The 57,671-nt window shown below is 32.9% G+C and carries 48 protein-coding genes and 1 pseudogene (1 of these 49 running past the window's edge); 24 read left to right on the top strand and 25 right to left on the bottom strand.

Features of this window, described 5'->3' with window-relative positions; translation table 11 throughout:
- The 4 genes in view from KLA_RS15080 to KLA_RS15065 are tightly spaced (at most 55 nt apart) and all read right to left on the bottom strand, a layout consistent with a single transcriptional unit that may run on beyond the window.
- Positions 1–932 carry the 5' portion of an MFS transporter gene (locus tag KLA_RS15080; RefSeq protein WP_034646743.1) on the bottom strand. The gene continues 328 nt to the left of window position 1, outside the view, so only the first 932 of its 1,260 coding nucleotides appear in the window; the start codon lies at positions 930–932; the stop codon falls past the left edge of the window.
- A 55-nt stretch (positions 933–987) separates the two neighbouring features.
- Complete coding sequence (locus KLA_RS15075; protein WP_034646742.1) at positions 988–1,344, bottom strand: hypothetical protein; 357 nt, start codon at positions 1,342–1,344, stop codon at positions 988–990.
- Between the two features lie 11 nt (positions 1,345–1,355).
- Entirely contained in the window at positions 1,356–1,880 is a 525-nt protein-coding gene (locus KLA_RS15070; protein ID WP_051456128.1) for an FMN-binding protein, read from the bottom strand.
- Positions 1,864–2,787 carry a DUF6607 family protein gene (locus KLA_RS15065; RefSeq protein WP_034646733.1) on the bottom strand — a complete coding sequence of 308 codons (924 nt, stop codon included), beginning with the start codon at positions 2,785–2,787 and terminating at the stop codon, positions 1,864–1,866. Before KLA_RS15065 ends, KLA_RS15070 begins: the two co-directional genes overlap by 17 nt.
- Before the next feature lie 102 nt (positions 2,788–2,889).
- Between KLA_RS15065 and KLA_RS15060 the strand changes: the two genes are divergently transcribed.
- Together KLA_RS15060 and KLA_RS15055 are read left to right on the top strand one after the other, a co-directional pair.
- On the top strand, positions 2,890–5,022 hold the full coding sequence (locus KLA_RS15060; protein ID WP_034646730.1) for a TonB-dependent receptor plug domain-containing protein: 2,133 nt from the start codon (positions 2,890–2,892) through the stop codon (positions 5,020–5,022).
- A gap of 10 nt (positions 5,023–5,032) precedes the next feature.
- Positions 5,033–6,118 carry an HmuY family protein gene (locus KLA_RS15055; RefSeq protein ID WP_034646728.1) on the top strand — a complete coding sequence of 362 codons (1,086 nt, stop codon included), beginning with the start codon at positions 5,033–5,035 and terminating at the stop codon, positions 6,116–6,118.
- Between the two features lie 107 nt (positions 6,119–6,225).
- On the opposite strand, the gene recJ is transcribed toward KLA_RS15055, so the two are convergent.
- The gene (gene recJ / locus KLA_RS15050) at positions 6,226–7,914 is read right to left on the bottom strand and encodes a single-stranded-DNA-specific exonuclease RecJ (protein WP_034646726.1); all 1,689 of its coding nucleotides are present in this window, start codon (positions 7,912–7,914) and stop codon (positions 6,226–6,228) included.
- 101 nt (positions 7,915–8,015) lie between these two features.
- Positions 8,016–8,444: an OsmC family protein gene (locus KLA_RS15045; protein ID WP_013620768.1), complete on the bottom strand. Its 429-nt coding sequence runs from the start codon at positions 8,442–8,444 to the stop codon at positions 8,016–8,018.
- 54 nt (positions 8,445–8,498) lie between these two features.
- Here KLA_RS15045 and KLA_RS15040 point away from each other — a divergent pair, with 54 nt between their 5' ends.
- Positions 8,499–9,101, top strand: coding sequence for a carboxymuconolactone decarboxylase family protein (locus tag KLA_RS15040; protein ID WP_013620767.1), 603 nt, complete (start codon positions 8,499–8,501; stop codon positions 9,099–9,101).
- 68 nt (positions 9,102–9,169) lie between these two features.
- Here KLA_RS15040 and KLA_RS15035 read toward each other — a convergent pair whose 3' ends face one another.
- From KLA_RS15035 to KLA_RS15010, 6 genes are all read right to left on the bottom strand, one after another.
- Complete coding sequence (locus KLA_RS15035) at positions 9,170–9,721, bottom strand: hypothetical protein (protein ID WP_034646724.1); 552 nt, start codon at positions 9,719–9,721, stop codon at positions 9,170–9,172.
- Between the two features lie 2 nt (positions 9,722–9,723).
- Positions 9,724–10,068 carry a HopJ type III effector protein gene (locus KLA_RS15030; RefSeq protein WP_034646722.1) on the bottom strand — a complete coding sequence of 115 codons (345 nt, stop codon included), beginning with the start codon at positions 10,066–10,068 and terminating at the stop codon, positions 9,724–9,726.
- Positions 10,069–10,138: 70 nt separating this feature from the next.
- Positions 10,139–11,881 carry a M28 family peptidase gene (locus tag KLA_RS15025; RefSeq protein ID WP_034646721.1) on the bottom strand — a complete coding sequence of 581 codons (1,743 nt, stop codon included), beginning with the start codon at positions 11,879–11,881 and terminating at the stop codon, positions 10,139–10,141.
- A gap of 28 nt (positions 11,882–11,909) precedes the next feature.
- Positions 11,910–12,581 carry a 16S rRNA (cytidine(1402)-2'-O)-methyltransferase gene (gene rsmI / locus KLA_RS15020; RefSeq protein ID WP_013620763.1) on the bottom strand — a complete coding sequence of 224 codons (672 nt, stop codon included), beginning with the start codon at positions 12,579–12,581 and terminating at the stop codon, positions 11,910–11,912.
- Positions 12,582–12,595: 14 nt separating this feature from the next.
- Positions 12,596–12,952, bottom strand: coding sequence for a DoxX family protein (locus KLA_RS15015; protein ID WP_013620762.1), 357 nt, complete (start codon positions 12,950–12,952; stop codon positions 12,596–12,598).
- A 9-nt stretch (positions 12,953–12,961) separates the two neighbouring features.
- Complete coding sequence (locus tag KLA_RS15010) at positions 12,962–13,639, bottom strand: hypothetical protein (protein WP_013620761.1); 678 nt, start codon at positions 13,637–13,639, stop codon at positions 12,962–12,964.
- 103 nt (positions 13,640–13,742) lie between these two features.
- On the opposite strand from KLA_RS15010, the gene KLA_RS15005 reads away from it, so the two are divergent.
- From KLA_RS15005 to arfB, 8 genes are all read left to right on the top strand, one after another.
- The gene (locus KLA_RS15005) at positions 13,743–14,387 is read left to right on the top strand and encodes a thymidine kinase (RefSeq protein WP_013620760.1); all 645 of its coding nucleotides are present in this window, start codon (positions 13,743–13,745) and stop codon (positions 14,385–14,387) included.
- On the top strand, positions 14,380–15,486 hold the full coding sequence (gene alr, locus KLA_RS15000; RefSeq protein WP_034646720.1) for an alanine racemase: 1,107 nt from the start codon (positions 14,380–14,382) through the stop codon (positions 15,484–15,486). Before KLA_RS15005 ends, alr begins: the two co-directional genes overlap by 8 nt.
- A gap of 64 nt (positions 15,487–15,550) precedes the next feature.
- Positions 15,551–15,952: a large conductance mechanosensitive channel protein MscL gene (gene mscL, locus KLA_RS14995; protein WP_013620758.1), complete on the top strand. Its 402-nt coding sequence runs from the start codon at positions 15,551–15,553 to the stop codon at positions 15,950–15,952.
- Between the two features lie 173 nt (positions 15,953–16,125).
- Complete coding sequence (locus KLA_RS14990) at positions 16,126–17,115, top strand: aspartate-semialdehyde dehydrogenase (protein ID WP_034646719.1); 990 nt, start codon at positions 16,126–16,128, stop codon at positions 17,113–17,115.
- Between the two features lie 208 nt (positions 17,116–17,323).
- Positions 17,324–17,956, top strand: a complete 633-nt coding sequence (locus tag KLA_RS14985; RefSeq protein ID WP_013620756.1) for a LysE family translocator — start codon at positions 17,324–17,326, stop codon at positions 17,954–17,956.
- A gap of 53 nt (positions 17,957–18,009) precedes the next feature.
- Positions 18,010–20,157 carry a prolyl oligopeptidase family serine peptidase gene (locus KLA_RS14980; protein ID WP_034646718.1) on the top strand — a complete coding sequence of 716 codons (2,148 nt, stop codon included), beginning with the start codon at positions 18,010–18,012 and terminating at the stop codon, positions 20,155–20,157.
- A gap of 58 nt (positions 20,158–20,215) precedes the next feature.
- Positions 20,216–21,187, top strand: a complete 972-nt coding sequence (locus tag KLA_RS14975) for an ABC transporter ATP-binding protein (RefSeq protein WP_034646717.1) — start codon at positions 20,216–20,218, stop codon at positions 21,185–21,187.
- Positions 21,188–21,191: 4 nt separating this feature from the next.
- Positions 21,192–21,596 (top strand): alternative ribosome rescue aminoacyl-tRNA hydrolase ArfB, encoded by a 405-nt coding sequence (gene arfB, locus KLA_RS14970; protein WP_034646716.1) that lies wholly within the window; start codon positions 21,192–21,194, stop codon positions 21,594–21,596.
- Between the two features lie 6 nt (positions 21,597–21,602).
- Here arfB and KLA_RS14965 read toward each other — a convergent pair whose 3' ends face one another.
- Both KLA_RS14965 and KLA_RS14960 read right to left on the bottom strand, forming a co-directional pair.
- Positions 21,603–22,952, bottom strand: a complete 1,350-nt coding sequence (locus KLA_RS14965) for a sensor histidine kinase (RefSeq protein WP_034646715.1) — start codon at positions 22,950–22,952, stop codon at positions 21,603–21,605.
- Positions 22,942–24,312 (bottom strand): sigma-54-dependent transcriptional regulator, encoded by a 1,371-nt coding sequence (locus tag KLA_RS14960; protein ID WP_034646713.1) that lies wholly within the window; start codon positions 24,310–24,312, stop codon positions 22,942–22,944. The genes KLA_RS14965 and KLA_RS14960 overlap by 11 nt, the downstream gene beginning before the upstream one ends.
- Before the next feature lie 214 nt (positions 24,313–24,526).
- On the opposite strand from KLA_RS14960, the gene KLA_RS14955 reads away from it, so the two are divergent.
- The 11 genes from KLA_RS14955 (at position 24,527) to KLA_RS14905 (ending at position 44,350) form a co-directional block, all read left to right on the top strand.
- A complete protein-coding gene (locus tag KLA_RS14955) occupies positions 24,527–25,873 on the top strand; it encodes a TolC family protein (RefSeq protein ID WP_034646711.1) in 1,347 nt (448 codons plus the stop codon).
- Between the two features lie 14 nt (positions 25,874–25,887).
- Positions 25,888–27,138: an efflux RND transporter periplasmic adaptor subunit gene (locus KLA_RS14950; RefSeq protein ID WP_034646709.1), complete on the top strand. Its 1,251-nt coding sequence runs from the start codon at positions 25,888–25,890 to the stop codon at positions 27,136–27,138.
- Positions 27,139–27,253: 115 nt separating this feature from the next.
- Entirely contained in the window at positions 27,254–27,955 is a 702-nt protein-coding gene (locus tag KLA_RS14945) for an ABC transporter ATP-binding protein (protein WP_013620748.1), read from the top strand.
- Positions 27,956–28,011: 56 nt separating this feature from the next.
- The gene (locus KLA_RS14940; protein WP_034646707.1) at positions 28,012–30,369 is read left to right on the top strand and encodes an ABC transporter permease; all 2,358 of its coding nucleotides are present in this window, start codon (positions 28,012–28,014) and stop codon (positions 30,367–30,369) included.
- Positions 30,370–30,397: 28 nt separating this feature from the next.
- On the top strand, positions 30,398–32,830 hold the full coding sequence (locus KLA_RS14935; RefSeq protein ID WP_034646706.1) for an ABC transporter permease: 2,433 nt from the start codon (positions 30,398–30,400) through the stop codon (positions 32,828–32,830).
- 175 nt (positions 32,831–33,005) lie between these two features.
- Positions 33,006–35,435: an ABC transporter permease gene (locus tag KLA_RS14930; protein WP_034646704.1), complete on the top strand. Its 2,430-nt coding sequence runs from the start codon at positions 33,006–33,008 to the stop codon at positions 35,433–35,435.
- Positions 35,436–35,464: 29 nt separating this feature from the next.
- On the top strand, positions 35,465–36,217 hold the full coding sequence (locus tag KLA_RS14925) for a head GIN domain-containing protein (protein ID WP_034646701.1): 753 nt from the start codon (positions 35,465–35,467) through the stop codon (positions 36,215–36,217).
- A 10-nt stretch (positions 36,218–36,227) separates the two neighbouring features.
- Positions 36,228–38,642, top strand: coding sequence for an ABC transporter permease (locus KLA_RS14920; RefSeq protein ID WP_034646699.1), 2,415 nt, complete (start codon positions 36,228–36,230; stop codon positions 38,640–38,642).
- A 177-nt stretch (positions 38,643–38,819) separates the two neighbouring features.
- Positions 38,820–41,207, top strand: coding sequence for an ABC transporter permease (locus KLA_RS14915; RefSeq protein WP_034646697.1), 2,388 nt, complete (start codon positions 38,820–38,822; stop codon positions 41,205–41,207).
- A gap of 23 nt (positions 41,208–41,230) precedes the next feature.
- Entirely contained in the window at positions 41,231–43,675 is a 2,445-nt protein-coding gene (locus KLA_RS14910; protein WP_034646695.1) for an ABC transporter permease, read from the top strand.
- A gap of 12 nt (positions 43,676–43,687) precedes the next feature.
- Entirely contained in the window at positions 43,688–44,350 is a 663-nt protein-coding gene (locus KLA_RS14905; protein WP_013620740.1) for an ABC transporter ATP-binding protein, read from the top strand.
- A 116-nt stretch (positions 44,351–44,466) separates the two neighbouring features.
- Here KLA_RS14905 and KLA_RS14900 read toward each other — a convergent pair whose 3' ends face one another.
- The 7 genes from KLA_RS14900 to dinB form a co-directional block, all read right to left on the bottom strand.
- Positions 44,467–44,853: a hypothetical protein gene (locus tag KLA_RS14900; protein ID WP_034646693.1), complete on the bottom strand. Its 387-nt coding sequence runs from the start codon at positions 44,851–44,853 to the stop codon at positions 44,467–44,469.
- Positions 44,850–45,269, bottom strand: a complete 420-nt coding sequence (locus tag KLA_RS14895) for a GreA/GreB family elongation factor (protein ID WP_034646691.1) — start codon at positions 45,267–45,269, stop codon at positions 44,850–44,852. The genes KLA_RS14900 and KLA_RS14895 overlap by 4 nt, the downstream gene beginning before the upstream one ends.
- 14 nt (positions 45,270–45,283) lie before the next feature.
- Entirely contained in the window at positions 45,284–46,567 is a 1,284-nt protein-coding gene (locus tag KLA_RS14890) for a Glu/Leu/Phe/Val family dehydrogenase (RefSeq protein ID WP_013620737.1), read from the bottom strand.
- Between the two features lie 468 nt (positions 46,568–47,035).
- Positions 47,036–48,358, bottom strand: coding sequence for a sigma-54-dependent transcriptional regulator (locus KLA_RS14885; protein ID WP_013620735.1), 1,323 nt, complete (start codon positions 48,356–48,358; stop codon positions 47,036–47,038).
- Between the two features lie 3 nt (positions 48,359–48,361).
- A complete protein-coding gene (locus KLA_RS14880) occupies positions 48,362–49,453 on the bottom strand; it encodes a sensor histidine kinase (protein ID WP_034646689.1) in 1,092 nt (363 codons plus the stop codon).
- Positions 49,454–49,547: 94 nt separating this feature from the next.
- On the bottom strand, positions 49,548–50,186 hold the full coding sequence (locus KLA_RS14875; RefSeq protein WP_013620733.1) for a peroxiredoxin: 639 nt from the start codon (positions 50,184–50,186) through the stop codon (positions 49,548–49,550).
- Positions 50,187–50,287: 101 nt separating this feature from the next.
- Positions 50,288–51,385 carry a DNA polymerase IV gene (dinB, locus tag KLA_RS14870; protein WP_013620732.1) on the bottom strand — a complete coding sequence of 366 codons (1,098 nt, stop codon included), beginning with the start codon at positions 51,383–51,385 and terminating at the stop codon, positions 50,288–50,290.
- Positions 51,386–51,412: 27 nt separating this feature from the next.
- Between dinB and KLA_RS14865 the strand changes: the two genes are divergently transcribed.
- Together KLA_RS14865 and KLA_RS14860 are read left to right on the top strand one after the other, a co-directional pair.
- The gene (locus KLA_RS14865; RefSeq protein WP_034646687.1) at positions 51,413–52,081 is read left to right on the top strand and encodes an NAD-dependent epimerase/dehydratase family protein; all 669 of its coding nucleotides are present in this window, start codon (positions 51,413–51,415) and stop codon (positions 52,079–52,081) included.
- Positions 52,081–52,554: a CYTH domain-containing protein gene (locus KLA_RS14860; protein ID WP_013620730.1), complete on the top strand. Its 474-nt coding sequence runs from the start codon at positions 52,081–52,083 to the stop codon at positions 52,552–52,554. The genes KLA_RS14865 and KLA_RS14860 overlap by 1 nt, the downstream gene beginning before the upstream one ends.
- A 48-nt stretch (positions 52,555–52,602) precedes the next feature.
- Here KLA_RS14860 and rimK read toward each other — a convergent pair.
- The 4 genes and pseudogenes from rimK to KLA_RS14840 form a co-directional block, all read right to left on the bottom strand.
- Positions 52,603–54,061 (bottom strand): annotated as a pseudogene (gene rimK, locus KLA_RS14855) (30S ribosomal protein S6--L-glutamate ligase).
- Between the two features lie 71 nt (positions 54,062–54,132).
- Entirely contained in the window at positions 54,133–54,528 is a 396-nt protein-coding gene (locus tag KLA_RS14850) for a hypothetical protein (protein WP_034646685.1), read from the bottom strand.
- Positions 54,529–54,551: 23 nt separating this feature from the next.
- A complete protein-coding gene (gene pheS, locus KLA_RS14845; protein ID WP_034646745.1) occupies positions 54,552–55,571 on the bottom strand; it encodes a phenylalanine--tRNA ligase subunit alpha in 1,020 nt (339 codons plus the stop codon).
- Positions 55,572–55,652: 81 nt separating this feature from the next.
- Positions 55,653–57,518 carry a SulP family inorganic anion transporter gene (locus KLA_RS14840; RefSeq protein WP_013620726.1) on the bottom strand — a complete coding sequence of 622 codons (1,866 nt, stop codon included), beginning with the start codon at positions 57,516–57,518 and terminating at the stop codon, positions 55,653–55,655.
- Positions 57,519–57,671 lie beyond the last annotated feature (153 nt).

Genomic DNA, 57,671 nt, shown 5'->3' with positions numbered 1-57,671 from the left:
GTAGACAATCCAAAAACAATTATACAAATACCAAAAGCAAATACAGCAAGTAGTAGTTTTTTACCAGCAAATTTGTGTAGCGGAAAACGGGTAGACATTAACATCATTAACGCTGCGCCAACAGCTGGCGCGGCTCTTAATACTCCAAAGCCTTCTGAGCCTACTTGTAAAATATCTTGTGCAAAAACAGGTAATAGAGCAACAGCGCCACCAAATAGTACGGCAATCATATCTAAAGTTAATGCGCCTAATACAGCTTTAGTTTTAAAAACAAAGGTTAGTCCTTCTTTTAAACTCTTAAAAACTGGCTCGCCTATTTTAGGATTAAGAATGGGTTTTTTAGGAATTTTCAGTAATACAATTAAAGCAAATAACGAAAACCCAAAAATTACACACATAGACCAGTGAACACCAATCCAACTTATAAAAAAGCCAGCTAAAGCAGGACCTAAAACAGATGCCATTTGCCAAGTAGTACTACTCCACGTAGCAGCATTTGGGTATATTTTTTTTGGAACAATTAAGGCAATTAACGAAAAAATAGTAGGGCCTAAAAACGCACGCGCCAAGCCGCCTAAAAAAACTAAAAAATAGGTAGTGTATAAAATTGTCTTGGTAGTAGTTTGTGCTATAACACTTGGCATACTAATAACAAATAAGCCAAAGCTAATTACAGAAAAACCTAAAATGCATTTAATTAAAAGGTTTCTTTTTTCTTTTTGGTCTACAATATGCCCTGCAAATAGAGCCATAGACACTGCAGGAATAACCTCCATAAGTCCAATTATACCTAACAAAAGCGGATCTTTAGTTAAGGAGTACACTTGCCACTCTATAACTATAAATTGCATAGACCACGCAAATACCATAGCAAACCTAACTAGTAAAAAAGTATTAAATTCTTTGTAGCGTAGTGCTGCGTACGGATCCATTTTATAACTGTTTAGTTAGTGTAAATGTATTACAATTAACAAAGAGTTACTAAACTTAATTGTTACAGATGTCACTTAAAAAATTATCTATGTTTAACTGAAAAATAGTGCCCTCTATTAAGTCTTTTATCGCTGTTAACTCATTAACGCTAACAGCCAAACTAACTTGTGGTACTGGTGTTTCTAATAACATAGCTCTGCACGATTTTTTTTTAGCGCAACAACTGCAAACGGCATTAGAGTTCATAGTGTTTTGTACATGCTCTGCAAAACGTATTAACTCTTTATGAGTAAGTAAAAAACCAGTATCTCTAAACACTACTTGTATTTTACTTCGGTAATTTTTAGTCTCTTTTTTCCAATGAAAGGCAATTCCAAAATCATTATAATAAATAGCGTCTATGTCTCTCATAATCGTATAGGTTAAAGAAGTTTTTTATTGTTTAATTTCTGAATAGTTTCTAGCACATCTTTAACCGCAATTGTCATACTTTTTGCAGAAATAGTTGCACCAGAAATAGCGTCTACATTTTCACCATACACTGGTTTTTTGTTTACAGATAAACCAATAAATTGTTTTAGCCAACGCTGTGCTCCTATTTGCCTGCCGTGGTCTTCTCTGTAAATTAAAACCTTTGTTTTTTTAATGCTTAAATCCTTGTTTACAAACACCACATAGTCAAATACATTTTTCATACTATTTGCTTGTCCAACGTATGCGTAACCTAGCAACTCTGCATCTGTGTTAATTTTAAAAACATAATCTTTAGGCGGAATCACATCACTTGTGATTCCGCTTAAACTAAAAGATTCTGTACCGTAAGCAAAGCTTATAGCTGCATCTACTTTTTTTTGTAATTTTTCTGGTAGTTGAGGGGTAGTAAACGCCAGTAACAAAAATGTAAAAGCAATACATAGTAGGGTAGTTCTTTTATTTTCCTGGTGCATTTTCTGTTGTTTTGGTTGATGCAAATTTTTGTATTAAAGCAAGGATTTCTTTTTCGTTAGCATTCTTTTTTTCTAACTCATAAAAATGCATAAATAATGGTTTTTTATCTACAGCTTTAGCAAGTTCTATTTCACTGTTTTTAGTGTATACTTTATTCCAAGCAGATCTAACTTTTGCCCAAAATTTCTTATTATTTTTCCACCAATCTTTTGCAGCTTTACATTGCTCATCTGGTACTCTTACATAGGTGTTATATCCTTTTTCTTGAGCTAAAAGGACGTCTTTTTTTCCGGTTTCTCTAATAATTTTATCATTGTCTTGTTCGTGTAACCAGCCATAATCTGTAATTTCTTGGCGGTTACCTCTTGCCATAACATTGTAATCACTTCTTTTAGAGTATTCTCTTCTTGGTAATGGAGAATCTGATTTGTTTTCCCAGTAATTTTTGCCATCTGCATGTATCCAAGTTGCAGATCCAGAGTATCTAGGGCTATCATCTACTTGGTAAACCAATTGTGTCCATTGTCCTTTTACTTCATTTTCCGGTAACTCTGTAAATACCCACTTGTTGTCTTTATCGTAATGAAAAACACGATTGTTTTCATACAACCAATCTTGCCTCCAATGCTTAATTACCATAGTATCTTTTATAACCAATAGGTGCTGTATAGACAGTTTGTTGTTTTCATCTTCAATTAACTCTGCCCATTCTAAAGCTCCAGAGGTGTAATCTAAATGCTTTTCATAATCAATTTCTGGTGCAAAAGTTTCTGTATACTTAAAATTCACTTTAAAACAACCACACATATCTTTAATAGATTCTTTGTCTAATTGTTTTTTGTCTTGTGCAACTCCTTGCAAACTAAAGCCAACTATTACTATGGCTAAAAAAAGTACTTTTTTCATAATTGTGTATTTGTATGTAATGTCTGTTTTGTTCCTACAAAAATATTAAATTTATTTAGATTGATTAAAAATAACATATATATTTGTCGAAAATTATTAGGAATGATTCTAAATAGTAAATATTTATCTATTTATTTTATGCTTTTTTTCTCTGTTTTTGTGTTCTCACAAGAGTTAAAAAAAGACTCAATAAACTTAAATAAGTTAGAAGAGGTAGTTGTTACTGGACAGTATAATCCGCAATCAATAAAAAAATCGGTACATAATGTTATTGTAATAAACAGAGAGCAAATAGAAAACCAGGCAGCCAATAATTTGGCAGATATATTAAACTTTAATTTAAACCTAACAATAGTTCCTAATGGGCAAACAGGAAAATCTACAATTTCTTTTTTTGGTTTAGATGCACAATACTTCAATATTTTGGTTGACAATATTCCTCTTGTTAGCGACAGCGGACTAGGTAATAATATAGATTTAACACAAATAAATCTTGATGACGTTGAGCGTATTGAAATTGTAGAAGGAGCAATGGGAGTTGAGTATGGAGCTAATGCTGTTTCTGGAGTTATTAATATTATCACCAAAAAATCTAGTGATAGTGATTGGAAAGTACAAGCAATTTTACAAGAAGAAACAATTAGTGATGAGTATGCTTGGTTTAATAAAGGTAAGCACATACAAGGACTAAATATTGGTCATAATATAAACAACAACTGGTATACTAGATTAGGAGTAAATAGAAATCAATTTGCAGGTTTTTATAATGGCAGGCAAGGTAAAAACTATTATAAAAATGATGGTTTAAGAGGGTATGATTGGTTGCCTAAAACACAAATAAACACTAACGCATTATTAAATTATACTAAAAATAACTTTAAGCTTTTTTATAAGTTTGAATACCTAAATGAAGTTGTTAATTACTATGATGCAGCTGTTAGAGCTAATATAGATACACAATCGCAAACTAGTAACCCGTCTGCAACAGATAGAATTTTTACAACCAATAGATTTGTTAATAATTTAAGTGTAAACGGAAGATTAAATTCTGGCGCTAATTACAAGGCTTCTGCATCTTATCAAAAACAAAAGCGCAACCTAAATGAGTTTAATAATTATATAATTACAAACCAGAGAAGTAATGAAACTGATGAGGTTTACCAATCTAGTAGTGTGTTTTTCTCTAAAGGAAGTATTAACAACCTAATTAAAAGTGATTCTTATAATTTTCAATTGGGTTATGAATCTCGTTTTATTAAAGGTTTTGATACCCAGGCTTCTGGAGAGGTAACAGAGCAAGACAAAGAACAGTCTCAAAGTAATTATGCAGTATTTGGATCTTCAGAAATAAATGCTTTAGATAAAATTCTTTTACGACCTGGTTTACGCTATGAATACAATTCAATTTTTAAATCAAAACTTTTAGGTTCTTTAAGCGCACGCTACCTTATAAAAAATGGGTTTGAGTTAAGAGCAAACCTAGGGAACTCCTACCGTACACCAAATTTTGAAGAATTGTACTATTATTTTGTAGATAGCAATCATGATGTTAGAGGTAATGAAAATTTGAAGCCAGAAAACGGTTTTACGTCTTTTTTAAATTTAAAAAAACGTAGCTGGATTAAAAATACGTCGCTTTTAAACACATTAAAATTTACCTATATAGACGTAAAAGATAAAATTGATTTAGCCATTGTAAACCAAACGCCATTACAGTATCAATACATAAATATTAATGAGTATAAGTTGTGGGGTGTAACATTAGATAATAGCTTAAAAACAGATAATTGGACGCTTAATTTAGGTGCTACAATACAAGGTATTTCTCAGGTTGCTAATGATGAGGCAAACTCAGGAGATAAATTCCTTTATTCTTTTCAATTAAATACAAGCAGTACATACCAGATAGAAAAATGGAGTACAGCAGTAACTGTACTTTTAAAACACACGGGAGAACAACAAAACTATAGCGCTACAGGAACTGATGCTAACGGAAACCCAACGTTTTCCAAAACAACTACCAATGCTTACAATTGGGTAGATGCCTCATTTAAAAAATCTTTTTTAGAGAATACTTTTCAGGTTACTCTAGGAGCCAGAAACTTATTAGATGTTACTACTGTAGATGTTAATGGCCCTGTAGGAGAGGGAACTCATTCTTCTGCTAGCAATGGTATTTTACTTGGTTACGGACGATCTTATTACTTAAAACTATTATATAACCTTAAATTTTAAAATTACAATTATGTTAAACAAATTTTTAACTATTACACTATGTGCTACAGTTATAGCTTTTACTAGCTGTAGTAAGGATGACGAGCCTGGCGAAGCTATTAAAGTTGTTATAGAAGGAGCGTCAATAGCTCCAAATGTAGGAGGACCAAACGAGCCAAACCAAGTATATGTAGATTTAAGTGCCAATACATCTTCAGTAGTACAAAGAGATACTTGGGATTTAGGATTTTTCTCTGGTGAAAATTTTAGAGTAGTGCTTAATGGTTCAATATATATGGCAACAGCTAAACTTTCTGTTATAGATATTGATGCTATAAACTCCACTTCACAAGAAATTAAAGATTTACAGCCACAGGTAGCTATTGGTACTTTTGATCCTGCAAATTCTGAATTTGTTGATGCCCCAGATGGTAACATTTTAGAAACTGCTTTAGATGAAATTTCTAGTACAGATGCCAATAACTCAGTATACCTTGTAAACTTAGGTTTTAAAGTTGGTACAGAAGTTCCTGGTACAGGTAGTGTTGCTGTTAGTGGAGAGTCTAGAGGCTGGAAAAAAATTAGAATTCTAAGAAATGGTAGTAATTATGTTTTACAATATGCAGATTTAGATGATACAACACATAAAGAAGTAGCCATTTCTAAAAATGGCGACCATAATTTTACATTTTTTAGTTTTGATACAGAGACAGAAGTTACTGTTGAACCAGAAAAAGAGAATTGGGATTTAAATTTTACTGTTTTCACTAATGAGATAGAAGGTTATGGGTCTTATGGGTATTCTGATTTTGTGGTTAATAACGCAAAAGCCAATGCACAAGTATATATGATAGATACAGAAGTTGAAACCGATTTAAATTATGACAACTTTACGTTAGCAAATGTTGATGCTTCTAAATTTATTAATGACCAAAGAGGTGTAGGAAGTAGTTGGAGAAATGGTGGTGGACCAGGCGCTCTACCTTCTTTAAAAGATAATGTTTTTTATGTGATGTCTGATACCGACGGAAACCTATACAAAATTAAGTTTTTAGCACTTACAAATGCAGATGGTGAACGTGGTCACCCAGAGTTTGTGTATTCATTATTAAAGTAAAAGAATAAACAATTATTTACCCCTAATAAAGGAGTTAATAGCAAAGTTAAGTTTTGAGTTAGTTTTTTTCTAAAAAGTCCAAGCATTTAATTTGTGTTTGGGCTTTTTTATCTAATATCCCTAAGTTTTAATTGTAAGCTAACAACCCCTTGCCACTCATTTTCGTCTAAAGAAAAAACAGCGCTAAAAGGCTTTTTGTTTTGTACTAAAGGCAATTTATTACCTAAATTAAAACCAATAGCTCCAATTGGGCTAGAACCGTTTTGTACAGCAGCTAATTTTAAATGCGCTTTTTCTTGCCCTACGCCTTTGGCATAACCTGTGTCTTGTAGGTTTTCTGCCATAAATACAGGCGACATATTACCAGGGCCAAAAGGTTCCATTTGTTTAATAATTCGCATTAATTTTGGACTTATTTCATTAAAATTAAGCTCTGCATCTATAGTAATTTCAGGAGTTAAAAGGTTGGGGTCTATAGTTTTTGTAACAACTTTTTCAAATTCTTTTTTAAACCCATCATACTGTGCTTCAGATAAGGTTAAACCAGCAGCATATTTATGGCCTCCAAATTGTTCTATGTGGTCTGCACAAGCTTCAAGTGCATTGTAAACATCAAAACCTTTTACAGAGCGTGCAGATGCAGCTAGTTTTTCGCCACTTTTAGTGAAAACTAAAGTAGGTCTGTAATACGTTTCTGTTAGTCTAGATGCTACAATGCCAATAACACCTTTGTGCCAATTTTCATTATAAACTACAGAGGTAAAATGTTTTTCTTCTTTGTTATCTGTAATTTGTACTAAAGCTTCTTTGGTAATTTCTTGGTCTAGTTCTCGCCTATCTGCATTGTACTGTTCAATGGCAGCAGCAAATTCTTCTGCCTGCTCCAAATTTGTTTCGGTTAGTAAATTAACAGCGTGCAAACCGTGTACCATACGCCCTGCAGCATTTATACGAGGTGCAATTACAAAAACAACATCTGTAATGGTAAGTACATCTTTTTTTATCTGATTTATAATAGCTTTAAAACCAGCTCTAGGCGTACTATTAATAACCTGTAATCCATAATAGGCAAGCACCCTATTTTCGCCAGTAATAGGGACAATATCTGCACCAATTGCTGTAGCAACCAAGTCTAAATAAGGTACTAAATCCTCTATAGTTTGCCCTCTTTTGCTACCTAAAGCTTGTATCAATTTAAAACCAACACCACAACCACAAAGCTCATCATACGGGTAATTGCAATCGTTCCTTTTGGCATCTAAAACAGCAACAGCATTTGGTAACGTAGCACCAGGTCTGTGGTGGTCACAAATAATAAAATCTACACCTTTTTCTTTTGCATAAGCAACTTTATCTACCGCTTTTACACCACAATCTAATGCAATAATTAGACTAATATCATTATCATCTGCATAGTCAATACCGGCATAAGACACACCATAACCTTCTTTATATCTATCCGGAATATAAGTAGTAACATTAGGGTAGTAACTTTGTAAATAAGATGATACTAACGCAACAGAAGTTGTGCCATCTACATCATAATCGCCAAAAACCATAATATTTTCTTCATTGGCAATAGCTTGCTCTATACGAGCAATAGCCAAATCCATATCTTTTAATAAATATGGGTCGTGTAAATCTGATAGTTGTGGTCTAAAGTATTTTTTAGCCTCTTCAAAAGTTGTTATACCGCGTTGTAGTAATAGTTTAGCCACAATTTCATCAACCTGCAATGCATTTTGTAGTTCGGCTACTTTAGCAGCATCAGGTTTAGGTTTTATGGTCCAGCGCATGTAGTGTTTTTTGTATTTAAGAGTTAAGATGCAAGAGTCAAGATAAAAGAACTTTAAACTTATTTTTTTTGAACTTTAGTTTATAATCTTCAACAGTTAATTTAAGCGTGATGAAAAATAGTTTTAATATCTAATGTTGCAAAACGTCTAAACATTTCCATAACACCACAGTATTTTTCAACTGATAAATCTACCGCACGTTGCAATTTTTTTTCATCTAAATTACTGCCGTGAAAATGGTATTCTATAGTAACAGCATCATAATACTTAGGGTGCTCATCTGTTAAGTTTGCAATAGTTTCAATTGTAAACTCATCTACATCTAACTTCATTTTTTTCATTAAAGATGCAACGTCTAAACCAGAACAACCTGCTAAGCCAGCAAGCATAAGCGCTTTAGGTCTGTAACCTTGCCCGTCACCACCATCTTCTTTGGCAATATCTATAGTTAAGTTATTCCCAGACGGGTTGTTACTTTCAAAAGCCATGTTGCCCAACCATTTGGTTGTAATATGATTTGTTGTACTCATAATTTTTTTTCGTTTCTTGTAGATTCAAAAATACAACTAAATATAAAAATAACTATGGCTTTAGTAAACCCTTTAGATCCTAATCACGATTCTGAAACAAAAGAATTGGCAGAATTTTTTAATGAGACCTTAGGCTTTTGTCCTAATTCTGTTTTAACAATGCAGCACAGACCAGCAATATCCAAGGCTTTTATAAACTTAAATAAAGCTGTTATGGCTAATGAGGGTAATGTAACATCTGCATTAAAACGTATGATTGCTTGGGTTAGTAGTAACGCTACTGGTTGTAGATATTGCCAAGCACATGCTATTAGAGCAGCAGAACGTTACGGAGCAGAGCAAGAGCAGTTAGATAATATTTGGGAGTACAGAACTCACGCTGCTTTTTCTGATGCAGAACGTGCAGCCCTAGATTTTTCTTTAGCAGCATCTCAAGTGCCAAATGCTGTAAATGCAGAAATTAAAGAGAATTTATACAAGTATTGGAACGAAGGTGAAATTGTAGAAATGTTAGGTGTTATTTCTTTATTTGGATATTTAAATAGATGGAATGACTCTATGGGAACTTCTATTGAAGAAGGCGCTGTAGAAAGTGGAAATCAATATTTAGGTAAACACGGTTGGGAAGAAGGTAAACACAACGGAAGTGCTTACTAAAAAGAAACCCGCATACTATTTATAAGCCCTGCCATTTTGGTGGGGTTTTATTGTTTTAGATTGATGTCCTATTTGCTTGTAACAGTAAGTTCACCATCATTAGGAATGGCATATTCTTCACAAGAATTTTTAATTTCGTTGTAGCGTTTAGGGGAAACATCTAACCAGAAATCATCACCAAAAAGATTAAAAAAGTACCTGTTATCAACGTGCTTTTGATACATACTTTCCATCTTATAATTGTTTTTTGTAGTGGTGGAGTTTGTAACAGAATCGGTAACAGTTATAGGGTAGTTGTTTTTATTTACGTAGTGTATATAAATAGTGTCTTTACAAAACAAAAAGTTTTTAGGTTCTCCGCTGCCCAAACTCCAGTTAACATCTGGTTCATGTAGTAAAACATTGTATTTGTAGGTGTGCGTAGTACCGTAATTTGTGCCTGTTAATATACCTATAGATGTTTTGTCTTTATTGGTTTTAAAAACAGTTAATCGCATACCATTTGGTAAAACCGAGCTTTTTTCGGTAGTACTTTCTTGTGTATTGCTTTTACAACTTAATATGCTTACACTAAAAGCAAATAATATGGTATAGTTAATTGCTTTAAAATTGATTTTCATCTTTATTTTTTTATTAAAGCTTCAGTATCAAAAGCTAAGCCGCTAAAACCAGTTTTTATAAAATTTCTAATGTTTAAGTGTCCGTTTCCCTCCGGGTCTTGTAACACATCTTTTCTATAGTAATCTCCAAAACAAGCCAAAGTTTCTTCTTTGGATAATTCTTGTTTTAAAGCAAAAGCAAACAATTTACAAGAACCAGAGTTTTCACCCTCTTTATTCTCTAAGCTGCCATTTTTAAAAGCAGTTGGTGTAAAGGTGTAATTATCTTCAATAACCTGCATTGTATCTGTAAAAGCAATAGTAGTTGGGTTGTTTTTTAGTTTTTCTTTAAATTGATCTAAAGTCATATGGTAAAAGTATAATTGATTTTTAATATGTTTATCCCGTTTTACAGTGAAAAAATAAGAAGGGAAGCTCTTACCTTTTTAGCTCAGCAATGCAATGTTCTGCAGTTAGCTTTATTGTTGCTTGGGCATTAACAATGGTAGTATTTATGGATGATGTGCTAGTAACCATATCTAAAGTTGATTTAATAGCTTTAGTATACCAATTTTGCCAAGCATTTATAATGTTTATTTGTGTTTGTAGTTTACCTCCTTTTGCTAATGCTAGCTTTCCTTGTTTTAGCTCTTCGTTTAGGCGAGTAATAGCAGCTTTTTCAATATCAGAAATAATAATTTTTGCGGTATGTTTATTTGCGTTTAAAAGAGTATAAGCACTAATTAAAGCTGCTGTGCCTACGTTTTTAAGTGTAGTTTTAGAAACCTTATCTAGTCTGTCATTATCTGTGTGATAAAATTGATCTGTAAAATGCCAAAATAATACTCCAGGAATATCTGCAGCTAAAAACGGGGTATGGTCACTACCGCCTTCATAAGGATTTGTATTTACCTCCCAGTTTGTACGTTTGCCTTGTTCTTTAAATATTTTTAGTACAAAATCATTTAAATAATGTGGTTTCATTTGTTCTAAAGACAAAACGCTGCCGCCCCATTCTGTATGTTTATCGTTTCCTCTTGTCCAAATTGCACTTGGATCTGGCATTTTTTCAATTAAAAACGAACCTCCTGTAATAGCGGTATTTTCGCCAACCATATCTAAACTAATTCCCCATTTTATATTTTTAGCTCTTGCTTTATCTTCTTGCACATACCTTCTGGTAGATACAATTTCATCTCCCCATAAAAAGGTTAATGTTCTTTTTGGGCTTAATTTACCTTCTTTAATAAATTTTGCTGTTAATGTGGCCATCTCTAAAGCAACGCCAACACCTGTAGCATTATCGTTTGCACCAGGTTCTTGTACGTGTGCGCTATATACAAGTCTTTGTTCTGGGGCAACTGCTCCTTTAATATCTGCAACTAACGTTAATTCTGTAGATGGGTAAATGTTGGTTTTAATATTTGCAGTAACAATTACTTTTTCTTTTTGCAATTTCTTTTTAAGTCTTTGTCTGGCGTCGTAAGACAGTGCTATTGCCCAGCCTTTAACATCTTTATTTTGTGGTATAGACCTAAACTGTATAGATGTTGTGTTTTTTTCTGGTTGTAAATAGCTTGGGTTGCTGTATGATAATATTCCTGCTGCGCCACCTTTAACTACGGCAGTATTAAAAACTCTAGCCGGACTAGTTTCTACAAAAACAATTTTACCTTTTACGTTAGTATCTTTTAGTTTAGAAACATCTGCAATATAAATCACCTCTGCTGTTACACCTTTTTTTGGTGTGCTGTAAGAGTTTAAAGCAATCATATTACTATTGGTGCTATTTTGCAATAAAGGCAATTTTTCACCTTGTATTGTTAGGCTAGCAGCTACAGATTCCCAAGTAGGTTTTTTTAATGGCCTTTCTTCTATTCTATAAGTTAAAATGGTAGAGCTATTCGCCTTTTCTTCTTTAATAAAACCAGCCTTTTCTAGCTCTTCAGCAACTTTATGTATGCTTTTGTTAAAACCAGTATTACCTACTACACGCCAATACTTTTCTACAAAGGCGGTAGTGTTGTAAGCTAAGTCTCCTGTAAACTCATTAACAACTAATTTGCTATAGTCTACAGTAGTATTTTTTGTTTCTACTTTGTTTGTAATAGTAGTTGTAGGTCTAGTTTTGCAAGCTGTAAAAGCTATAAAGATTAGGAGTGATATAATTTTTTTATACATACAAATGAGACTTACAGGTTTTTTGGTTTTATTTTTTACCACCAACAATAATCACAATTTCCCCTTTAGGAGGTTTTGCTGTGTAGTGTTCTAAAACTTCTTGTGCAGTACCACGTATTGTTTCTTCAAACATTTTAGTAAGTTCCCTAGAAACAGAAACGGGCCTGTCTGTGCCAAAATATTCCACAAAATGTCCTAAAGTTTTAATAAGCTTGTGTGGCGACTCATAAAAAATAATAGTTCTGGTTTCTTCAGCCAATAGCTTTAAACGTGTTTGTCTTCCTTTTTTAACGGGTAAAAAACCCTCAAAAACAAATTTATCATTAGGTAATCCGCTATTAACCAGTGCTGGCACAAAAGCTGTAGCTCCTGGTAGGCAGTCTACCTCTAAATTATTTTCTACACAAGCACGAGTTAATAAAAAACCAGGATCTGATATGGCAGGAGTTCCTGCATCAGAAATTAAAGCAATATTTTCTCCTGCTTGTATGCGTTTAACAATGCCGTCTACCGTTTTATGCTCGTTATGCATATGGTGGCTGTGCATTTGCGTGTCTATCTCAAAATGATGTAATAGTTTTCCGCTAGTACGTGTGTCTTCAGCTAAAATTAAATCTACTTCTTTTAAAACTTTAATAGCTCTAAAAGTAATATCCTCTAAGTTACCAATTGGTGTTGGTACCAAATATAATTTTCCCATTGTAAAAAGTATAATTAAGGTCTTTGGTTTTTACCAAAGTAGTAAGATAGTGCAGCACCTACAAAGGCTATAGCAGCAAATAGGTAACCACCATTATCTGTAATATAATGTGCGGCAAATGCCATTGTTGTATTTAGGAAAAAACCAAAGTAAGCCCACTCTTTAAGTGTTTTAGAAAAATTACCCCAAATAGCTACTAAGCCCAAAATTTTAGCAATTGCTAGTGGGTATATCAAATATGTAGGGTAGCCTAAGTGTGTAAAATACCCAGATATGGCATTGTGGTTAAAAAAATAGTTGTAAACAGAAAAGCACATAATTGCAGTAAGCAATAATGTGCCAATCCAATAAAGTATTTTAGTACTATTCATAAAAAAGTTTTATGCAAATTTACGTTCAATAATTGCCATAAAACGTTCTTCATACTCTTCTTTTCCTATCCAATTGTTATAATCTGGTTTTACCATATTATTTATAAATGAAACAGAACGCTCCTCGGTATCTATAGTACTAAGCTGAGACAATACTCTTTGGTAATCTTCATTACTATTATTAAATAGGTGTTTTACAAAAGCAAGTCTGTCATTTAAACCAATTTTTATTTCTCCATTTACAATTTTACTTGCTGTTTTTTCTTGTGTAGCAGCAGTTTTAGTATCTGGTACAAAAAGTTCTTGGTCGTTTTTAGCGTACTCAGGTTTTTGTGCAAACTCATTAAGCATATCATCTGTAGGTATTGGCTCACCCATTTCTGGCATCATATCCATAATGGTATTAATCCCAGGAGTAATAATATCTTCTTGGTGAGGATTACTTTCTGGTACAGATGTATTCTCATAAATTACAGCGTTTGCTAATTTTTCAAATTTTTCTGCAATAATATTTTTTGTAACATCTACTTCTACGTCGTGTAATTTTTCTTCAATAAATTTTAGTACTGCTAATTTCTCATATAACTCTTTAGCAGTTTCATATAAATCAGAAATATTATCTAATTCATTGGAAGTTAGTATGTCCGTAGACATTTTCATTAATTCTTGTTTTAATTTTTCCTTCATCTCCCTAATATTTTAAAACCTTATCTGGTTAAAATTTTCAATAATTTTAATCGATCTACTAAATAAGAACGAAAAACGCTTTATTTTCGTCTAAAAATACAAAATGTTTCTTGAAAATACGGTTAACCCCAAAGAACAATTTGGCTGGATAGAGGTTATTTGCGGATCTATGTTCTCTGGTAAGACAGAAGAATTAATTAGAAGACTTAAACGTGCGCAGTTTGCAAAGCAAAAAGTTGAAATTTTTAAGCCTATTGTAGATACGCGCTACCATGAAGAAATGGTAGTGTCTCATGATGCTAATGAAATAAGGTCTACGCCTGTGCCTGCTGCTGCAAATATACGGTTGTTGGCAGATGGTTGTGATGTTGTAGGTATAGATGAAGCTCAGTTTTTTGATGACGAAATTGTTACAGTTTGTAATGATTTAGCTAACAAAGGCATACGTGTTTTGGTAGCAGGTTTAGATATGGACTTTAAAGGAAATCCATTTGGGCCAATGCCAGCCTTAATGGCTACAGCCGAGTATGTAACTAAAGTGCATGCAATTTGTACACGTACGGGTAACTTAGCCAATTATAGTTTTAGAAAATCTAATAATGATAATTTAGTAATGCTAGGTGAAACCGAAGAGTATGAGCCACTAAGTAGAGCAGCATATTACAAAGCAATGCTTAAAGAAAAGGTAAAAACTATAGACGTAGACGCAGAGCAAATAAAAGACCCAAAAAAAGATAGTAATGCCTAAGGCAACAGAAACTGTTCTAGAAATTAACTTAAATTATTTAGAGCAAAACTACAAATACCTAAAATCTAAACTAGCACCAAACACAATGTTTTTGGCTGTGGTTAAAGCATTTGCATATGGTAGTGATCAAGTGCAAATTGCCAAAAAAATTACAGAACTAGGAGCAGATTATTTAGCTGTTGCATATACTAGTGAAGGTGTTGCAATACGCAAAGCAGGCATACAAACACCTATATTAGTACTGCATCCGCAAGAAGTAAATTTTGAAGAAATTGTGGCTTATAATTTAGAGCCAAGTATTTATTCTGCCAGAATTTTAGATCAGTTTATAAAATATACTTCATCAATAAATAAAGAAGATTATCCTGTACATTTAAAATTTAATACAGGATTAAATAGGTTGGGTTTTTTAAAGGCTGATGTGCCACAAATTGTTCAAAAAATACAAGAAACAACAACAATTAAAGTTGCTTCTGCTTTTTCTCATATGGCAGCGTCAGAAGATTTAACAGAAAAAGAGTTTACAGAGCAGCAAATACAAAAGTTTAAAAGTATAAGTAACACACTAGATGGTTTACTTGGCTATTCACCTATAAAACACATGTGCAATACATCTGGTATTTTAAATTATCCAGACGCTCACTTTAATATGGTACGTAGTGGTATAGGGTTGTATGGTTTTGGTAACGATGCAAAGTATGATGTGTATTTAAAACCAATAGCTAGTTTAAAAACAGTAATTTCTCAGTTGCATAACCTAGACCCAAACCAAAGCGTAGGGTATAATATGGCATACAAAGCCACCCATAAAATGGTAACAGCAACACTACCTTTAGGTCACGCAGATGGTATTTATAGAATTTATGGCAACCAAAAAGGATTTGTATTTATTAACGGCAAAAAAGCACCAATAGTTGGCAATACCTGTATGGATATGATTATGGTAGACGTAACCAATATAAACTGTAAAGAAGGCGATGAGGTTATTGTTTTTAATGAAGTGCATACTGCAGATGCATTAGCTACAGCAGCAGGTACAATCTCTTATGAATTGGTAACGGGAATATCACAGCGTGTTAACCGAGTTTTTATTTTTTAAGATAATTTTAAGAAACTGTAATTTTTAGTATATTGCAGGTATTAACTAAATAAATACACTAAACATGTTTAAAGAATTTAAGAATTTTATTATGACTGGCAACGTTATAGACTTAGCGGTTGCAGTATTATTGGCAGGTGCAATGGGGCTTGTAGTTAGCGGTTTCGTTAGCGATATTATGATGCCTCTTGTAGGTCACTTCTCTGGAGGAATTGATTTTGCAGATATGAAAGTTGTTCTAGATGAAGCAGTAGTTGCTACAGATGGTACTGTTACTAAGCCAGAAAACGCAATATTATATGGTAAATGGATTAATGCTATAATTAACCTTATTATTGTTGGTTTTGTGTTGTTCTTAATCGTAAAAGCTTACAACAAAACAAAAACTCCTCCGGCTCCAGCTGCACCAGCAGGACCAACACAAGAAGAGTTATTAGCACAAATTAGAGACTTACTAAAAAAGTAATTCCCTAATAACTATATAAAGCCGCTAAGCTTACCAGTAAGCTTGGCGGTTTTTTTATTTCTTTTTTAAAATGTTATAAATAAAACAATTTGTTATATTTATTTTATTCTATTAAAACTTGCTTGGCGGTTAAACTACATTAAACTACATTTGTTATTCTAAATATTATAAAAATGAAAGTAGCCGTAGTTGGTGCCACAGGAATGGTAGGAGAAGTAATGCTTAACGTATTACAAGAACGTAATTTTCCATTAACAGAGTTATTATTAGTAGCCTCAGAACGTTCTGTAGGTAAAAAAATGACCTATAACGGCAAAGAACATACCGTTATTGGCTTGGCAGATGCTGTTGCAGCAAAACCAGATTTAGCAATTTTTTCTGCAGGCGGAGACACCTCTTTAGAATGGGCTCCAAAATTTGCAGAAGTAGGCACAACCGTAGTAGACAACTCTTCTGCGTGGCGTATGGATCCTACAAAAAAATTAATAGTTCCAGAAATTAATGCAAGTGAACTAACCAAAGAAGATAAAATTATTGCAAATCCAAACTGCTCTACCATACAGTTGGTAATGGTTTTGGCACCTTTGCATAAAAAATATAAAATGAAACGTGTAGTAGTTTCTACCTACCAATCTGTTTCAGGTACAGGCGTAAAAGCTGTAAAGCAATTAGAAAATGAAACGGCTGGCATAAAAGGAGAAATGGCTTATCCTTATCCAATTAGCAGAAATGCGTTACCACATTGTGACGTTTTTATGGATAACGGCTACACAAAAGAAGAGATGAAACTATCTCGTGAACCACAAAAAATATTTAACGACCGTACCTTCTCATTAACAGCAACAGCAGTACGTATACCAACAGCAGGTGGCCACTCAGAGTCTGTAAACGTAGAGTTTTATAATGATGCAGACGTTAGCGAGGTAAGGCAAGTATTAAGCAAAACAGCAGGCGTAGTTGTACAAGATAATCCAGATACAAACACCTACCCAATGCCAGTTTACGCACATAATAAAGACGATGTTTTTGTAGGGCGTATACGTAGAGATGAGTCGCAAGCAAACACATTAAATATGTGGATAGTTGCAGATAACCTACGTAAAGGAGCAGCAACAAATGCAGTGCAAATTGCAGAATACCTTAACAATAATAAGTTACTGTAATACGCAGTTTTAGTTTTGGGTGTTCCTAACGGGCGGGCTTTACATTGCAATCTTTTTTAAGAAAAATAAAAAAGGATTTTCATTACAATCCCTAACACAAAAATAAAAACCTTTAAGAAGAATTCTTCTTAAAGGTTTTTTTGTATTATTTTTAAAAACATAAAGCGCTAAATGTGATATAGTTTGCAACAGCTTAAAGCCAAAAAATATGATACCAATTAATGATTTACTAATATTTGGATTAGCGGCATTGATAATGGTGCTTTCGCCTGGTCCAAATATGATTTATTTAATCTCAAGGTCTTTATCGCAAGGAAAAAAAGCTGGAGTCATTTCTCTTTTAGGAGTAATGTGCGGATTTTTATTTCATATACTTATGGTGTCTTTTGGACTTACGGCAATATTTTTTGCGGTTCCATATGCATTTATAGTGGTTAAATTTCTTGGAGTAGCTTATTTATTATATTTAGCTTATAAAACTGTTAAATCCAAAAACAAAATATTTGACGCTGACCAAGGTCTTAAATCAGACAAACCTCTTAAACTCTTTAATATTGGTTTTTTAACAAATATATTGAACCCTAAAATGGCAGTATTTTATCTTTCATTTTTTCCTCAATTTATAAAACCTAAATATGGCTCTATATTAGGTCAAAGTTTTCAACTTGGAATTATACAAATAATAATAAGTTTTTCAGTTAATTTTTTGATTGTCATATCAGCTGCTAAAATGGCAAGTTGGTTCTCCAAAAAGCCAATATGGTTAAGAATACAGAAGTGGTTTATGGCTTCTGTATTAACCGGACTTGCCATAAAAATGGCATTGGCAAAAGCAAAATAAAAACTGTTACACAAAACAGTTAAGTTTTATCAACCTAAAATAAACAAATTCTTATGAAACATTTAAGCATATTTATTTTTACGGCTATTACTTTTGTAGCTTGTAAATCACCCTCAAAAAAAGAAGCAATTATGATCTCATATCCATCAACCAAAAAGGTAGATACAGTTACAAATTATTTTGGCACAACTGTAGCAGATCCTTACCGCTGGTTAGAAGATGACCGCAGTACAGAAACAGAGTCTTGGGTTAAAGAGCAAAATAATACAACCTTTGGGTATTTAGATCAAATTCCGTTTAGAGAAAGCCTAAAACAAAGATTAGAAAAACTTTGGAATTATGAGAAACTAGGAGCTCCTTATAAGGAAGGAGATTACACCTATTTTTCAAAAAATAATGGATTACAAAATCAATCCGTAATCTATAGAAAAAAAGATGGCGAAGAAGAGGTTTTTCTAGATCCTAACAAGTTTTCAGAAGATGGTACAACATCATTAGCAGGTTTAAGTTTTTCTAAAGATGGTTCTTTGGCAGCGTACTTAATATCTGAAGGTGGTAGCGACTGGAGAAAAATAATTGTTTTAGACGCAAAAACAAAAAATATAGTAGAAGATACCTTAGTAGATGTAAAATTTAGTGGCTTATCTTGGAAAGGTAACGAGGGCTTCTTTTACTCTAGTTATGACAAGCCAAAAGGGAGCGAGTTGTCTGCAAAAACAGATCAGCACAAACTATACTACCATAAACTAAAAACACCACAAAGCGCAGATGAGCTGGTTTTTGGAGGCACACCAGAAGAAAAACATAGGTATGTTGGCGGTAGTGTTACCGAGGATGGTAAATATTTGCAAATTACAGCAGCAGTATCTACATCTGGCAATAAATTATTTTTAAAAGACTTAGAAACTAATGAGGTAAAAACAGTAGTTGAACACACAAAATCTGATACTTATGTAATAGATAATGTTGGCACTAAGCTATATGTAGTAACCAACTTAAACGCACCTAACCAAAAGGTAGTTGTTACAGATTTTAGTAATCCAACACCAGAAAATTGGGTAGATTTTATACCAGAAACTGAAAATGTGCTTACTGCAGGTACAGGTGGTGGTTACTTTTTTGCCAATTATATGGTAGATGCTATTTCTAAAGTATTACAATATAATTACAATGGAGATTTGGTACGTACTATTGAGCTTCCGGGTGTTGGTACAGCTTCAGGTTTTGGAGGTAAAAAAGAAGAAAAAGAGTTTTACTTTTCTTTTACCAACTACAATACACCAGGATCATCTTACAGCTATAATGTAGAAACAGGAAAATACAAACAATATTGGAGTCCAAACATAGATTTTAACTCAGAAGATTACGAGTCTAAACAAGTATTTTATACCTCTAAAGATGGTACAAAAATACCAATGATAATTACCTATAAAAAAGGATTAGAATTAAACGGTAAAAACCCAACTATACTTTATGGATATGGTGGTTTTAATGTAAGCTTAACTCCTAGTTTTAGTATTAGTAATGCTGTATGGATGGAGCAAGGCGGAGTATATGCAGTACCTAATTTAAGAGGTGGTGGTGAGTATGGTAAAAAATGGCATGATGCAGGTACAAAGCAGCAAAAGCAAAACGTTTTTGACGATTTTATTGCAGCAGCAGAGTATTTAATAGAAAACAAGTATACAACACCAGAGTATTTGGCACTTAGAGGTGGCTCTAACGGAGGTTTACTGGTTGGTGCAACAATGACGCAGCGTCCAGATTTAGCTAAAGTAGCATTGCCTGCAGTAGGTGTTTTAGATATGTTACGCTACCATACATTTACAGCAGGTGCAGGTTGGGCGTATGACTATGGTACAGCAGAAGACAACAAAGAAATGTTTAATTATTTATTAGGCTACTCACCAGTACACAATGTTAAAAAGGGAGTAGCATACCCTGCAACTTTAATAACTACAGGAGATCATGACGACCGTGTAGTGCCTGCTCATAGTTTTAAATTTGCGGCAGAGTTGCAAGAAAAGCAATCTGGTAACAACCCAACATTAATTAGAATAGATATTAACGCAGGTCACGGAGCGGGTAAATCTACCGAAGCTATAATTAATGAGCAGGTAGATGTACAAGCATTTACATTATTTAATATGGGATATACAGAGTTGCCAAATAAGGCAGTTTTAAAAGATTTTAAAGAATAAGAACTATTAATTTCAAAAAAATCCGTTTCTTACTAGAAACGGATTTTTTTATCTATTTATGTTACACGTAAACAATATATCATTTTCATACAACACAACGCCAGTTTTAAAAAACATAGACTTTACAGTAAATGAAGGCGAATACCTAGCAGTTTTAGGAGAAAGTGGCAGCGGAAAAAGTACACTTTTAAAAATTATATATGGTCTTCTTCAGTTAAAGGAAGGGACTATTTTTTGGAAAGACAACCAAGTTTTAGGGCCAGATTACAATTTAATTCCAGGAGAAAAGTATATGAAATACCTATCTCAGGATTTTGACTTAATGCCTTTTCTTACTGTTGAAGAAAATGTGAGTCAGTACTTATCTGTTTTTTATCCAGAAGAACTAAAAGAAAGAACAGAAGAGCTTTTAGAAATGTTAGAAATGACCAGTTTTGCTAAAACAAAAGTGAAATTGTTAAGTGGTGGTCAGCAACAACGTGTTGCTTTGGCTAGAGTATTAGCGCAAGAACCAGAGTTGTTATTATTAGACGAACCCTTTAGTCATATAGATAATTTTAGAAAAAATAGTCTGCGTAGGCGACTTTTTGGTTACTTAAAAATGAAAAAAATTACATGTATTGTTGCTACACATGATGAAAAAGAAGTACTGCCATTTGCAGATCGTATTTTAGTAATAAAAGATGAAGAAATAATTGCAAATGAAAAGACAGAAACACTATACAACAACCCAAAGTCATTATACATAGCAAGTTTATTTGCAGAGGCAAACTTAGTTCCTGCTTCTACTATAAAAGAGAATACAGATACAAAAAAACAGATTGTTGTGTATGCACACGAGTTTAAGGTATCTGAAACTTCTGGAATACAAGTACGTGTAATTAATAGCTATGCAATGGGAGCTTATTATTTAATGGAAGGTGTAACAGAGGAGCAAAGCTTATTTTTTACGCATCCTAAAAGTATAGAAGTAGGCAAAAAAGTGTTCTTAAATGTTTCTTTAGAAATAATAAATAAAAGAATAGAATAAGGTTTTGAATACAGCACAAATAGTACAGGAGTTGCAATTTAAAGCAGTGCGCAGTAGTGGTGCTGGTGGCCAGCACGTAAATAAAGTTTCTACTAAAATAGAGCTTACGTATGATTTGCAAAACTCTACAGCAGTTACAGACAAAGAAAAAGAGCGACTATTATTAAAACTAAGTAATAGGCTTACAAAAGAAAATGTTTTGTTGTTGCAGTGTGATGATTCTAGAAGTCAGCATAAAAACAAAGATTTGGCTATAAAACGCTTTTTAGAGCTTATAAAGTCGGCCCTAATTGTGCCTAAAAAACGCAAAAAGACAAAACCATCTAGGTCTGCTATTGAAAAACGATTGAACACTAAAAAGAAATCGGCCTTAAAAAAAGCAAATCGTAAAAAGCCAAGTTTAGAGTAGCAACACTTAAAACAACAATGTAAAAACAGTTTCTTGGTTTGGAGTACTTCTTAATTTTAAGCTTCCGCCGTGTAGCCTTAATATTTGTTTAGACAAGCTAAGACCAATTCCTGTTCCGGTATTTTTGGTTGTAAAAAACGGAATAAAAATCTCATCTATTAATTCCGGAGGTATACCAGGACCATTATCTGCAACAGTAATAAATTTTTCTTTTTCATCTGTGATGCCAGCGGTAACAGTAATATTTCCGTTCTCTTGTTCGCCTATAGACTGTACTGCATTTTTACACAAGTTTAAAAGTACCTGTGTAATTTGTTTTTCATCTATAAAAAAGGTTAAGTTTTCTGTTGTTAAATTAGATGCAAAATTAATATTGGTATTCTGGTTTTCTTGGTCTATTAAAACAAACACTTTGTGTATTAATTGTTCTGCTTTCACAAGACTTTTGTCTGGTGCCGGAATACTTAAAAAGCTACGGTAGCTTTGTACAAAGTCCATTAAATTATTTCCTTGTTCTTTTACAACAGCTAAGCCTTTAGAGGTATTTTGTATGTGCTTTTCGGTTAATTCTTCAAGCGGTATTAATCCGTCTTCTTTTTTGTAATAATTTAAAATAGACTCAGATATTGATGTTATTGGCGCTATAGTATTCATAATTTCGTGGGTTAAAACTCGTATAAGTTTTTCCCAAGAATCTGCTTCTTTTTCTTCTAGTTCTCTTTGTATATCTTGTACTACAACAAGTAATAAGTTTTTATTGTCTAGTGTAACGGTAGTAGATTTTAAAGTAAGTTGTATTCTTTCTCTTTCGTTTGTTAACTCTATTAATTTACGCTGAAAAGGCTCTAGTTTGGCAAATAAATTATACAAATTAGTATCTACTTGCTGCAATTGCTTAATGTGGTTTAGTGGTTTGTAGTTTAACAAATGTTCTACTCTTGGGTTGGCAAAAAGTATATGTCCTTTATCATTTATAGTTAAAATACCAATATCAGCGTGTTTTAATATTTCTTGGTAGTACTTTTCCTGAACCTGATTTTTTACGTGTATTTTATGAATCATAGCATTAAGCATATTAAGACTACGATTTAGTTCTTTTAAAGATTTTACATTTTCGTACTCAGGAAAGCGTAGTGTAAAATCTTCATTTTTAATAGACTGAAAAAAATAAGCAATTTTACGGTTGGTATGGTTTACATAATTAATTAAAAAAACGGTAAGCAAAATTAATGCAATAAAAAAAGCACCAGAAACTATGTAATTTTTTTGTAAGCCAAAATAGGCTAGTCCAACAGCAGAAAGTGTAATAAAAACAACCCTTAACACTAATTGAAAATAGAAGCTTTTACTCGCCATTTCCTGTCTTTTTAATTTTGTTATATAATGTTTGTCTAGATATGCCCAATTGGTTTGCAGCGGCACTATAATTACCATCGTGCTTTTTTAAAGCATCATTAATCAATAGCAATTCCATTTCAGATAAGGTAACATTAGTAGTATCTAACGTTGGAGTTCCCTTTTCATTTAAAATAAAATCTGTTGGTTTAAGCACATTTCCATCACATAAAATAACAGCCCTTTCCATAGTGTGTTGTAATTCTCTAATATTACCAGGCCAGCTATAAGCAAGTAATTTTTCTTGAGCCTGATTATTAATACGTAAACCAAGCTTACCATATTTGGTCATAAACTTGTTCAAGTAAAATTCAGCTAAAATTAACACATCACCATCTCGCTCTCTTAGTGCAGGTACTTGCACGTGTATGGTATTAATACGGTACAATAAATCCTCTCTAAACAAGCCATCTGCAACCATTTTTTCTAAATTGCAATTTGTAGCACAAACCAGCCTAATGTCTACAGGTATTGGTTTGTTAGAGCCTACACGCACTACAACTCTGTTTTGTATGGCAGATAGTAATTTAGCCTGAGTTTGTAAGCTTAGATTACCTATTTCATCTAAAAATAAAGTTCCACCATTTGCGGCTTCAAACTTACCAGCTCTGTCTTCCTTGGCATCTGTAAAAGCTCCTTTTGTGTGTCCAAAAAGTTCGCTTTCAAATAAGGTTTCAGATATAGAGCCCATATCTACACCAATAAAAACCTCATTTTTACGGTTAGATAAGTTGTGTAACTCTCTTGCAATTAATTCCTTTCCTGTTCCGTTTTCACCAGTAACTAGTACATTTACATCGGTTTTAGCTACTTTTTGTACCAAGTTTAATACAGAAGTTAATGCTTTAGAGTTGCCAATTATGTAGTTTTTATTTTGGTTAATAACCTGTTTTAAAGAACTCTCTTTCTCTTTTAATTTAGAAACTTCTTTTTGAGACTTGCGTAATTGGTATGCAGATTTTAATGTGGCTAGCAGTTTGTCATTATTCCACGGTTTTAAAATAAAATCTGTTGCACCTTCTTTTAAAGCTTGTACAGCAAGGTCTATTGCCCCATAGGCGGTCATCATAATAACAGAAATATGCGGAGCACGTTTTTTAATTTCTCTATTCCAATACAAACCTTCGTTACCAGTATTTACACCGGCAGAAAAGTTCATATCTAACAGAACAATGTCATAATCACTTAAATTTTCAAATGAAGATAATAAGTTAGGATTTCCTAGTGTGTCTACTTTTTCATATTCAAACTGTAATAAAATCTCTAATGCACTTAGTACACTTTTGTTATCATCTACAATTAATACTTTACCTTTTTGCATTATAAAGTTGTTTGGGTTGAGGAAGGTTTATGCATTAAAACTACAAATGTTATACATTACAATTTTACAAGTGTAAAAAAATTAGACATTATTTGTATATATATTTTACACTTGCTTTTTGGTTTTAACAGGTGTTTAATTGTAAGTAATTGATAATTAGTAAATTATGTTTTTGGCACAACAATGGCTTTAGTTTTGGCACACAATAAAAATTATGAACATAAAAATTAAACATATTCTATTTTTGTTACTCTTGGTAAGCTTGCCAAGTAGTGCACAACAAAGCTGGTCTTTAGATGAGTGTATAAACTATGCTATAACGCATAATTTAGAATTAAAAAATCAGGAGTATACAGTTGCATCAAGTAAAGAAACCCATAAGCAAGCTGTGCGTAATTTGTTGCCAAGTATAAATGGTTCTGCAAGTTATGATGTTAGATATGGTAGGTCTGTAGATCCAAATAACAATAATATAATAGACACAGATTTTTTCTCTAACAATTACAATTTAAATTCTTCCTTAGATATTTTTAGAGGTTTTCAGAGAATAAATAGTATAAAAGCAACAAAGTATATTTATAAAGCAGTGCAAGAAGATGCGCAACAACAAAAATACTTGTTGGCATTTAGGGTAATGTCTGCCTTTTATGATATTCGTTTTTTTCAAGGCGCATTAAAAATTGCTAAGGAGCAAGTAAGTATATCAGATACAAATTATGCATTTGTAAAAAAACAATTAGAGTTGGGTTTAATTGCACAGGCAGATATGTATGAGGCAGAATCTGTATTGTTAACAGATAAGTTAGCAGTAACCCAAGCAGAAAACCAATTGGCAGCAGCTAAACTAAATTTAATACAAGAAATGAATTTAGAAAACGTGTCTACCATAACCCTAAAAGCAGATGCTTTAGACCTAAAAAAAGTGGCAGATACTACATTGCAAACCAATACAGTTTACAGCAAGGCTCAAACATTTTTGCCAAGTATAAAAGCAGGGCAATTAAAGGTAAAGGCTGCGCAAAAACAAGTAGCTATTGCAAAAGGAGGTTTGTACCCATCATTATCTTTGTTTGCAGGCTATGGCACAGGATATTATGAAACTAATGTAGATGATATTACTAACGAAATAATATCATTTAAAAATCAAATAAGAGACAACGCATCTAGGTCTATAGGTTTGTCTATGAATATTCCTATTAGTAACAAATGGTCTGGTAGATCAGAAATTAAACAACAAAAAATAGCGTTGCAACAGGCAGAAAATAATTTAAAAATTCAGGAGCAAGAGCTGTATAAATTAATACAACAATTGGTACAAGAAAAAAATGCTTTAGAAGTAGAAAATTTACAAAGCTTAAAAAAGTTAAAAGCACAAGAACTAAGTTTTTCTATAGCTCAAAAAAAATACGAAAAAGAAATGATTTCTGCAGTAGAATTGTACCAAGCAAAAGTACTGTACACTACAGCACAAAACGAGAATTTACAAGTACAAATAAGATTAAAAGTAAACCAGAGTACATTAGATTTTTACAACGGTTTGCCCGTATTTACTATAAACTAACAATTACAACATAAATGGATATTCAATTAGAAAAGAAAAAAGGATTACGCCCAAAACACTACGCATACATTGCAATTGGGCTAGTAGTAGCTTTTGCAGCATATAAAATAATATGGAGCAGTTCTGTGTCTACGTTTAGAACAGAAAAAGACAAACTATCTATAAGTACAGTTACACAAGGTAAGTTTGATGATTACATAACCATTAACGGTAGTGCAGCACCAATAGCAACCATTTATATGGATGCTTATGAAGGTGGTAGAGTTACAGAAAAGCTGATAGAAGAAGGTGCAATGGTAAAAAAAGGAGATATTATTTTAAAACTAGAAAATAGTAACCTTTACGAACAAATTTTAGCTAGTGAAAGTAACCTAGCACTAAAACAAAACGATTTAAGGTCTACCAAATTAACCTTTGACTCTAGGCAAGTAGAAGGGCGTAAATCTTTAGCAACAGCCTCTTACGAGCTAACACGCTTAAAACGTAATTATGAGCAAAACCAAGAGCTTTACAAAGACGGTTTAATCTCTAAAGAAGCTTTTTTAACCGCAAAAGAAAATTACGAGTTATCTTTAAAACAGCATAACATTGTAAAAATACAAACAGAGCAAGATGATAAAATGAGGAGAACATCATTAGCTGGTTTAGATACAGATTTAAACAGAATGCAAAAAACCTTATCTATGGTTTATGAGCGTTTAGACCATTTAAATGTACGTGCGCCAGCAGACGGTCAATTAGGATTTTTAGATGCAGAAATTGGGCAAAGCATAAACCAAGGTCAGCGTATAGGACAAATAAACGTACTAACAGACTATAAAATAGAAGCAGAAATAGATGAGCACTATATAGACCGTGTAAAAAGAGATTTAAACGCCTCTTTTGAGCGTAACGGTAAAACATACAACCTGCGTTTACGCAAAGTGTACCCAGAAGTTCGTGGTGGTAAGTTTAAAGTAGATCTAGTATTTACGGCAGAAAAACCAGAAAATATACGTGCCGGACAAAGTTTTAATGTAAAACTACAATTAGGGGCCTCATCAGATGCACTTTTAGTATCTAAAGGTAGCTTTTTTCAAAGCACAGGAGGCCAGTGGATTTTTGTAGTAAGCCCAAACGGTACAGAGGCATTAAAACGTAACATTAGAATAGGCAAGCAAAACTCTAAATATTACGAAGTTTTAGAAGGGCTGCAAGCTGGTGAAAAAGTAATTACCTCTAATTACGACACTTTTGGAGAAGCAGAAAAAATAGTTTTAAAATAGGGTGTTCCCTACGGGCGGGCTTTACGTTGCAATCTTTTTTAAGAAAAATAAAAAAGGATTTACACTACAATCCCTAACACAAGATATAATCACATTAAAAAAATCAATCAACAAAATGATACAAATTAAAGACCTTAAAAAAAGTTTTAGAACAGAAGAAGTAGAAACCTTAGCACTAAATAGTGTAAACCTAAATGTTGGTCAAGGAGAGTTTGTTGCCATAATGGGGCCATCTGGTTGTGGTAAATCTACCTTACTAAATATAATAGGTATGTTAGACAACCCATCAGAAGGTAGTTACCAATTTGCAGGTCATGAAGTAGGTGGTTTAAAAGAAAACCAACGTACCGGTTTGCGTAAAGGCAACTTAGGTTTTGTTTTTCAGAGTTTTAATTTAATAGATGAGCTTACTGTTTTTGAAAACGTAGAATTACCACTTATCTATTTAAAAATGAACAAAGCAGAACGCAAGCAAAAAGTAACAGAAGTTTTAGAGCGTATGAAAATTGCACACAGAGAAAAACACTTTCCGCAGCAATTATCTGGTGGTCAGCAACAACGTGTAGCCATTGCCAGAGCAGTAGTTACAAATCCCAAATTAATACTTGCAGATGAGCCAACAGGTAACTTAGACTCTAAAAACGGTATAGAGGTAATGAACCTGTTAACCGAGTTAAACCAAGAAGGTACAACAATAGTAATGGTAACACACTCAGACAGAGACTCGCATTACGCACACAGGGTAGTAAACCTTTTTGACGGCCAAATAGTAACCGAAAGTCATAACAAACCTTTTGAGGCAGTAGCATCAAAATAAGTAGAGTTCATCATCAATCAAAATCATCAATCAATTAATCAAAATAGCCAATCACCATGTTCAAAAATTATTTTAAAATTGCATTTAGGAGCTTATTAAAAAATAAAGGCTATAGTTTTCTCAACATATTTGGGTTAGCAATGGGCATAACCTGTGCTAGTCTTATTTTTTTATGGGTAGAAGATGAGGTAAACTACGATGCAATTTTCCCTAATAAAGAACAGGTGTACTATTTGCCAACAAACCAGCAATATAATGGTGAGTGGCGTACGTTTACATCTACTCCAGGACCTATGGCAGAAGCTTTAAAAAAAGAAGTGCCAGGCATAGTAAATGCAACAAGAGTTAGAGATGAAGAGCATCTTTTTACCATAGATAAAAAATCGTTTTACAAAAAAGGATATTACGCAGATAAAGACTTTATAAACATATTTAGTTTAAGTTTTATACAAGGTAATGCGCAAACAGCATTTGGCCGTACAAATGCCATAATACTTACCAATGAAACTGCATCACAATTTTTTGGAGAAGGCAATAATGCTATAGGCAGAATTTTAAAAGTAGACCAAACAACAACGTATACGGTAACAGGTGTAGTAGCAGATTTTCCGGAAAATGTTACCGTAAAATTTAATTGGCTTGCACCTTTTGAGCCGTATGCAAAAGATAAAGAGTATTTGCAAGAGTGGGAAAATAACTCAGTAGATACCTATATACAATTAGATAAAAAAGTAGATGCGGCAGTAGTAAATACTACTGTAAAAAAGTTTTTGCAAACCAAAGTAGAGGATAGTGATACCTATGCTTTTATGCATAGTATGCTAGACTGGCGTTTACGAGATAATTTTGAAGGCGGAGTACAGGTTGGTGGTAGAATAGTGTATGTAAATTTATTCTCTGTAATTGCTTGGATTATTTTAATAATTGCCTGCATTAATTTTATGAACCTTTCTACAGCACGTAGCGCTAAAAGAGCTAATGAGGTTGGTGTGCGTAAAGTTTTAGGCGCTGGTCGTAAACGCTTAATTTTTCAATTTATAACAGAATCTTTAGTTATTTCAAGTATAGCAACGCTGGTAAGCATATTGTTAGTGTTTTTAGTATTGCCACAATTTAATATCATTATAGAAAAACAATTGGGAATGGGGTTAACTAATCCTATACACTGGTTAGTTTTACTTGGTATAACTATTTTTTGTGGTGTTTTTGCAGGCTGCTACCCAGCATTTTATTTGTCTTCGTTTTTACCTGTAACAGTTTTAAAAGGTATTAGTAGCAACCAAAAAGGTTCTGTTTTTATTAGAAAAGGATTGGTTGTAACCCAGTTTGCAGCTTCAATAGTACTAATAATATGCACTATAGTGGTGTACAAGCAAGTACAGCACGTAAAAAACAGACAGTTAGGGTATAACAAATCTAACCTTATAACAATGAATGTAAGGGGTGATATGGTTAAAAATTATACCGCTATAAAACAAGAGATGCTTGCTACAGGTTTAATAGATAATGTGGGTTTAAACAGTTACAACACACTGTCTATAGGTAATAATGGATCTGGAGCAACTTGGTCTGGTATGGCAGATGAAAATAATGAAATGCTTATATCATTTAGGTATATAAATTCAGATTTTCTTTCTACTGCAGGTATGGAGATTATTGATGGCAGAAACTTTAAGCCAAAACCAGAATTAGACAGTGTAAATTTTATAATTACAGAGTCATTTGCAAAACTAATAGATCCTGTTTCTGCAGTAGGTAAAAGCATTTATTTTGGAGAGGATAGGTATAATGTTGTTGGTGTAGTTAAAGACTTTTTATATGGTGATATGTACGGTAAAAGCGATCCTGTAATTTTTCTTAATGCACCTACAGAGGCACAATATATGTATGTGCGTATTGCTAAAACTGCAGACACTAAAAATGCAATAACAGCAATGGCAAGTGTTATGCAAAAAAACAATGCAGCTTTTCCGTTTGAGTATGAGTTTGTAGACGATGCGTTTAACCAAAAGTTTAAAAGCGAAATGTTGGTAGGTACATTATCTAAACTATTTGCAATATTAGCAATACTTATTTCTTGTTTAGGCTTGTTTGGTTTAGCCGCATACACATCAGAACAAAGAAGCAAAGAAATTGGAGTACGTAAAGTTTTAGGTGCTAGCGTAGCTAATATAGTAAACCTACTTTCTAAAGATTTTATAAGACTAGTTATTTTGTCTATTGCTATAGCCATACCGCTGGCTTGGTGGGCAATGTCTAGCTGGTTACAAAGTTATGCTTACCGCATAAACATACAATGGTGGATGTTTGCTTTGGCAGGCTTAGGAGCCATTACAATTGCTATGTTAACTGTAAGTTTTCAGGCAATAAAAGCAGCTATAAATAACCCTGTAAAAAGCTTGCGTACAGAGTAACACATCATCAATCAAAAAACAAGTAGTTATGTTTAAAAATCAATTAAAAATAGCGTGGCGTAGTCTTAAAAAAAATCCGTTACAAACAGGTATAAATATTCTTAGTCTTACTGTAGGCACAATATGTTGCTTAATAATAATATCATATGTTAACGCACAATTTGGGTATGATACGCACCATAACGATGTTGCTTCTGTATACAGAATACGTACTAAAATAAAGTCAATAAGTAACAACAGTATAAATGCAGATGTAGCTACAAGTAGCCCTCCAATAGCTTTTGCTTTAAAAGAAGATTTTCCTGAGGTGGTAGATGCTTGTAGAGTTGTTTATTTTGGTTCAGGAGAAGAAGCTCTCATTCGTAACCCTAAAAACAATCAAAGTTATTATGAGAGTAAGGGGTATGTAGCCGATTCTACCTTTTTTAAATTTTTTAATTATACAGCCGCAGAAGGTAATTTAGCCACAGCCTTAGAAAAACCAAATAGTATTGTTTTATCTAAAAAACTAGCTTCAAAATTATTTCAAGATGAAAATCAAATTATAAATAAAACATTGGTTATTGGTGCAGGAGAAGATCAATTTAATGCAACCATTACCGGAGTTTTTAATGAACCAACCAATCCAACGCATTTAAATCCTAATTACATACTGTGTATGAACTCGACTGGCATTGGTGAATACACTAACAATATTAGCAATTTTGCAACGCAAAACTTTGCGTACAGTTATATAAAACTAGGAGCCAATGCCAGCAAAACCAGTTTAGAAAAAAAGTTGCCTAAGTTTTTACTAGATCGTGGAGGAATTGATTTGGCTGATATGGGTTTTGATAAAAAATTACTATTGCAATCTGTTACAGATATTCATTTGCACTCTAAAGGTATAGATAAGCAAATAGAAGAAGTATCTAATATAGAATATTTGTATGCATTATTGTTTTTAGCATTTATAGTACAACTAGTTGCCTGTGTAAACTTTATTAATTTAAGTACAGCCAGAGCTAGTAAAAGAGCAAAAGAAATAGGGGTAAGAAAAGCCATAGGAGCGCAAAAAAGCTCATTGGTACAGCAATTTTTAAGTGAGTCTATTTTAATTGCATTTTTAGCAGTATTTATTAGTATACCTATAGTTTTATTATTGCTTCCGGTTGCTAATGTATTAACAGGTGGCAACATAGAGCCAGAACATATATTAAATCTTAAAATTTTATTGTTGTTGGGATCTATGGGTTTGTTAACAGGTTTAATAGCAGGTGTTTACCCTGCATTGGTGTTGTCTTCTTTTAAGCCATCTAAAGTACTAAAAGGGGCAACAGAATTACAATCTAATAATGGTTTGTTAAGACGTAGTTTGGTTGTTTTTCAGTTTGTAGTATCAATAGTTTTAACAGTAAGTGTTATAATAGTATCACAACAACTAAAGTTTGCCAAGCAAAAAGATTTAGGCTTTAACAAAGATAATTTGCTAGCAATACGTTTAGGTACCCAAGAGTTACAACAAAATTTTAGTGCCATAAAATCACAACTACAAGGAGTATCTGGTGTTAGTTCTGTTACAGGGAGTAATAATTACCCATCTAGATCTATTATGGGAGATATGGCAATGCGTTTACCTAGTCAAGATGATAATAACCTAACCTCTGTTTTTTACAATGGTATTACTCCTAATTATTTAGAAACCATTGGAACCAAAATTATTAAAGGTCGTAAGCTTAGAGAAACAGACTCTACAGGTATATTGGTAAATATGGCAACGCTAAATGCTTTTAATATTGATATAGAAAACGCCTTAGCAGCTACAATTGTTAGCAGTTATGGTAGTGAAACAGAGAATTATGAAATTGTGGGTGTAACAGAGAATTTTCATTTTGAAGATTTTAAACAAGCAATTTCACCTATGCTTATGTATAGTGAAACAGAACCAGATTGGATAGTTGCTAAGTTAGAAACCAACAATTTAAAAAGTGTTTTGAGTGGTTTAGAGGCCAACTGGAAAAAAGTGAATCCGTATGCGCCATTTGAGTATGTTTTTGTGGATAAAGAAACCGAAAAGTTATACGCAGAAGAACAAAAATTATCTAAAATATCTATAGCATTTACCATTTTGGCCATTTTAATTAGTTGTTTAGGGTTATTTGGTTTGGTGTCTTATGTTGCAGAACAAAAGAAGAAAGAAATTGGGATACGTAAAGTTTTAGGTGCCAGTGTAAAATCTGTTGTACAGTTATTAACCAAAGATTTTTTAAAGCTAGTATTGGTTGCGTTTGTAATTGCATCTCCTATAGCATACTATTTTATGCAAAATTGGTTACAAGATTTTACCTATAAAATTGAAATTAAATGGTGGGTGTTTTTATTAGCAGGTGGTTTTGCAATGCTAATAACAATTGTAACTGTTGGTTTTCAGTCTATAAAGTCTGCAATAGCAAACCCAGTTAAAAGCCTACGTACGGAATAGTTCTTTTTTAACGTACAAAATATGGACAGTCTGTGTAAATTTTTTTTACAGTTGTATCAATTTTTTAGTTAAAAATAATGCGTAAGTATCTGTATATTAGTATTTTGATATTTTGGCATAGAATTAGGGTATTAGTAAGCATCAATCAAAAAACGAACAGTAAAGAATAAAAATTATGTTTAAAAATCAATTAAAAATAGCATGGCGTAATTTAAAAAATAACCTGTTTTTTACATTTTTAAATGTATTTGGCTTAGCTATAGGTGTTGGAGGTGCGCTACTAATTTCATTATATATTTATGATGAGCTTAGTTATGATAAAATGTTTGCAGATGAAGCGCTAATTCATAGAATAAATGCAGATATAAAATTTGGGACATCTTCTAATAATTTAGCTGTTGTAACGCCACCAATGGCATCAGTTTTAGAAAAAGAATACTCAGAAGTACAGTTGGCAACAAGGTTAAGAGGTTGGGGCGGAATGTTGGTGCGCCAAACAAATTCTACTAAAAATATAAAAGTTAATGGCAATGCTTTTGCAGATCCTTCCTTTTTTAAAATGTTTGGACTAGGCTTATTACAAGGTAATACAGAAACAGCATTGCAAGAGCCAAATACTATTGTAATTAGTGAATCTACAGCAAAAACACTTTTTACAGAAGAACAAGTAATAGGTAAACAAATAGTTTTAGATAATGATGAGGTATATACGGTAACAGGAGTTATAAAAGATTTTCCTAAAAACTCGTTTTTAAGAGATTATAGTATGCTTATGTCTATGGCTAGTAACCCAAATGCAAAAGAAGTTACTTGGGGCAGCAACAACTTTAGCACTTTTGTAAAGTTAAACCCTAATACTAACATAGCTAGTTTTAATAAAAGGTTGCAAAATGTTTTTACAAGTTATGTTGTGCCCTATGCACAAAAAACATTTGCGCCTACAATGACGGTAGAACGCTTTAAAAGCGAGGGTAACTCTTATGTTTTTAGCACTATACCATTACGTAAAATACACTTACACTCAGACCGTGTAGCAGAATTAAACCCAAACAATAGCATACAAAATATTTATATTTTATCATTTATAGGCTTGTTTTTAGTGGTTTTGGCCAGTGTAAATTTTATGAATCTTTCTACAGCTCAATCTCTTAAAAGAGCTAAAGAAGTTGGTGTTCGTAAAACATTAGGTTCTTCTAAATACCATTTAATAAAGCAATTTTTAATAGAGTCTGGTTTGGTGGCTTTTATAGCATTAATTTTTGCTGTCTTGGTTACTTTTTTAGCATTGCCATATTTTAATGACTTAGCAAATAAAAGTATAGAAATTCCGTTTTTAAATCCGTTTTTTTGGATTTCACTTTTGGTTTTCACACTGTTTTTAGGATTACTTTCTGGTAGTTATCCAGCATTTTTTATGTCAAAATTTAAACCAGTAACGGTATTAAAAGGAGGAGGTAAAACAACAGGTACTGGCGGAAAAATAAGAAACGGATTAGTCGTTTTTCAATTTGCAATCTCTGTGTTTTTAATGGGCAGTACATTAGTGGTTTTTCAACAATTACAATATATAAAAGGGAAAGATATTGGTTACACCAAAGAACAGGTTTTGGTTTTAGATGATGTATATGCTGCTGGTGAGCAAGTAACATCTTTTAAGCAAGAAATAGAGAAACTAGCAAGTGTAAAAAGTGTGTCGTTAACAAGTTTTTTACCAACGCCATCTAACAGAACAGACCAATCTTTTACGGTAAAAGGAAGAGCTGTTGAAGATGCTGTAGTACAAATGCAAAAATGGGATGTAGATGAAGATTATATTTCTACACTAAATATAAATTTATTAGCAGGAAGAAACTTTGACCCTAAGTACAAAACAGACTCTACTGCTATTATAGTAAATGAAACAACATTAAACAGATTAGGAATTAACCCAACGGATGCTATTGGAATGGCATTGGTAGATGATTCTGATAATATAGAATATAAAGTTATTGGCGTGGTTAAAGATTTTCATATCTCTACATTACGTAATACAATAGACCCTGTAAGCTTTAGGCTAAGTCGTAGAGTAAGTAGCAAATTAGTAGTAAAGCTAAGTCAAGGAGATTTTGCTAAATCTATAGCAAGTATGGCTGGTTTGTGGGCAAATGTAGCCTCAGAACAACCATTTAATTATTATTTTTTAGACGATTCTTTTAATGATGTTTATAAAGCAGAAGAGCGTTTAGGTAAAATATTTATTGCTTTTACCATTTTATCAATTTTAATAGCTTGTTTGGGGTTATTTGGTTTAGCAACATTTAACGCAGAAAAGCGAATTAAAGAAATAGGAGTACGCAAAGTGCTAGGAGCAAGTATAAGTAACATTGTATACAAATTAACATTAGACTTTTTAAAACTAGTAGCAATATCTATAGTAATTGCTATACCATTGGCTTGGTTTGTTATGACAAAGTGGTTAGAAGATTTTTCATACCGAATAGAAATTAACGGATGGTCTTTTATTTTAATTGCAGTGTTGGTGCTTATAATTTCTATTGTAACAGTAAGCTATCAAAGTATAAAAGCAGCAATATCTAACCCAGTAAAAAGCTTACGAACAGAATAAAATCATCAATCAAAAAATAAATAGAATCTATGAAAATCAATCAAATTAAAATAGTAACAGCACTTTTTTTAGTAGTAATGACTATGAGTGTTAGGGCACAAGTAAGTGAAAAAAAAGTAGCATCGTTTAACAAAGTAATTGTTAGTCCGCATGTGCAAGTAACTTTTATAGAAGGAGAAACAGAAAGTGTAATAATAGAAAGTAGCACGGTAGCAGAACATAAGATAAATGTTGAGGTTTCTGGGAAAACTTTGCGCTTGTATTTAGAAGGGGCAAAAGAGTTTACAAAAAGCGAAAAAACATATAAAAATGGCTACAAACAGCGTACGTCTATCTACAAAGGTACCGTTGTAAAAGCTGTTATTACTTATAAAAATATAGAAGAATTGTCTTTAAGAGGAGAAGAAACTATAGTGTGTAAAAGCCTGTTTGCCCAAAACAAATTACGATTAAAAATTTATGGTGAATCTCAAGTGTTTTTAAATGATACAGACCTTAAAGAATTGCACGCTACTATATACGGAGAAAGTTTTTTAGAACTTAAAAAAGGTAGTGTAGAAAACCTAAAAATTACAGCTTACGGAGAAACTAAAATTAACACTTTAGGCATAAAAAATGACAACACAAAAATTACAGCTTACGGTGAGGGTAGTTACCGTGTACAGGTTTCAAAAAAATTAAAAGTTACAGCTTATGGTGAGGCAACCGTTGCTTACCAAGGAAATCCAGAGTTAAATAAAGGTCTAATTATTGGCGAAGCAACTATTCAGAAAATACAGTAATACTAAAGTTATGTTTAAAAACCATATTAAAATAGCCTGGAGAAGTCTTAAAAATGAAAAACTTTTTACTGCAATTAAAGTTGGAGGTTTTGCTGTTGGTATTGCAGCTTGCTTGTTAATAACTCTTTTTATTAAAGATGAGTTAGGATATGATCAACACTATAAAAACAAAGATGTAATATACAGAGTTGTTCTGGAAGGAAAATTTAACGGTGAGGTAATGAAAAGTGTTCATTTTCAATTGCCATTTGCAGATGCTTTAGTATCAGATTTTCCAGAAATTAAAAAGGCAGCAAAAGTAAATGCGAGTGAGCTTTTTGGAGCAGGAAAAAGAGGCCTTAAAATTGCCGGTGAATCTCAAAATAAGTTAGAAGACGGTTTTATATTTGCAAATCAAGATTTAATAGATGTTTTAGAAATTGATATAGTACAAGGCAATAGTGGTACTGCATTAAGCGCTCCAGGAAAATTGGTGATTTCAAAAAGTAAAGCCGATATTTTTTTCCCTAATGGAGATCCAATAGGAAAAAATATTATTTTAGACAATAACACGTCTAAGCCCTATACTATTAGTGCTGTAATGGCAAATAGACCCCCAAACACCCACTTAAAATTTGATTTTTTACTACCTATTGAAGATACAAATATGAACTGGACAAACCAGAACTATTTTACATATATCTTGGTAGATAAAAAAACAAATATAAAAGAACTAGAAAAGAAGATGTTTTCTATAATGGAAAACTATGTAATACCAGCACAAAAAGAAAGAGGAAGAGCACCAGATTTTTTAGAAGTACTAAAAACTATAAAATATAAACTACAGCCTGTAGAGGATATATATTTAAAGTCCGACCTAAAAATGGGAGACGGTTTGCAACACGGAGATATTAGATTTGTATGGCTTTTTGGGGCTATTTCTGGCTTTATTTTAATATTAGCTTGTATTAACTTTATAAATTTATCTACAGCAAAATCTGCTAACAGAGCTAAAGAAGTTGGACTACGCAAAACTATAGGGGCTTATAAAAGTAACTTGGTTTCTCAATTTTTAACAGAGTCTGTTTTATTTAGTGTTATTTCATTTGCGTTAGGAGTGCTTTTGGCCTGGGTATTATTACCTTCTTTTAATGCTATAGCATTAAAAAATGTAAGTATGCCTTGGCAATCTATTTGGTTTATACCAATAATAGTTTTGTTTGCGGTTATAGTAGGTTTATTGGCAGGACTTTATCCTGCATTTTATTTGTCTGGTTTTAGACCAATAGCAGTATTAAAAGGCAACCTAAGTATAGGTAGTAAAAGCGGTAGATTACGTAGTGGGTTGGTTATTTTTCAGTTTGCAACATCTGTAGTACTAATAATAGGTACGCTAATTATTTACAAACAAATGAACTTTATACTCACTAAAGAATTAGGGTATAATAAAGAGCAAATAGTTGTTTTAGAAGGAGCATCAATATTAGGAAATAAAACAGAGAGCTTTAAAAATCAATTGGTACAGCTACCTTCTGTAAAAAAGGCTACTGTTAGTAGTTATTTGCCTATTAAAGGAACAAAAAGAAATGGAAATACATTTAGAAAATCTACAGCAGGTAATGAAGAAAAAGGAATTGCGGCACAAATATGGCGTGTAGATTATGATTACATTTCAACTCTAGGTATGGAAGTAAATAATGGTAGAGATTTTTCTGAAGACTATGCCTCAGATGCTATAAATTCTATTATTATTAATGAAAAAATGGCAACTGAACTTGGGTATAAAAACCCAATAGGGAAGCAAATTTCTAATGGTGAAAATTGGACGATTGTTGGTGTCGTTTCAGATTTTCATTTTAAATCATTAAAAGAAGATATTACACCTTTAGCACTTGTTATTGGTAAAGATACAGGTATAATTTCTTTAAAATTAAGCGGCACTACCGTTAATGAAGCTTTAACCGAAATTGGTGCAGTTTGGGATAAAAATGTGCCCAACCAAGCTTTTAATTATACTTTTCTAGATCAGAAATTTGCTCAAATGCACCAAGATGTTAAACGTATGGGTAAAATTTTTAACAGCTTTGCCTTATTTGCCATTATGGTTGCTTGTTTAGGGCTATTTGCCTTGTCTGCTTTTATGGTAGAGCAACGCCAAAAGGAAATAAGTATAAGATTGGTTCTAGGCGCTCCTTTTAAAAGCATTTATAAATTAATTACACTAGATTTTTTAAAGCTTATTTTTATAGCTATGCTAATAGCTACACCAATAGGCTGGTATTTAATGAGTAACTGGCTGCAAGATTTTGCTTATAAAATAAATTTAAGTTGGGGAATTTTTGTAGGTGCTGGCTGTATTGCTTTATCAGTTGCAGTAGTAACCATAAGTTATCAAGCAATAGGCGCTGCTTTATTAAAGCCGTTAAAGAGTTTAAGAGCAGATTAGTTCTTTTTTAACGTACAAATAATGGACAGGTTATGTAAAATATTTTTACACTTTAATTTTAGTTAATTTTATTCTATCAACATAAATAGCTGATAATTAGATTGTTGTCTTTTTTGGCACAGAATTAGAAAACGATATTGTATCAATCAAAAAAACTACAGCTAACAATTTAAAATTATGTTTAAAAACCATATTAAAATAGCATGGAGAAGTCTTAAAATGGACAAAATGTTTTCGGCATTAAATGTTTTAGGGTTATCTATTGGTTTAACAATTGCCATTTTACTTTTTGCATTTATTACTTTTGAGAAAAGTTATAATACACAGTATAAAAATTACGCAGATACGTACAGAGTATTAGTTAATACTACCGGAGATGCTTTTGATAAAGAAATTATGGCTACTGCACCAGCTGCAGTTGCGCCAGCTTTAAAAGAAGAATTGCCTGCAGTAAAATATGCTGCTAGAATGTTGCAACACAGCTTTGGCGAAACAGCCTTTATAAAAGCAAATAATAATAATTTTTTAGAAAAAAGATTATTTTGGTGTGACCAGGAACTTTTTTCAATTTTTGATACTAAATTTATTAAAGGAGATCCTGCTTCTGCAATAACTAGGCCTAATACTGTTGTATTATCTAAAAGTGCTGCACAAAAATACTTTGGCACTATAGACCCTATGGGGAAAACCATAAAAGTAGATGATAAAACAGAATTAGAAATAACTGGTGTTTTTGAAGACTTTGCCAAAAACAGTACTGTAGATTGTAATTTAATAGCATCATTTAGTACAACATACTTTTTTAAAGAACCAAGCTGGAGTAACTCTAGTTTTGAAACGTATGTTCAGTTAAAAGACAATGCATCTAAAGTGGCTTCTGAAAATCAAATGCAGCAAATTTTAGATAAAAATGTAGACAAGCAAGGACAATGGTATACACTTTCATTACAACCATTATCAGAAGTACATTTATATTCTAAAGATTACACAAGTACATATACATCTAGAATTGGTAGTATTTCTGAAATTAAAAACTTATCGTTTTTAGCATTACTTATTTTACTTATTGCTTGCGTTAATTATATGAATTTAATGACTGCACGTTCTCAAAAAAGAGCAAAAGATGTGGGTATAAATAAAACACTTGGTGCATCATCTAAAAGCTTAGTTGGCAGGTTTTATGCAGAAACAGGTTTACTAACTTTAATTGCATTGTGTATTGGTGTAGTATTATCTATTGCAATTATTCCTATTTTTAATACTATAACAGGTGCTAGTTTAGATTATAAGTTTCTTATGGCTCCAAGCTTTATAATTGGTGTATGTATTGTTTGGTTGGTTACTACCTTGGTTGCGGGTTCTTACCCTGCTTTTTACTTATCGGGTTTTTCACCTAGCGCTATATTAAAACCAGCAAACAGAACCGTAAGTAACGCAGTTATTAGAAAAGCATTGGTTGTATTTCAGTTTACAGCTTCTGTGGTTTTAATTGTGGGTGTATTAGTGGTGTACCAACAGTTAGAGTTTATGAAAAATAAAGACTTAGGGTACAAGCCACAAAACGTTGTAGCTGTTTCTACGGCTGCAATTAAAACTTATAATAAAAAACAAGCTTTAGCTAACGAGGTTAAAAAATTAAGCTCGGTTATAGAAGTAGGCGCTGCACAGGGCTTCCCTGGTATGGATGTTAGCGGAAGATCTTTACATAAAAACGACCAAGATGAAAACGGAAAAAGTATACAAACCAATGTAGCAGATGCTAGCGTTTTAGATGTATTGCAATTGAAGCTTTTAGCAGGTAAAACATTACCAAGTGTAAAACAAGAAGGAGATACGCTTGTAGATGTGGTTTTAAATAAAAAAGCAATTACCTATTTAGGATTAACACCAGAAGAAGCTATTGGTAAAAAAGTAGATATGCAGTTGGGAGACGATGCTACAATAATTGGTGTTGTAGACGATTTTAATTTTGAGTCTTTACACAAGCCAATTGGTGCTTATGCTTTTCATAACAGTAGGTTTGAAGGCAAACCTTACTTGCTTGTTCGTTTTAATAGTGCATCTGTAACTAGTACAATGCAACAGTTAGAAGGTGCCTATGCTAAAGTTTCACCAGACTCTAGTTTTGACTATACTTTTTTAGATAAAAATATGGAGCAATTGTATGAGCAAGACCGTAAAACTGCAAAGGTAGGACTACTATTTTGCTTGCTTGCTATTTTTGTTGCTTGTTTAGGGTTATTTGGGCTAGCAGCGTTTACGGCAGAACAGCGTAAAAAAGAAATAGGAGTGCGTAAAGTTTTAGGTGCAAGTGTGTTAGGTATAACAAAAATGTTGTCGGCAGATTTTTTAAAGCTAATTGTAGTATCTATAATTGTTGCCTTTCCTGTAGCGTATTTTATTATGCAAAAATGGTTAGAAACGTTTGCCTTTAGAGTAAGTATAGGATGGCTTGTATTTTTTGTAGCAGGTATGTGTGCCGTTATTATAGCGCTAATAACAGTAAGTTTTCAAGCTATTAAAGCAGCAGCTGCAAACCCAGTTAAAAGCTTAAAAGCAGAGTAAATTATAACCTATAAATAATAATTATGATTAAGAATTATTTTAAAATAGCGTTTAGAAATCTATGGAATAATAAGCTCTTTTCTTTAATTAAGATTAGTAGTTTGGCTATTGGCCTAAGCGTGTCTTTTGTTATAGGTTTAATGGTGTATTACGATTTTACTTTTGATAAATTTCATCCAGATAAAGATTATATATACAGAGTAACAACAGAGTTTGTAACACCAGAAGGGAGTTTTTACAATCCGGGAGTTTCATTTCCTTTGGGTGATGCCTTAAAACAAAACTCGGCTAGTTTGGCTGCTGTTGCCCCTTTTTTAACTACGTATCCGTTACACATAAAAAATACAGTTACAGATAAAACATTTAAAAATCCGGATTATGTTATTTATGCCGATAAAGGTTTTTTTAATGTATTTAAATATAGATGGTTGGCTGGCTCTAAAGAAAGTGCGCTAGAGAGTCCAAATCAATTAGTACTATCAGAAAAAAGGGCTAAAAAATATTTTCCAAATACCAACTATACAGATATAATTGGTGCTCATATGGTGTATAATGATACCATAAATATGCAAGTAACTGGCGTGGTGGCTAATTTTACAGAGCGTACAGATATTGTTTTTGAAGAGTTTATTTCATTAAAAACAGCTCACCAGTCTGATATGACAAGTGCTGTATTAAGCAGTAATTGGAACGGAACAAACTCGGCCTCACAATTATTTATAAAGACAAGTAAAAATACTAAAGCCAAAAATGTACAGCTTACATTAAATAAGTTGGCAAAAGAGCATATAGACCCTAATGAAGAAGAGTTTGGAAATGAGCGTAAGTTTTATATGCAGCCGCTAGAAGAATTGCATTTTGATACTAACTATTACACTTTTGATTTTGACTCGGAGCCAGCGAGCAAATCGGTATTAGTAAGTTTAGGTTGTGTTGCTCTTTTTTTACTGCTGCTAGGTAGTATTAATTTTATAAATTTAAATACAGCACAGGCAACGCAAAGAGCAAAAGAAATTGGTGTTAGAAAAACACTAGGAGGCTCTAAAAAACAACTAATTTATCAGTTTTTAGGAGAAACTTTTTTACTAACCATTTGTGCTGCAATTGTGTCTATAGCACTTTCTTTTTGGCTGTTAAATATATTTGCAAACTATATACCAGCAGGTCTAAGTTCAGAGCTATTTACGGAGCCTACAGTTATTGTATTCATTATTGTATTGCTTTTAGTTGTTACATTATTATCTGGTTTTTATCCGGCAGTAGTACTCTCTCATTTTAAGCCAATAGCAGTATTAAAAAATCAAATTGTAGCGTCTAATGATAAAACATCATTACGTAAATACTTAACTGTTTTTCAGTTTATAATAGCACAGATTTTTATAATAGCTACGCTTTTGGTGGGGAAGCAAATATCATTTTTATTACAAAAAGATATGGGTTTTAAAACAGAAGCCATAGCATCTGTTAGAGCGCCTTGGTATTCTATGACGCCAGCAAAACAACAACGACTATTAACTAAAATTGAAGCAATACCAGAGGTAAACAAAATAAGTTTGGCAGAGTATCCTCCGGCTTCTTTTAGTACCAGTGCAACAAACGTTAGCTACTATGGTGATGCTAACGCACCAATACATACAGAATTACAATTATTATACGGCGATAAAAACTATTTAGACCTTTACGGAATTGAATTGCTTGCCGGTAGAAAGCAAAACAATGATAGTATTAAAGAGTTTGTGATTAATGAAACGTACTTGCGTTTATTGGGTTTTAAAAACCCTGAAGATGCTTTGGGAGAAATGATTAAAAGTGAAGGTGAAGAACACCAAATAGTTGGTGTTATGAAAGATTTTAATCAGCGTTCATTAAAAACTGCTATTAACCCATTAGCATTTATGGGTACAGGAGGTACAAACAGAAGTTTTAAAACGTTTCACATTTCTTTTGCCAATGTAAACGGAGAAAATTTACCCAATGCAACTAAAAAGTTAGAAAATGCTTGGAAAAGCGTATATACAGAAGAGCCTTTTGAGCTTATTTTTATGGATGACACTATAAAACGTTTTTATAGTCAAGAGCGTAAAACTGCTGTATTGTTAAATTGGGCAACAGGTTTAGCTATTGCAATTAGCTGTTTAGGTTTGCTTGGTCTTGTGGTTTATACTACAGAACGCAGAACCAAGGAAATAGGTATACGTAAAGTATTAGGAGCCTCTTTATTAGAGCTAAATCTGTTGCTAAGTAAAGAGTTTTTAAGCTTGGTTGCTATTGCATTTATAATTGCTGCGCCAATAGCCTATTTTGGTATAGATTATTGGTTGCAAGACTTTGCAAATAAAACTAGTTTAAGTTGGTGGGTTTTTGCAATTAGTGGTGTTATTATGCTAATAGTTGCAATGTTAATTATGGGCGTGCGCACCTACATATCATCTACTAAAAATCCAATAAAAAGTTTACGAACAGAGTAAAAAATACAAATTATGTTATTAGAATTAAACAATATATACAAATGGGTACAGTCTGGAGGACAAAAAATATTTTTGCTAAAAGACATCAATTTAAAAGTAGAAGAAGGCGAGTTTATTTCTATTATGGGGCCGTCTGGTTCAGGAAAATCTACCTTGTTAAATATTATAGGTATGTTAGATGTATTTAATGAGGGTGAATATAATTTTTTAGAAGATTCTGTACACAATTTAAAAGAAAAACACCGCTCTAACTTGTATAAACAGTACATTGGTTTTGTTTTTCAGGCCTATCATTTATTGGATGAACTTACCGTGTATGAAAATTTAGAAATGCCCTTGTTGTACAAGAAGTACAGCTCGTCTGAGCGTAAAGCATTGGTTGCAGATATGCTAGATAAATTTAATATTGTAGGTAAGCAAAACCTATTTCCTAGTCAGCTTAGTGGAGGGCAACAACAATTGGTAGGTATTGCTAGGGCATTAATATCTAATCCAAAACTTATTTTAGCAGATGAGCCAACAGGTAATTTAAACTCTAAACAAGGTGAAGAAATAATGGAGATTTTTAAAGAATTAAATAAAGAAGGCGTAACAATTATACAGGTTACACACTCAGAAAAAAATGCAGCTTATGGGTCAAGAACCTTACATTTATTAGACGGGAGACAAGTATAAAAGCTATAAAAAAAGAACACAACAGCCCCCACCGTTGTGTTCTATCTAGGCCTAAATGCAAAAACCTAGTTATAGTAAGAAGGATCAACTTATATATAAAAACCTTCTTATATAATTTATGCGGTTTTAAGTAAAATCAGAGAAAAAGTTTTGGTTTTGGTTTTTCTGTATTTGCGTATATGAGCTAAATATTCAGTTCTTTTTCTTTCGTGATTTTCAAGATAAAAAGCATCACACTCTACAGTGTCACATTCTAAATTGCCAAGTGTAGTATTGTTATATCTACGCATTTCTACTACCATTTCTGCATTTCCTTTTTGTAAATTATGCAGCTCTTGTTTTATAGTTTTTTGATTGGCAATACGACTTTCAATCTCTATTAAATACCCTAATTCTTCAGCAATAAACTCTAAATTACTTATCCAATTACGCAGCTCTTCTTTGTCTTTTTTCATCATTATACTGCGGTCTTCCTCGTGGTTGTAAAACAATTTTGTATTCATACCAATGTATTTATATCTATGTAATTATTTTTTTGTTCTACGTTGGTTACCGTAAGGGTTTTTTCTCCTGCTGGGAACTCCCATAAAAGTTTATCGCCCTTTGCGTAACCAATTACAGCAGTGCCCATAGGAGTTAAAATAGATAATTTTTTGTTTTTTAAATCACTATCAGATGGCTTAACTAACTGAAAACTCTTTTGCCATCCTTCATCTGCTGTAACTGTAACAATAGAGTTAAACCTAATAACATCTGTAGGCATATCTTTTTCGTCTTTTACAGCAGCAGTCTTTAGCTCATTATTAAGCTTAGCAATAGATTTTTTATATGTTGCATCTTTATGGTAACCAGACAGGTTCATCAACTTTTTAAGCAACACATATTCTTTTTTTTCAATAATTAAGCCTCCGTATTTCATTTTTTTACAATTATTTATGGAAAAATTCCTCTTTGTACATATGCCTGTTCTAAACGCTCTATGGCAATATTAAAAGCAGCAGTACGCATATCTATATCTTTTTCTAAAGCAGTTTTCATTACCTTATTAAAAGATTCTTTTAGTTTTTTGTGCATTTTTTCTAGCACTTCATCTAACTGCCAAATTTCTCCGTTTCTATTTTGCAACCACTCGTAATAACTACCAATTACCCCTCCAGAGTTGCATAAAATGTCTGGTATAATAGCAACACCCTTTTCTAACAGTATTTTTTCAGCTTCAACATCTGTTGGCCCATTTGCACCTTCAGCAATTAAAAAAGCCTTAATACTATCTGCGTTATTTGCTGTTATTTGATTTCCCAAAGCGGCAGGCACACATATGTCGCAATTAATTCCAAAAAAGTTTTCGTTTAATATTGGTGTAGCATCGTTAAAGCCAGCAACAGCACCTTTGTGCTGCATAGTGTGCTTGTATAAATCTTCAACAGATATTCCGTTTTCATTTATAATAGAGCCAGATGCATCTTGTACGCCAACTAAAATGGCACCTTCATTTTCTAAAAAATGAGAAGTCCAGTAACCAACATTTCCAAAGCCTTGTACAATATATTTTTTGTCTTTTAGGCTTACTTTTTTGTTTTCTGCCCAAAATTTTATACTCAAAAACACACCATAACCTGTAGCTCTGTCTCTACCCTCAGAGCCACCAGCACCCACAGGTTTTCCTGTTACAACGTGCATATTTTTAGAGCGTTCTGATGGTGCTTTTGTAGACATGTACGTGTCTAAAATCCACGCCATTGTTTGCGGATTTGTATTAACATCTGGTGCAGGAATATCTAATTCTGGGCCAATATTATCTCCTAAGGCATATGTAAATCTCCTAGTAATACGCTCTAACTCTGCTTGGGAGTACTTGCTAGGGTCTAACTGAATGCCACCTTTTGCACCACCATAAGGTAAGCCTGCTAAAGAGGTTTTCCAAGTCATCCACATTGCTAAAGCTCTGGCAGCATCTATATCTACAGTTGGGTGGTAACGCAAACCACCTTTATACGGGCCAAGCGCATTGTTATGTTGTACTCTATAGCCTGTAAATACTTCTACATCTCCATTATCCATTTTTACAGGAAAATGTACAACAAGCTCGTTGTTAGTGATGCTTAATATTTTTCTAATATTAGGATTTAAGTTTATGTTGTCTGCGCTGTAATTAAATTGTCGCATAACATTATCTAGCATCCCTTGCTTCAACTTTTTCTGCTGTTTTGCTATCATTATATTTAATTTAAAACTAATTCTGTTTTATCTTCTTTTTTTAGATCAAAGTCTTCATTTGTCCCGTGTTGATAATCGCTACAGTTGTATATAGAATTTTTATTTTTTGTTAGTACACAAAGTCGCTCGTGCTCACAAGTATTGCAAAGGCTCTTTTCTATTATTTTTATCATTATGTTGTATTTAGATTATTAAAATGCTACTTGACTTTCACAAAAAAACCACACCACTTGAGTTAAACATTTAGAAAGCCAAGTAGACAAATCAATCAATCAACTATAAAAATCTAATATCATTTTTATAATAACTTACTCGTGTGTGTATGGGCAAGCTGTGTGCCTAAAAAGATTTAAAAATGCAGATTTGCTATAGAAACCTGATAATCAGAGTTATAAAAAGATGAAAATAATTTCAACTAAAAACTGAGGCGAGGAGAAATGCCCCAGTTGGGGAAAAATTACCCGTTTTTTACTTTAATTTTTGACGTAATGTTTTACGGTCTATTTGAAGAATTTCTGCAGCCTTAGTTTTGTTATTGTTTGTGGCAGCCAACACTTTTAAAATGTACTCTTTTTCCATTTGCTGTAAGCTTGAAAAAGAAGCATCTGGAAATTCTATTTTGTATTTTAAATAATCAGGAAAATCTTTTATGTCAATTTTTCCATCGCTCATAATAACGGCGCGTTGTATTACATTTTCTAGCTCTCTAATATTGCCTTGCCAATGGTACCTTTGTAGCATTTTTAAAGCATCATCTGTAATTTGTAATAAACGGTCTTTGTATTCTACACCGTATTTTTTTAAAAACTGCTCTACCAGTAACGGAATATCAGATTTTCTTTCTCGTAATGGTGGCACGTTTATTTGCACTACGGTTAGCCTGTAATACAGATCTTCTCTAAAGGTTTTGTTGGCAATATCTTCTTGTAAGTTATTATTTGTTGCAGCAATAATGCGCAAGTCTACTTTTTCTGCTTTTTGAGAGCCTACTTTTGTAATTTCTTTTTCTTGTAAAGCACGTAGTAATTTAGCTTGTACAGCTGTAGATGCGTTACCAATTTCATCTAAAAATAATGTACCGTTATTTGCTGCCTGAAAAAAACCATTTTTATTTTCGTTAGCACCTGTAAAAGCACCTTTTGTATAGCCAAAAAGCTCAGATTCTAATAAGTTCTCAGGTATGGCACCACAGTTAACAGCAATAAAGGGTTGCTTGGCAAACTTACCAGAAAAATGAATAGCCCTAGCCACAAGCTCTTTACCAGTGCCACTTTCACCTTCTATTAAAACAGTAGCCTTGTTGTCTTTTACACGTTCTATAATTTGAGTTACTTTTTCAAAGGCAACAGATTGCCCAATCATTTGTCCGTAACCTGTAGCTGTTAGCTTTTTTTTAGGTTTTTGTTGCTGAGTTTTTTTAGCAGTTTCTAATGACCTATTAACGGCCTGTTTAAGTTCTTCTTTTGTAAAAGGTTTGGTAAGGTAATCTGTTGCGCCAGATTTTATTACGCTCATAGCATCATCTACAGACGGGTAACCTGTAATAACTAATTTGGGAATATGTGGGTAATGTTCTGCAGTATATTTTAATAGCTGCAAGCCATCAATTTCTGGCATTTGTATGTCTGTAATTAGCAAATCTATAGTAGAGTCATGCAATACGTATAAAGCCTGTTTTACAGATACAGCTTTGTATACGTGGTAATTTAAGGCTTGTAAATGGCGTTGTAAAAGTTCTAAAATGTGTATATCATCATCTACAATGAGTATGTTCTCTTTTTCTAGCTCCATTTTTTACAATTTAGGAATTGCTACAGTAAATATAGTGCCCTTTGGCATATTAGCACTAAAGCTTATATTTCCTTTATGACTTTTAACAATGCCGTGTACTACACTTAACCCTAACCCAGATCCTTCGCCTACAGGTTTGGTAGTAAAAAAGGGCTCAAAAATTTTATCACCCAAATTAGTATCTATACCAGTACCTTGGTCTTTTATATGTATTTCTACTGTAGCAGATTTATCTTTTATATCTAATACAATAACACCATTTTCTTCAGAAAAATAAATAGCATTTATAACCAAGTTAAATAGCACTTGGGTAAGTTGTATGCGGTCTATTTTTAATGCTATTTTGCTATTACTAGAACTAAAGTTAAGTGTTATATTTTTAGTTTTTAGTATAGGTTTTAAAAGTTCTATGGCTTCTTTACAGATAGGAATAATATTAACTAAACTTTTTTGTTGAGGCATTTCACAAGCAAAAAACATTAGTTTTTTTACTACTTCTCTAGAGTAAATAGCACTATTAATAATTTTATCTAAATCTTTAGTAGCTTGGGAGTCTTGCTTTGTACGGTCTTTTAAAAGTTCTGCAAAGCCTAAAATATTAGCAAGTGGTGTATTTAGCTCATGGGCAATACCTGCTGTAATTTCACCAAGTATACGCAACCTGTCTGATTGTTCTACTTGCCTTTTAATTAAAATTTCGTTTTCCTTAATTTCTTTACGTTCTAGTAAGTTGCCAACCTCTAAACAAACATTATTTAGCAGTTGTTGTTCTTCTTCAAGAAAATCTAAAACACTATATTTTTTAGATGGGTAACCAACTTTTATAGTCCCAATTTCTTTATTAAATAACGTAATAGCGGAGGTTAAAAAAACGTAGTCTTTATATTCTTTTTTAGTTTCAATATGGTACTCATCGGTTTTAAGCACAACATAGGTGTCATTTATATATTGCCATGCGTTTTTTAAGCAAGATACAATGGCTTGTAAACCAACTTCAATTTCATTATAATCGCAATTAACAATTATAGAAGTAACGTCATACAAACAGGTGAGTTCTTTAATACGCTCTCTAAGTTTTTCTTCTGCTGTTACCATAAGTATAAAATTAAGGGAAGATAAATGTACTACAAAAAAATAGCTCTAGTAAACAAAACGTCTACTAGAGCCAGGTTTTATACAAACAACTTTGTTAGGCAGTAGGGTCTGGTGTCATCCTTAAATAAGGTTTAATTTCTTCTACTCCTTTAGAGAATATTTTTTCTGCATCGCTAGTAGCAATAGCCGGACTAACAACTACTTTTTCACCATTTTTCCAGTTAGCAGGTGTAGCTACTTTATGGTTTGCAGTAAGTTGTAAAGAGTCTATTACGCGTAACAACTCATAAAAGTTACGCCCTGTAGATGCAGGGTATGTAAGTGTTAATTTCACTTTTTTATCTGGCCCAATTATAAATACAGAACGTACTGTTAAGTGGTTGTCTGCATTAGGGTGTATCATATCATATAAAGTAGATACTTTTTTGTCCTCATCTGCAATTATAGGAAAAGTAACTGTAGTATTTTGTACTTCGTTAATGTCTTTAATCCACTCGTTATGAGAAGCTGCACCATCTACGCTTAATGCAATCATTTTTACGTTACGCTTGTCAAACTCATCTTTAAACTGTGCAGCCGTACCTAATTCTGTAGTACAAACTGGTGTAAAATCTGCTGGATGAGAAAAAAGAATTCCCCAGCTGTCACCTAAATAATCGTATAAATTTATTGTTCCTACAGAACTGTCTGCAGTAAAATCTGGTGCTTCATCACCCAATCTTAAACTAGCCATATTATTGTATTTTTAATTAAAAATCTATTTACCCTACAAAATTAGTAGATTATTTACTTTTAAAGCGTTAAAATAGGTTAAACTTTGTGTAAATTAGAGAGTTAAAACATGAACTTTAACTGTACGCTAATACTTTCTTGTTCAGGTTTTTTCTTGTCTGGAGTATTTAAATTAGCTAATGAAATTCCCAATAAACGAACAGAGTTTTCAAGCTTTTCTTGGTACAGTAATTCTTTAGCAATTTCTAGTATTAGGTCTTTATCTGCTATAAAATAAGGTATGGTTTTGCTTCTTGTTTGCAATGTAAAATCGCTATACTTAATTTTTAAAGTAATTGTTTTACCAGCAATTTTACTTTTTTTAAGTCGGCGTTCTAATTCATTAGCAATATTTTCTAATCGCTCTAACATAAAAATTTCACTACTTAAATTCTCATTAAAAGTGCGTTCTGCTCCAACAGATTTTGGTATTCGGTTTGGTTTAACTGGACTATTGTGTATGCCTCTAACAACGTGGTAGTAATAGGCACCACTTTTGCCAAAATGTTTTTCTAAAAATTCTAAGCTTTTATTTTTAAGGTCTAAACCCGTAAAAATACCCACTTTGTACATTTTTTCTGCGGTAACCTTACCTACACCATAAAATTTACGAATTTCTAACTCTTCTAAAAAGGCTAAAACTTCTTCTGGGTTAACTGTTTTTTGTCCGTTTGGTTTGTTGTAATCACTTGCAACTTTTGCAATAAATTTATTTATAGATATGCCTGCAGATGCTGTTAATCCTAACTCATTGTATATACGCTCTCTAATTTCTTTTGCAAGTAATGACGCAGACGGATTTCCTTTTTTGTTTACAGTAACATCTAAATAAGCCTCGTCTAAAGAAAGCGGTTCTACTAAATCTGTATAATCATAAAAAATGGCTCTAATTTTTTGAGATATCTCTTTATATCTTGCAAATCGGGGTGGTACAAAAATTAAATCTGGACAATTACGTTTTGCCATATAGCCACTCATAGCAGAGCGTACACCAAATTTACGAGCCTCATAACTAGCGGCAGAAACCACACCTCTTTTTTCACCACCACCAACAGCCAATGGCTTGCCAATAAGCTCAGGATTATCTAGCTGCTCTACAGATGCGTAAAAAGCATCCATATCTACATGAATAATTTTTCGTAAAGGTAAATCCTTGGTCATACACAAATTTACGGTATATTTAGGTTGATGAAAACAAAAGAAAAAACAGCTATTGTATTGGGCGCAACCGGTGTAACTGGTAGTGCTTTGGTATCTTTATTAACTCAACATAATGCCTATGCAAAAATAAAGCTATTTTCTAGATCTTTAAGCGGATTTACACATGCTAAAATTGATGAGTATTTGGTAGATCTTCATGATCTAGAAAAACACAAAAGTAGTTTTACGGCAGATGAGGTGTATTGTTGTATTGGCACCACAAAGGCAAAAACACCAGATAAAGAAACCTATAAAAAAATAGATTACGGCATACCATTACAAGCCGCAAAATTATGTAGAGAAAATGGAATAGGAACATTTATGGTAATATCTGCTTTAGGAGCAAATGCATCTAGTTCGGTTTTTTACAATAAGGTTAAAGGCCAAATGGAAGATGCTGTAATTGCATTGCAAATACCCAAAACGCATATACTGCAGCCATCTTTAATTGCAGGTAAAAGAGATGAAAAAAGAATGGGAGAGTGGTTGGCAAAACAGTTTTTTAAGGTGTTTCAGTTTTTATTAATTGGCTCTTTAAAAAAATACAGACCAATACACCCAGAAACCATTGCAAAAGCTATGGTTTGGTTAGGGAATAATGAAGAAAACACTATAAAAATACAGTCTGATAAGATTAAGGAATTAGGAGGTGAATAATGGTAGAAATAGAACGTAAATTTTTGGTAAAGAGTGATGCTTTTAAAGCTGAATCAATTGCTGAAAAAAGAATAGTACAAGGTTTTTTAAATACAGATCCTGAGCGTACTGTTAGGGTTAGAATAAAGGGCGATGACGGTTTTTTAACCATAAAAGGAAAATCTAACAGCACGGGAACATCTAGGTTTGAGTGGGAAAAGCAAATACCAATTAATGAAGCAGAAGCATTGCTTAAATTATGCGAAGAAGGTGTAATTGATAAAATACGTTACAATGTTACTGTAGCAAACCACTTGTATGAAGTTGATGAATTTTTTAGTGACAACCAAGGCTTAATTGTTGCTGAAGTTGAGCTAAAGGATGAAGATGAGGAATTTGTAAAACCCAACTGGTTAGGAGAAGAGGTTACTGGTGATATTAAATATTATAATTCTCAGTTAAGTAAAAATCCCTTTAAAAATTGGAGTTTATAAATAAAAAAGTCTAGTAAAATTTACTAGACTTTTTTATTTTTCTTTTATTTAGTTAGATGTGTAGTTGAGTTTTTTCTCAATAGCTCTAATCATCACATTAGCAATATCTAAACCAGTTGCATACTCTATACCTTCTAAACCAGGAGAAGAGTTTACCTCTAGCAATAAAGGGCCCTTATTAGAGCGTATAATATCTACCCCAGCAACAGCTAAGTTTAATATTTTTGCTGCTTTAACTGCCAATTTACGCTCCTCAGATGTTATTTTAATTAATGATGCAACACCACCTTGGTGAATATTAGCTCTAAATTCTCCTTTTTGAGCTTGGCGCTGCATAGATGCTACAACTTTTCCGTTTACCACAAAACAACGTATGTCTTGGCCGTTTGCTTCTTTAATAAACTCTTGTACTAAAATGTTTGTTTGTACACTTTTAAATGCATTAATAACACTCTCTGCTGCTTTATTTGTTTCTGCTAAAACAACACCTTTACCTTGTGTGCTTTCTAATAATTTTATTATTAACGGAGCCCCATTAACCATACGTATAAGGTCTTTGGTGTCCATTGGAGATTTTGCAAAACCAGTAATAGGAATATCAATATCGTTTTTAGAAAATAACTGAGAGGCAAATAATTTGTCTCTAGACTGTGTAATTGCTTCTGCTGTGTTTAAACAATACACACCAAGATTATCAAACTGTCTAATTAATGCGCAACCATAAAAAGTAACCGATGGCTTAATTCTTGGAATAACAGCATCAAACTTATTTAAAACATTACCACCTCTGTAGCGTATTTGTGGCGATTTTGTATCTAGTTTCATGTAAGCGTTTTCTACATTTAAAAAAACAACTTCATGACCTCTAGCTTCATTTTGTATCTAGTTTCATGTAAGCGTTTTCTACATTTAAAAAAACAACTTCATGCCCTCTAGCTCCCCCAGCCTCTATAATTCTTTTGTTACTGTATAAATTAGGATTACTGGCTAATAATGCAATTGTTAAACCCGATTTTTCGGCCATATGAGAAGCGTATTTTTCCTGAATTTCTTCTTCGGAAAAATTTTGCATACAATAGCTTTCTGCTGGGTTAACAATATAACGTTGGTTTATAGCCTCACGACCTAATAACATACGGTATTCCATAGTGTCTCTGTTGGCAAGCGTAAGCTCTACACTATGTATATTGTTGCCTAATTTAATAGAGGTTTTTACCACTAAGCGTTCCTCAGAAATACCAACAGAACTTTTTACTGTTCTACGGTCTACTAAAGGAGCCTCACAAGTAATGGTTACACTTCTGTTTTCTTGTATAGGGTTTACCTCAAATTTTACCCATTCTTCTACCCCCTTGTTGTAAACTTTTACATTATTAGCTTGTATAGAAGATGTTTTTGCGCCAGAGTCTACACGCGCTTTTATAGCAGGTATTCCTAGTTCTTCAAAAACACACCACTCTTCTCCTCCAATAACTTGTAATTCATCAAACTTAGTAGTATTGCCCATAGGTAAAATTTTTATTTTAAAAAGTGCGAATGTAACTTAAAAACTGACAAATGTATGTTTCCTTAAGGCTATTATTTTGCTAAAACTCCGTCCTTATCAATAAGTGGAATTGTAGTTAAATTAGCTTCGTTAACCGTATTTTTTTCAAAAACAAAACGCTTTTCAAAAAGCTTATTATCAGCAAAAAAAGTTACAAAAAACTCGTTGTTTAATTGTAAAACATCTTCTTGTACCATTTCTACTTTAGCATAAGATTTACCATCTAGCTTAGCAATAGAATGTCTCATTGTAGAGGTTATTCTATCATTATCATACCCTTTAGAAACAACCAAAACCATTTCTATGGTTTCTGTTTTGTTGTTTAGTACATAAACATTCCACTCTTTATCTAAAAACTCCTTGTTAAACTCGTGTATAATAGCAACGTGTACATCTTTAATCACTGGTATTATGATGTCTTTTTTCATCTATTTATAACTTTAAGTTGTTTTTACAAAGCACTTTTAAATTGCTCTAAAAAGCGAACATCGTTTTCACTTAATAAACGAATATCTGTAATTTGGTGTAATAACATAGCAATACGGTCTATACCAACGCCAAAGGCAAAACCAGAGTATTCTTCTGGGTCTATACCACAGTTTTTAAGTACGTTAGGATCTACCATACCACAACCACCAATTTCTAACCAACCGGTTCCTTTGGTAATTTTATAGTCAGACTCTGTTTCTAGTCCCCAATACACATCTACTTCTGCACTAGGCTCTGTAAATGGAAAATATGATGGACGCAAACGAATTTTAGATTTTCCAAAAAGCTCTGTCGTAAAAAATTGTAATGTTTGCTTTAAATCTGCAAACGAAACATCTTTATCTATATACAAACCTTCTATTTGGTGAAAAAAGCAGTGAGAACGAGCAGAAATAGCTTCGTTTCTGTATACTCTACCCGGAGAAATTGTACGTATAGGTGGCTTGTTGTCTTCCATATACCTTACCTGTACAGATGAGGTGTGCGTGCGCAACAAAACATCTGGATTGGTTTGTATAAAAAAGGTGTCTTGCATATCTCTTGCTGGGTGATATTCTGGCAAGTTAAGTGCAGTAAAATTGTGCCAGTCATCTTCAATCTCTGGGCCTTCAGAAACATTAAATCCTATTCTAGAGAAAATCTCTATAATTTGATTTTTTACTATAGATATTGGATGCCTTGCACCAATAGACATTGGTTGTCCTGGGCGTGTTAAATCTCCGTAAACACTATCGCTAACCGTTGTGCTAGCTAAAGCATCTTTTAAAGAATTTACCTTTTCTGTAGCAGCGTTTTTTAACTGATTTATAGTTTGGCCAAACTCCTTTTTTTGTTCGTTTGGCACATTTTTAAACTCAGCAAAAAAGTCATTTAACAATCCTTTTTTACCTAAATATTTTATTCTAAAACTTTCTATTGCGTCTAGCTCTGTTGAGGTAAACTCATTAACCAATGCAATATGTTTTTTTATTTCATCTATCATAACACAAAAAAATCCAATACGCGGCAAATTTAGCAATTATTCCCGTATTGGATTGTATTAATTAATGTTTTGTAGTCAGATTTAATAGGTGTCTTTCACATTTTCTTTAACCCAGGCAACAGCATCATCAAAATTAGAGAACAAATGCTCTACAGGAATTAGGTCTGGTATAATGTCTATACGCTCCATCATATACTTAGGTTGTTGTAATAGATTTACAAAAAGTACGTTTACGTTATTTTTTTTAAGATCTACCAAAACATCTTCCATTGCATACAGTCCGGACTGGTCCATATACTGCATTCTTCCGGTTCTAATAATTACAGTACTTGCCGTACTAGGTATTTGTGAAGCCAATTGTTGAAATTCACTAGTAGAGCCAAAAAACAAAGGACCTTTTATATGTTTAATAAAAACCTCTTCTTTTAAATTAACAGGAAAGTTAGCTTCGTCCTTCCAGGCTTTTTCTTGTAAGAGCGATTTAACATCTGAGCGTTCTGCCGTAAGATCGCCTATTTTTTTCATAAACATTAATGATGCAATAACTAGTCCAATACCTACAGCATATACTAAGTTCCATACCGATGATAGTACTAGAACTACAAGCATTATTATTACTTCTGAGCTTACTTTAAGTGGTCCAATTTTTAAATCGCGAGGTAAACTAGGAATAGCTTTTAGTCCTTTATAGTCCATAACTCCAATACCAACGGTAATTAAAATACCTGCTAATACCGCTGCTGGTATTTGAGAGGCAATAGGTCCTAATGCTAATAATACAACTAAAAGAACTATACCTGCAACCATACCAGATAATTTTGTTTTACCACCAGAATTAATATTTACAACCGTACGTATGGTAGCGCCTGCTCCTGGTATACCATTAAAAATTGCTGCAATGGTATTACCAATACCTTGACCAATTAATTCTTTATTAGGCTTGTGTTTAGTCTTAGTCATATTATCTGCAACAACAGATGTTAGTAAAGAATCTATGGCACCCAATAGCGCTAAGGTAAGCGCTGTAAAAATGTAAGGCGTTAAAGATGTTATGCTAAATTGAGTAAATATTGCCATATTAGGCATAGGCATACCTGTAGGTATTTCTTCAATTCGTCTGTATGGCAGTTTAAATATAAATGCTACTCCAGAAACAGCTATAAGTGCCACTAAGGTACTTGGTACGGCAGTTGTAATACGTTTAAAGCCATAAATAATAACAATGGTAGCAATTGCTAATGCAAGCTCTAGCCAACTAATAAATTGTATTGCTCTTGGCAGTACTTTTAAAGAACCTATTACGCCAGATGCTTCTTTTGCAGCTAACGTTTTTGCTTCTTTAAGTGTATCTGCATCTGTAACAGTATTGGCTCTTTTTATGGTTTCTTCAAAGTGATCTAAAACCAAAATACCTTCGCCAGCTTCTTCTTTTAGAATATTTTGCAATATAATTTCTTCTGCTTGCGGTTTAAATTGGTTTACTAAATCTTCATCTTCCTTAGGATAATAACCAATAGCAGGTAGTATTTGTGTAACCAATATAATAACCCCAATTGCAGTCATAAAACCAGACACTACTGGGTAGGGAATGTATTTTATGTATTTACCCATACCAAGTAAACCAAGACTAATTTGCATTAATCCTGCTAAAATAAACACAGATAATATGTATGGTAGTGCTTTTTCTACATCGCCATCATGAACAGCAATAATACTTGCAATTACAACCATACTTACAGCCGTCATAGGTGCTGTGGGTCCAGAAATTTGTGTGCTTGTACCGCCAAATAGTGCAGCAAAGAAACTAATAAAAATAGCTCCGTATAAACCAGCAGCAGGACCAAGGCCAGAACTAACTCCAAAAGCTAGTGCTAAAGGTAAAGCAACTATACCAGCGGTAATACCACCAAAAATATCTCCTTTTACATTAGAGAAAAGATTTTTCATAGATTTAAATTGATTTTTTTTAGAACAATTACCAATCAAAAAAATTGAACTAAATAGTTATATAATATACAATAAAAATGATAGAACTACTAAAAAGTAGTTTGTGTTATTTTTTAGTTTAATTACTCAAAAAAAGTAACAGCACCAGAGTTA

Origin of the sequence: Cellulophaga geojensis KL-A (assembly GCF_000568425.1) — a bacterium.
GTDB classification, from domain to species: Bacteria; Bacteroidota; Bacteroidia; order Flavobacteriales; family Flavobacteriaceae; genus Cellulophaga; species Cellulophaga lytica.
The sequence above is the reverse complement of the archived record's forward strand: the minus strand, read 5'-3'. Positions and strand labels throughout refer to the sequence as shown.

What these genes read in the sequence shown, in the direction of transcription:
- KLA_RS15075 (WP_034646742.1), bottom strand. Translation starts at nt 1,344, where the DNA reads ATGAGAGACATAGACGCTATTTATTATAATGATTTTGGAATTGCCTTT.
- KLA_RS15070 (WP_051456128.1), bottom strand. Translation starts at nt 1,880, where the DNA reads ATGCACCAGGAAAATAAAAGAACTACCCTACTATGTATTGCTTTTACA.
- KLA_RS15065 (WP_034646733.1), bottom strand. Translation starts at nt 2,787, where the DNA reads ATGAAAAAAGTACTTTTTTTAGCCATAGTAATAGTTGGCTTTAGTTTG.
- KLA_RS15060 (WP_034646730.1), top strand. Translation starts at nt 2,890, where the DNA reads ATGATTCTAAATAGTAAATATTTATCTATTTATTTTATGCTTTTTTTC.
- KLA_RS15055 (WP_034646728.1), top strand. Translation starts at nt 5,033, where the DNA reads ATGTTAAACAAATTTTTAACTATTACACTATGTGCTACAGTTATAGCT.
- recJ (WP_034646726.1), bottom strand. Translation starts at nt 7,914, where the DNA reads ATGCGCTGGACCATAAAACCTAAACCTGATGCTGCTAAAGTAGCCGAA.
- KLA_RS15045 (WP_013620768.1), bottom strand. Translation starts at nt 8,444, where the DNA reads ATGAGTACAACAAATCATATTACAACCAAATGGTTGGGCAACATGGCT.
- KLA_RS15040 (WP_013620767.1), top strand. Translation starts at nt 8,499, where the DNA reads ATGGCTTTAGTAAACCCTTTAGATCCTAATCACGATTCTGAAACAAAA.
- KLA_RS15035 (WP_034646724.1), bottom strand. Translation starts at nt 9,721, where the DNA reads ATGAAAATCAATTTTAAAGCAATTAACTATACCATATTATTTGCTTTT.
- KLA_RS15030 (WP_034646722.1), bottom strand. Translation starts at nt 10,068, where the DNA reads ATGACTTTAGATCAATTTAAAGAAAAACTAAAAAACAACCCAACTACT.
- KLA_RS15025 (WP_034646721.1), bottom strand. Translation starts at nt 11,881, where the DNA reads ATGTATAAAAAAATTATATCACTCCTAATCTTTATAGCTTTTACAGCT.
- rsmI (WP_013620763.1), bottom strand. Translation starts at nt 12,581, where the DNA reads ATGGGAAAATTATATTTGGTACCAACACCAATTGGTAACTTAGAGGAT.
- KLA_RS15015 (WP_013620762.1), bottom strand. Translation starts at nt 12,952, where the DNA reads ATGAATAGTACTAAAATACTTTATTGGATTGGCACATTATTGCTTACT.
- KLA_RS15010 (WP_013620761.1), bottom strand. Translation starts at nt 13,639, where the DNA reads ATGAAGGAAAAATTAAAACAAGAATTAATGAAAATGTCTACGGACATA.
- KLA_RS15005 (WP_013620760.1), top strand. Translation starts at nt 13,743, where the DNA reads ATGTTTCTTGAAAATACGGTTAACCCCAAAGAACAATTTGGCTGGATA.
- alr (WP_034646720.1), top strand. Translation starts at nt 14,380, where the DNA reads ATGCCTAAGGCAACAGAAACTGTTCTAGAAATTAACTTAAATTATTTA.
- mscL (WP_013620758.1), top strand. Translation starts at nt 15,551, where the DNA reads ATGTTTAAAGAATTTAAGAATTTTATTATGACTGGCAACGTTATAGAC.
- KLA_RS14990 (WP_034646719.1), top strand. Translation starts at nt 16,126, where the DNA reads ATGAAAGTAGCCGTAGTTGGTGCCACAGGAATGGTAGGAGAAGTAATG.
- KLA_RS14985 (WP_013620756.1), top strand. Translation starts at nt 17,324, where the DNA reads ATGATACCAATTAATGATTTACTAATATTTGGATTAGCGGCATTGATA.
- KLA_RS14980 (WP_034646718.1), top strand. Translation starts at nt 18,010, where the DNA reads ATGAAACATTTAAGCATATTTATTTTTACGGCTATTACTTTTGTAGCT.
- KLA_RS14975 (WP_034646717.1), top strand. Translation starts at nt 20,216, where the DNA reads ATGTTACACGTAAACAATATATCATTTTCATACAACACAACGCCAGTT.
- KLA_RS14965 (WP_034646715.1), bottom strand. Translation starts at nt 22,952, where the DNA reads ATGGCGAGTAAAAGCTTCTATTTTCAATTAGTGTTAAGGGTTGTTTTT.
- KLA_RS14960 (WP_034646713.1), bottom strand. Translation starts at nt 24,312, where the DNA reads ATGCAAAAAGGTAAAGTATTAATTGTAGATGATAACAAAAGTGTACTA.
- KLA_RS14955 (WP_034646711.1), top strand. Translation starts at nt 24,527, where the DNA reads ATGAACATAAAAATTAAACATATTCTATTTTTGTTACTCTTGGTAAGC.
- KLA_RS14950 (WP_034646709.1), top strand. Translation starts at nt 25,888, where the DNA reads ATGGATATTCAATTAGAAAAGAAAAAAGGATTACGCCCAAAACACTAC.
- KLA_RS14945 (WP_013620748.1), top strand. Translation starts at nt 27,254, where the DNA reads ATGATACAAATTAAAGACCTTAAAAAAAGTTTTAGAACAGAAGAAGTA.
- KLA_RS14940 (WP_034646707.1), top strand. Translation starts at nt 28,012, where the DNA reads ATGTTCAAAAATTATTTTAAAATTGCATTTAGGAGCTTATTAAAAAAT.
- KLA_RS14935 (WP_034646706.1), top strand. Translation starts at nt 30,398, where the DNA reads ATGTTTAAAAATCAATTAAAAATAGCGTGGCGTAGTCTTAAAAAAAAT.
- KLA_RS14930 (WP_034646704.1), top strand. Translation starts at nt 33,006, where the DNA reads ATGTTTAAAAATCAATTAAAAATAGCATGGCGTAATTTAAAAAATAAC.
- KLA_RS14925 (WP_034646701.1), top strand. Translation starts at nt 35,465, where the DNA reads ATGAAAATCAATCAAATTAAAATAGTAACAGCACTTTTTTTAGTAGTA.
- KLA_RS14920 (WP_034646699.1), top strand. Translation starts at nt 36,228, where the DNA reads ATGTTTAAAAACCATATTAAAATAGCCTGGAGAAGTCTTAAAAATGAA.
- KLA_RS14915 (WP_034646697.1), top strand. Translation starts at nt 38,820, where the DNA reads ATGTTTAAAAACCATATTAAAATAGCATGGAGAAGTCTTAAAATGGAC.
- KLA_RS14910 (WP_034646695.1), top strand. Translation starts at nt 41,231, where the DNA reads ATGATTAAGAATTATTTTAAAATAGCGTTTAGAAATCTATGGAATAAT.
- KLA_RS14905 (WP_013620740.1), top strand. Translation starts at nt 43,688, where the DNA reads ATGTTATTAGAATTAAACAATATATACAAATGGGTACAGTCTGGAGGA.
- KLA_RS14900 (WP_034646693.1), bottom strand. Translation starts at nt 44,853, where the DNA reads ATGAATACAAAATTGTTTTACAACCACGAGGAAGACCGCAGTATAATG.
- KLA_RS14895 (WP_034646691.1), bottom strand. Translation starts at nt 45,269, where the DNA reads ATGAAATACGGAGGCTTAATTATTGAAAAAAAAGAATATGTGTTGCTT.
- KLA_RS14890 (WP_013620737.1), bottom strand. Translation starts at nt 46,567, where the DNA reads ATGATAGCAAAACAGCAGAAAAAGTTGAAGCAAGGGATGCTAGATAAT.
- KLA_RS14885 (WP_013620735.1), bottom strand. Translation starts at nt 48,358, where the DNA reads ATGGAGCTAGAAAAAGAGAACATACTCATTGTAGATGATGATATACAC.
- KLA_RS14880 (WP_034646689.1), bottom strand. Translation starts at nt 49,453, where the DNA reads ATGGTAACAGCAGAAGAAAAACTTAGAGAGCGTATTAAAGAACTCACC.
- KLA_RS14875 (WP_013620733.1), bottom strand. Translation starts at nt 50,186, where the DNA reads ATGGCTAGTTTAAGATTGGGTGATGAAGCACCAGATTTTACTGCAGAC.
- dinB (WP_013620732.1), bottom strand. Translation starts at nt 51,385, where the DNA reads ATGACCAAGGATTTACCTTTACGAAAAATTATTCATGTAGATATGGAT.
- KLA_RS14865 (WP_034646687.1), top strand. Translation starts at nt 51,413, where the DNA reads ATGAAAACAAAAGAAAAAACAGCTATTGTATTGGGCGCAACCGGTGTA.
- KLA_RS14860 (WP_013620730.1), top strand. Translation starts at nt 52,081, where the DNA reads ATGGTAGAAATAGAACGTAAATTTTTGGTAAAGAGTGATGCTTTTAAA.
- KLA_RS14850 (WP_034646685.1), bottom strand. Translation starts at nt 54,528, where the DNA reads ATGAAAAAAGACATCATAATACCAGTGATTAAAGATGTACACGTTGCT.
- pheS (WP_034646745.1), bottom strand. Translation starts at nt 55,571, where the DNA reads ATGATAGATGAAATAAAAAAACATATTGCATTGGTTAATGAGTTTACC.
- KLA_RS14840 (WP_013620726.1), bottom strand. Translation starts at nt 57,518, where the DNA reads ATGAAAAATCTTTTCTCTAATGTAAAAGGAGATATTTTTGGTGGTATT.